Source organism: Nonomuraea candida, from assembly GCF_000725485.1.
In the GTDB taxonomy this organism is placed as follows: domain Bacteria; phylum Actinomycetota; class Actinomycetes; order Streptosporangiales; family Streptosporangiaceae; genus Nonomuraea; species Nonomuraea candida.
In genome coordinates, this window is the sequence record NZ_JOAG01000010.1 from 1 (window position 1) to 57671 (window position 57671).

Here is a 57671-nt window from a genome sequence, read left to right on the forward strand (position 1 = left end):
GTTGACCGACGCCGACACGCCCTCCAGCTTGTTCAGCTTGCGCTCGATCCGGTTCGCGCACGAGGCACACGTCATGCCACCGATCGAGAGCTCGACGGCGTTCTGCCGGTCATCGGTGACCTGGGACATCACCTTCTCCTTTCGCTCGCTCAGTGGCTGTGGTCGTCGCCGTGCCCACCGGAGGTGGACGTAGGCGCCGGTACCTGCGCTCTCTTACCCGCGGAGAGGGTGAAGTCGGCCGTACGGACCTCGCCCCCGTGCTGGAAGTCGAGGAACAGCCGGTAGTCGCCGGTGCTGGGCGCCTCGGCGTAGAAGACGATCTCGGGGCCGGGCCTGGTCTTGCCGTCGCCGGGCTCGCCGTCCGGGTGGACGTGCAGGTAGGCGAGGTCTCCGGCGCGCAGGGCGACCAGGTGGCCGTAGGCGCCGAGGTAGGGCTGCAGGTCGGTGACCGGCTCGCCGTCCTTGCGCACCTTGAGGGTCAGCTTGCTGGACTGCCCCGGCGTCAGCTCGCCGTCGAGGGTGACCTCGTATCCGTCGATCTTCGCCGTACGGCTCTCCTTCGGGAGCGGCTCGGGCCGGTAGTCGCCGGCCACGGGCAGGTCGGCCCCCAGGGTCAGGGCGGCGCCGCCGGCCGGCTTGAAGTCGGCGAAGGCGCGGTACGGCCCCGCGCCGGGCAGCGTCAGCCTGACCGACCAGACGCCGTCGGGAGCCAGCTCGGGGTGCAGGTGCCGGAAGGTCTCCAGGTCGCGGGAGACGACGATGAGGTGCAGCTTCTTGTCGTGCTCGACCTCGTAACCGGTGACCGGCTCACCGTCGGGGCCGGTCACGGCGAAGCGGAAGTCGGTGGGCTCGCCCGGCTTGATCGACGTGGTGAGCGGCGTCAGGGTGTAGCCGTCCTGGGAGACCTGGAGCCCCCCGGGGGTATCCGCCTTCGCCGGCTCGGCGGGGTGCTCCCCGTGCCCGGCGCTCGCGGCGGGCGTGGCGGAGAGCTCTCCGGCGGGCTCCCCGTGCGCCGCGCCCGCCGTCGTGGCGGCGTGCTCCTCGGCCGGGGGCGGCGCGATCGGCCCGACCACCTTGCCGACGCCCAGGGCGCCGCCGAAAACGACGGCCAGCCCCAGGACGTATGAGCCCAGCTTGGCCCCGGTGTTCACCGCTCCACCACTTCGTAGCCGGCCTCTTCGACGGCGGCGACGATCTCCGCCGCGTCGACGGGACCGTCACTGTCCACGGTCAGCAGGCCGCTGGCCAGGTCCACCTCGACGGCGGTGACACCGGCCACCCCGCCGACCTCCTCCTTGACCGAACTCACGCAGTGGCCGCAGGTCATGCCCTTGACGGTGTAGGTGGCGGTGCTCATCTCGGTGTCTCCTTCGATCCTCAGGAACGGACAAGTCTGGCGATGGCGTCGGAGGCCTCCTTGACCTTGGCCTCCGCCTCCGGCCCGCCCTTCTGCGTGGCCTCGGCGACGCAGTGGGCCAGGTGCTCTTCGAGCAGGGACAGAGAGAACGACTTCAGCGCGCTGGTCGCCGCCGACACCTGGGTCAGGATGTCGATGCAGTATTTGTCGTCTTCGACCATGCGCTGCAGGCCGCGGACCTGCCCTTCGATGCGGCGCAGGCGCATCGCATGGTCCTGCTTGTTACCGCTGTATCCGGCCATGTCCACCCCTCTCCTCGTCAGTCGCCTGTCACAACACCATACCCCCCTACGGTATTCCCGGCAACCACGGCGACCCGACTTGACATATACCCCCCGGTGGTATCTATTGAGCACCGCTCGACATACCCCCGTGGGGTACAAGCATCGGAGGATTGATCATGTCCGCACCGTCCCCCCGGCGCTGGGCCGCCCTGGCCCTGATCGCCACGGCCCAGTTCATCGTCATCATGGACACGTCGATCATCGGCGTCGCCCTCCCCCGCATCCAGCAGGACCTCGGCTTCACCCAGGAGAGCCTGTCCTGGGTCTTCAACGCCTACGTCGTCGCCTTCGGCGGCCTCCTGCTGCTCGGCGGCCGCCTGTCCGACCTGTTCGGCGCCCGCCGGCTCTTCGGCGCCGGCTGGATCATCCTGCTCGCCGGCTCGCTCCTCGCCGGCATCGCGCCCGAGGTGTGGGTGGAGCTGACCGGCCGGGCCGTACAGGGCGTGGGCGCCGCGCTGATCGCACCGTCCGCGCTCACGCTGCTGATGATGCTGTTCGGCCACGACCCGCGCGAGCTGACCAGGGCCCTGGCCCTGTATGGCGCCGCCGCGCCCGCCGGCGGCACCGCCGGCGTCTTCCTGGGCGGCGTCATCACCGAATACCTGAGCTGGCCCTGGGTCTTCTACATCAACGTGCCCATCGCGCTCGTCGCGCTGCTGGCCACCGGCCCGCTGATGCCCGCCGCCCGGGCCCGGCGCGGCTCCATCGACGTGCTCGGCACGCTGACCGTCACCCTCGGCCTCGGCGCCGCCGTCTACGCCATCGTCCGCGCGCCCGAGGTGGGCTGGGGCTCCGCCGAGACGTGGATCGTGCTGGCCGCGGCCGTGGCGCTGCTGGTGGCGTTCGTCGCGATCCAGGCCCGCCGCCGGGAGCCGCTGATGCGCCTGTCCATCTTCCGCACCCCCGACCTGTCGGCCGCGAACCTGACCCAGCTCCTGCTGGGCGGCGCGTGGATCCCGATGTGGTTCTTCCTCAACCTCTACCTGCAGCAGGTCCTCGGTTACAGCGCCTTCCCCAGTGGCGCGGCCCTGCTCCCGATGACGGTGCTCATCATGATCGGCATGATCGTCCTGGCGCCGCGGGCCATCGGCCGCTTCGGCCCCAAGGCCACCACCGTCACCGGGCTCGTCCTGCTCGCGGCGGGGATGGCCTGGCTGTCCCTGATCAGCCCGGACGGCGGCTTCGCCACCGACGTCCTGCCCGCCAGCCTGGTGGCCGCCCTGGGCATGTCGCTGGCCTTCATCCCCTCCCTCGGCACCGCCATCTCCTCCGCCCGCCCGGAGGAGGGCGGCCTGGCCTCGGGCATCGTCAACACCAGCTACCAGGTGGGCTCGGCGCTCGGCCTGGCCGCGATGACCGCCGTGGCCGCCGCCAACGGCGCCGGCCGGCTGGGGGATCCGCCGGCGCTGACCGACGGCTTCTCCGCCGCCTTCGTCGGAGCCGCCGGGATCGCGGTCGCGGGCGCCCTGATCGCCGCGGCGACCCTGCGCTCCCGCACCGCCGCCCCCGGCGGCGAGGTCCCCGCCTCCCGCGACTGACGCGGTGTGTCACGTACGGGACACGACCGCCCGCCATGGCCCGGGACGAGGCCGTCCGCCTTGGCCCGGGCCGGGACTCCGGCGGCTCCCCCGCCCGCACCATGGCCGGCTCTCAGCCGCGGACGGTGTGCCGCCCCTTGCGCCGCTCGCCCAGCCGTACGGCCGCGAACACCAGCAGGGCCAGCAGCACCGTGGCGATGACCACGTTGGTGCCGACGCCGACATAACCCTCCACCAGCGACCAGTTCTCCCCCAGTGCCCAGCCGGCCAGGACGAAGACGGTGTTCCAGAGCAGGCTCCCCGCCGTGGTCAGGAGCGTGAAGACGCCCAGCGGCATGCGTTCCACCCCGGCGGGGACGGAGATCATGCTCCGGAAGATCGGGATCATCCGCCCGAAGAACACCGTCTTGCGTCCGTGCTTGTGGAACCACGCCTCGGTCCTGGCGATGTCGGAGACCTTCACCAGCGGGATCCGCGCGGCCAGGGCCAGCGTGCGTTCGCGGCCGAGCAGCGCGCCCACCCCGTACAGCGCCAGGGCCCCGACCACCGAGCCGGCGGTGGTCCACAGCAGCACCGCGAGCAGGTTCATCTCGCCCTGGGAGGCGGTGAAGCCGGCCAGCGGCAGGATCACCTCGCTGGGGAGGGGCGGGAAGAGGTTCTCCAGCGCGATCGCGATCCCGGCCCCCGGTGCGCCCAGGGCCTCCATCAGGTCAACCAGCCATTCCGTCATGGCTCAGAGACTAGAGACGATCAAGGTCCGGCCACCATGAGGCGGACAGCCGTTCCGGGGTGCGGGAAACCACACCCCCCGTGGCCACCATCGTCCGGCGCGGGACCTGGAGCCCGTGCCGGACGGCCGTGGCTACTAGTGGAATGGATCGTTCCGTTCTGCTAGGGTGAATGGTGTGCGGCCGCGGGGTCGCCAGGAACGAAGGGCACGAAAATGATCCTTGTCGTCGGAGCCACCGCTCACTTCGGCCGCCAGACCGTCGACTCGCTCGTCGCCGCGGGTCACCCCGTCAGGGCGCTGAGCCGGACCCCCGAGCGGGCCGGGCTGCCCGCCGGCGTCGAGGTCGTCCAGGCGGACCTGACCAGGGCGGAGACGCTCGGCCCCGCGCTGGCGGACGTGACGGCGGTGTTCCTGGTGCTGCCGTACGGGCTCGACCCGGCGCCGTTCCTGGACGCCGCGCGGCGGGCCGGCGTGCGGCGGATCGTCTTCCTGTCCTCGGGGGCCGTGGTGGACGGGGCGGAGAAGCAGCCCGACGTGATCGCCGCCTACCACCACGGTGTCGAGCAGGCCGTCAAGGCGACCGGCGCGGAGTGGACGTTCCTGCGGATCTTCTTCCCGGCCGTCAACTCGTTGTCGTTCGCGATGCAGCTCGGCGGGGGTGACGTCGTGCGCGCCCCGTACGCCGGGGCCGCCGCCACCGTCGTCCACGAGCGCGACGTCGCCGACGTGGCGGCCCGGGTGCTGACCTCCGGCGGGCACGCGGGGCGGGTCTACGAGCCGACCGGGCCCGCGTCGCTGACCCAGGCCGAGCAGGTGAGCGCGCTCGGCGCGGCCCTCGGCCGCGACCTGAGCTTCGAGGAGCTCGACGCCGGGCCGGTCAGGGAGCAGATGGGGCGGTTCATGGACCCCGACTTCGTCAACGCGCTCTTCGACCTGATGGCGGCCACGGTGGGCCGCGACGCGCCGGTCAACTCCGTCGTCGAGGAGCTCACCGGGCACCCGGCCCGCACGTACACGCAGTGGGCCGCCGACCACGCCGCCGACTTCAGCTGACGTGCCCGGAGAGGTAGGCGCGCAGGTGGACGGCGGCGTCGAGCATGGCCTCGCCCGTACGGGTCAGGCCGGCCAGCCGCTCGGCCACGGCGGCACGCAGGGCCGTGGTGTCGCCCGTGCGGCGCAGGCCGTCGAGGATGAGCCTGATCTGCGGCAGCGGATGGCGCCCCTGCCGCAGCACGTGCACCACGCGGGCCTCGCGCACGTCGGAGGGGCCGTAGACGCGGTAGCCGGTGCCGGGCTCGCGCCGGGGCGCGAGCAGCCCGGCGTGCTCCCACACCCGTAGCGCGGAGGCGCGCACGCCGAGGTGGGCGGCCACCTCCCCGATGCGCAGGTCCGCGCGGGGCGCCTCGGGGGCCCCAGCGATCTGCCCGGCGATGGCGTCGAGGGTCTCGGCGGTGGTCCTCAGCGAGGCGCGCTGCTCGTGCAGCGCGGCGTGGCAGGCGTCGACGAGGGCGAACGCCCGGGCGCGGTCACCGTCGTGCACGGCCAGCATGATCGACCGGGCCGCCTCCGCCCCGTATCCCTTGAGCATCGCCCGGTAGGCCAGCAGCGCGGCGCGGTGATGTGCGCCGAACGTGCGGTAGCCGGTCTCGGTGCGGCCGGCGGGCGGCAGGATGCCCGCGTCGACGTAGTTGCGGATCTGCTGGGTCGAGACGCCTGCGAGGCGGGCCAGGTCGACCGGGCGCAACCTCGATCGTTCGGCACCCACGGCAAGCATCTTAGGTCTCCGCCCGGCCCGGCGAGCCCAGGCCCGACTCCCCGTCCGGCCCGCCACGGCGGCTTCTCACCCAGCCGTCCCCCACGGCTCCCCGCCCGGCCCGTCCCTGCGGCTCCCCGTCCCTGCGGCTCCCCGTCCGGCGGCTCCCCGCCCGGCCCGTCCCGGCGGCTCCCCGCCCGGCTCGGGGTGTCGTGGAAACTCGCCTGCGGCGGATTGCGCTGTCAACGGCCCGGGACGTCGCCGCTCATTTCCCCCGACAACCGCCGCCACTTCGCCGGACCCGCACCCGGCGAACGGCCACTTCGGGCAGATTTCCGCTGGTCAGCGGGGTGGCCGTCATCTGAGGAGACCCTTAACCCGAGCGGCCGGATTTGCCTTCCCCTCGTTTCCGTCCGCCCCGGCCCGCGGTCCGGAGACAGGAAAACCCGCACGCCCGCCCGCCACCGGCGCACATTCCCGGCCATACCCGAAACCGTTTTCCGGGGGTTCCCTTCATCCGGCCGGACAACGCGCGCCGCACATCCATGCGGGACGAGATCGCGAAATCGCCGGCCAGCACCGTATCACGCCTCCTCGCGGGCCGCCCCGCGAGGGCCCGCGCGGCGTCCTCCGCACGGCCGCCCGGTGCCCCGTCGGGCCTCGCGCGAAACATTGACCCCTGCATTGACACCTGACAACAAATGCTTGTTATGAAATCAAGTGGTCACTTACCGATTTCCGCAGAACGTCACTTATGCTGCCGACCCCGCCCGGCTACAATTTTACCGACAAGGATTGATACTCGATCTGCGATTCACGCTCTTCCGGAACGGCGATCCGCATCGAGTAACCCCTGTAGCGACGCACGCGAAAGGGAGCGTGATGAAGAACATCGCGAGATCGTATGTCACCGACGCCTCACCCCTGCCCGCGCCCTGGCGCGACGCCCATGTGGCGGTGGTGGTCCCCACCTATGACGAAGCCGGCAACATCGCCGAGCTGACGCGCCGGGTGCACGCGCTTGACCTGCCCAACCTCACCCTGATCATCGTCGACGACGACTCCCCCGACGGCACGGGCGCGATCGCCGACGACCTCGCGCGACGGGCGAACGCCGACCGCCCCGGCCGGATGGCCGTGGTGCACCGCAAGGTGAAGGAGGGCATCGGGCGGGCCTACGTCGCGGGCCTGAAAGAAGCGCTCCGCCGGGGCGCGGATTTCGTCGTGCAAATGGACGGCGACCTGAGCCACCGCCCCGAATACATCCCCCGGATGCTGGGCACGATCATGTCCGCGCAGGCCGGAGTGGTAATCGGCAGCAGATATGTCTCGGGCGGCTCGCTCTCGGCCGACTGGGGCCGCCACCGGCGGCTGCTGAGCAGGTTCGCCGGGATCTATGTCAACGCCATACTGAAGCTCCCGCTGCGCGACGTGACCGGCGGTTTCAAAATGTGGCGGCGCGAGGTGCTGAAAAACATAGATCTCGACGCGATCCGCAGTGACGGATACAGCTTCCAGGTGGAGATGAACCATCTGTGCCGGCAACTGGGACAATCCATCGTGGAGATCCCGATCCATTTCGAGGAGCGCAACTCCGGATCAAGTAAAATCAGCTTCGCAGTCCAGTTCGAATCGATGCTCACGCCGTTGGCCCTGCGGTTCGCCACGCGGCGGGAGCCGGTCGGCGAGGCGAGGGCGGCCCGTTCCATGGGCTGAACCTCGCACCGGAAAGGCTCCTCCGCCCCGGGCGTGAACGCGCCCGGGGCGGAGGAGTTTCCCTGTTCCCCCATGTCATGAGCGGCGCTCGGCTCTTGTGCCGAATGCGCTGGTCAAGAGGAGTGTCAAGAAGTCACTGGGGGCGCGGCTGAGAGCGGCGGCCATGCGGGCGCCCCTGTCGCGCACGTCAGATCCGGGTGACCCGGGCCCGCCGGCCCCGGCCCGATGCGGCCTCCGCCTTCACTTCTCCAGAAAGGCTCAGTACAGTTCCGATGACAGTCAACGGCATTTTCTTGAATGACAAATACCCTGACTGAGACTTTACTGGGGAGCGCAAAAAGGACGGGCCGCAACCGGTGAACTCCTGGTCACCGGCGTACGACGTTCGGTTATGGGGGAGAAAACGAGCCCGACACCTGCGAATATCTTGGGCATGGGCTCGGTAAATAGCTCTGAGAGGCGGAGACCGTTCTCGGGGGTCCGGTGAACGAGATGGAGCAGGAGATGGTTCCAGTCTTGACGTACGGAATACTCGGTCCGCTGATCGTCCGTCGGGGGGAGACGGACATTCCCGTCGCGGGGGTGCGGGACCGCACGGTGCTGGCCCGGCTGCTGCTCTCCCTCGGCGAGGCGGTGTCCAAGGACCAGCTGATCGACGCCCTGTACGGCGACTCGCCCCGCAAGACGGCCTCCACCCAGATCCACGGGGCCATCAAGCGCCTGCGCTTCCTCATGGGCGCCACCTCGATCGAGACCAACGCCGGCGGTTACGTCCTGGTGGCCCCGCCCGAGGCGCTGGACGCCTACATCTTCGAGCGGCTGGTCATCCTCGCCCGCACGGCGCTGCGCGCCGGCCGTACCGGCGACGCGGCCCGCGACCTGAACCGGGCGCTGGAGTTGTGGCGCGGCCCCGCCCTGACCGGTTTCGACGGCGAGATCTTCGCGACCGAGGCCCGCCGGTGGGAGGAGCTGCGCCTGGCGGCGGTGGAGGAGCGCGTGGAGGTCCAGCTCGAACTGGGCCGCTACACCGAGATGATCCCGGAGCTGCACCGGCTGACCGCCATCCACCCGATGCGGGAGCGCTTCGCGGGCCAGCTCATGCTGGCGCTCTACCGCTCCCAGCGCACCACCGAGGCGCTGCGCACCTACAGCGACCTGCGCAACCGGCTGGTGGACGAGCTGGGCGTGGACCCCTCGCCCGACCTGCAACACCTGTACGAGCAGATCCTCCAGCAGGACTCCGCGCTGCACCAGTCGCCCGAGCCCGCCTTCACCCCGCAGCAGCTCCCCGCCGGCCTGCCGACGATGATCGGCAGGGACGGCGAGCTGAAGCAGGCCATGATGGCGCTGACCCCGGCGCAGCGCAGGCACCTGCCGGTCGTCGTCATCCTCGGCAACGGCGGCGTCGGCAAGACGACCCTGGCGCTGGAGGTCGCGCACCTGCTCACCGACAACTATCCCGACGGGCAGCTCTTCGCCAACCTGGGCGGCGCGAGCCCGCGCCCGGCCAAGCCGCACGACGTGCTCGGCCGGTTCCTGAGGTCGCTCGGCGTGAGCGGCCCGGCCATCCCCGCCGATCCGGAGGAGCGCTCGGAGCTGTTCCGCTCCCTGTCGGCGCGCAAGCGGCTGCTGCTCGTCCTGGACGACGCGGCCGACGCCCAGCAGATCGCGCCGCTGCTGCCCGGCAGCGCCGGATGCGCCGTGATCGTGACGAGCCGGGGCGACGCCCCCCAGTTCCACGGCGTCACCCTGATCGCGCTGCAGCCGTTCGACGGCGACGACGCCAGGGCACTGCTGGCCCAGAGCGCGGGGACCGAGCGCATGGCGGCCGAGCCGGAGGCCGTGGAGCAGGTCATCGAGCGCTGTCTGGGCCTGCCGCTGGCGCTGGCCATCGTCGGCTCCCGGCTCGCGGCCCGGCCCACCTGGCAGATCAGCAAGGTGGCCGCCAGGCTCACCGGCCGCCGGCGCATCCTGTCGGAGCTGCGCGAGGTCGAGCCGGTCCTGGAGTGGGCGTACGGGATGCTCGACGAGGAGAACCGCTCGCTGCTGCGCCGGCTCGGCCTGCTCGGCCAGCGGGGGGTGTCGGTCTGGATGGCGGCGGCGCTCGCCGACATCTCGCTGCCGGCCGCGGAGGAGCGCCTCGACCAGCTCGGCGAGGCGGGCTTTCTCTCTCCGACGGGGGTGCGCGGCTACGAGGGCATGACCTACACCTGCCATGACCTGGTGCTGGCGGTGGCGCACGACCGGGCGATGAAGGAGGACTCGCCGCAGGAACGGTCGGCGGCGCTCGAACGCTCCTTCGGCGCGCTGCTCAGCATGAGCGACGCCGCCTACGTCGCCGTCCGCGGCGGTCACTGGGGCATCGTGCGCGGCTCCGCGCGGCGCTGGCACCCTCCTGACCCCTGGCTCGAACGGCTGCCCTCGGGCTGGGCTCCGGCCTGGCTGGAGTCCCAGCCGGCGCGCATCTCGGCGGCGACGCAGCAGGCGGCGGAGCTGGGCGAGACGGAATACTGCTGGGAGCTGGCGCTGGCCCTGTTCCCGCTGCTGGAGTCCGGCGGCCACTTCGAGGTGTGGCGCTCGATCACCGACTCCGCGCTGGCGGCGGCCCGGGGGGAGGGCGACGTGCGCGGCGAGGCGGCCATGCTCTACTCCCAGGGCCACCGGGCCACGATCCGCCACGACATGGGCGAGGCGCGGCACCTGCTCGAACGCTCCGCCGAGTTGTTCCGCCGGCTGGGGGACGCCGGGGGCGAGGGGCTGGCGCTGAGCGACCTGGCCGCCATCAGCAGGACCGGCGGCGACCTGCACGCGGCGGAGAAGACGTACGCGCGGGCGGCGACGCTGCTCGCCGAGGCGGGCGACCGCGCGGGCGAGGCGGGGGCGGTGCACGGCATCGCCAAGATCTATCTGGACCGGCACGCGGACGGCACGGCGCGCATCTACCTGGGCAAGGCGCGGCTGCTCGTGCACGAGGCGGGGAACCTGGGGCTGGAGGCGCAGATCCTGCACAGCATGGCGGTGCTCGACGCGCATGCCGGGCATCTCGACACCGCCGAGCGGGGCTTCCAGCACGCGCTGCGTCTCATCCGCTCGCTGGACCACCACGTCGGGACGGCGTTCATCCTCATCGACCTGGGGACCCTGCAACTGGGGCGGGGTGAGCGTCACGCGGGGTTCCTCAATCTGCTGGAGGGGTGTGAGCTGGCGCAGATCGCCGGCGACCGGCGTACGGAGGCCAAGGCGAGGTACGCCTTGGCCTCGGAATATGTCAATTGCGGAGAAATGACGCTGGCAGCGGCCGAGTACGCGATGGCGGGGGAGTTGTACCGCGCGCTCGGCGACGAAGCGGGGGCGGCCCGCGTTCAGGAGGGTTCGGCGAAACTCGCACGGGCAGTGCCTTAGCGAAAGGGTGCTAGCACAGTCCCCATGGAGGGTCGGCCGGCACACATTGCGGGGTCGAGGCCGCTTGCGCCGCTACGGACGTGAGGCCCAGGACGCTGAAGAGAGCGATGAACGTGGCGGCAATGGCGTGTCTTGTTCTCATGGCTCTGATACTTCATGAGGCGACTACCTCTGCCCTATCCCTGCTCTGCCTCACCCGAGACAGCGCCTTGCCGTGGCACAACGTCTCGGCGTAGGAGAAGACGAAACCTCCTCCCACCTGCACCGGAGCGAGCGAGGCGAGATCACCGGGCAGGTCGTCGGCGAAGTGCAGGCTCGCCTCCCCCTCCCAGATCTCGCCGAACTCCACGTCCACGACCTCCGAGGCCACCAGTTGCGACATCGGCTTGTCCGACGGCACCCAGGCGGGGAAGTGCCTGGTGTGCACGAGCGGCACGGTGTGCAGCGCGGGCGGCTCGGCGGCCCGGCCGCCCAGGGTGACGCCGGCCTTGACGATGCGGGCGCCGTACTGGGAGGCGATCCCGTGGAAGACGCCGCCGGTCACCAGGTGGGGGCCGGTGCGGCCGACGGCCTTGGGATGGGTCAGGTGCACGGCGCCGAACTGCTTGGGCATGCCCTGGATCCAGCCGCGGGCCATCGGGATGGCCCCGTCGACCCAGGCGTACGGGCAGCGCGCCATCGGGCGGCCCTCCGCCGTGCAGGCGAGCAGGATGAGGAACTCGTTGAACTGGTTGCGCTCGGGGTCGTCGGCCTCCTCTTCGCTCTCCGAGCGCCAGTGCCAGTGGGCGAAGATGGCGGCGGCGGCCCCCGGGTCCGGCGCGGGTTCCACCCCGGGCGGAAGGAAGGCCGCCACCGCGGCGGGATCGGCACGGTACTCAACCATGATCACGTCTCCCGAGAAGTGCCAGGGAGGCGGGCTGACCATGGCCGCTTGCCCCGAGGGTGACAGCGGAAGGCTGTACCCACGGGGTCCAGTCGGATCTGTCAGGTCCATAGCTGCATCCGATCTGTCGGGTTCCAGGCCGCGGCCAGCCTGTGCGCCGCGGCCGCCAATCTGCGGGGCGAGTTGAAGCTGAAGGCCAGCCGGATCGCGGGGGTCGCGGTCCTGCCGAACCGGGAGCCCGGCAGGACCCTGACACCCGCGTCCCGCGCCCTGGTCACCAGCGCCTGCTCGTCGTGCCCGCCCGCCGCGTTCAGCCAGAGGAAGAACCCGCCCCCCGGCCGGTCGAACGTGAACTCCTCGCCCAGGTTGGCGCGCAGGGTGTCCACGAGGGCGTCCCGCCGGGCTCGCAGGCAGGATCTGAGCCAGTTGACGTGCTGGTCGTAGGCGCCGCTCACCAGCAGCACGGTCACCGCGAGCGAGGCCAGGTGGTTCGGGGAGCCGCCGCTGGTGAACACTCCGTGCGCCTGGATCCTGGCCACCGTCTCCGGATCGGCCGCCAGCCAGCCGAGGCGCAGGCCGGGGGCCAGGGACTTGGAGAAGGAGCCCAGCCGGATCACCCCGCGGTATCCGGACAGGGCGGCCAGCGGGTCGGTCCGGCCGCTTCTGCTCATGGCCAGCTCCGCGTACGCGTCGTCCTCGACGATCACCGCCCCGTGCCGGCCGGCCACTTTGAGGAGCTCGCGCCGCCGGGCGGACGGCACGAGCATCCCCGTCGGGTTGTGGAAGGTCGGATTGAGGTAGACCAGCGCCCGGCTCCCCCCGGCCGCGCCGAGCTCCCGGTCCAGCTCCTCCGGCACCATGCCGGCGGAGTCCATGGGGACGGCCCGCAGGCGCAGGCCGCTGTCGGCGAGGATGGCGTGGCCGAGGTCGTAGCCGACCTGTTCGACGAGCGCGAGGTCGCCCCGCCGGAACAGGATGGCCGCGATCAGGTGGAGCGCGTGTGACGTGCCGGCGGTCACCATGAGGTGGTCGGGCGTGCACGGAGGGCCGAGGCGGTCGGCGAGCAGGGTCCGCAGCGGCAGCGCCCCCGCGTCCGGGCCGTAGCTGAGCGCGGCCGAGCCGAACTCGGACAGCGCGTCGGCGTAGGCCCGGCGGAGGAGGTCGACCGGCAGCAGCGGCGGCTCCAGGTAGCCCGGGCCGAGGTCGAACATCCCCGGCGGGGCCACCTGCTGCACGACGTCCGGGTACCACCGCCTGCCGTGGGACAGCGACCCGGCCACCTCCTCGGCCATGACCATCACATCTCTGCCAGCACGGTCCGCAAGGTCGCCGCGCCCACCGCGAGCGCCGCCGGCGGCCTGGCCAGGGCGATGCGCAGGATGCCCTCGCCCCGGGCGGGGTCGGCCCAGAAGAACTTCTGGCAGGGCAGGGCGAACACGTTGTGCTCGCTCAGCGCCGTCCAGGCGGCCAGGTTGGAGCGTGACCCGATGCCGACCCGTTCGACGCTGGCGCGCGAGTCCGGGTCGAGGAACTCGATCTCGGGCAGGTCGGCCAGCGCCGCGCGCACCAGCGCCCGGTTGCCGGCGATGAAGTCGTGCAGCTCGGCCAGGCCGCCGCCCGCGGCGTCCTCGGCGAAGCGCCGCACCATCGACATCACCAGCGGCGACACGCCGAGCAGGATGTCGGAGTAGACCTTCTCCACCGGCAGGCCGACGTTCTCCGACGAGACCAGCCAGCCGATCTTGAGCTCCAGCGTGGGCCACAGCTTGCCGGTGTCCTCGATGACGACCCAGCGGCACCCGCTCTCCTCCAGCACGGCGTAGTGGTCGTAGTGGGCGCGGGTGTCGAACCCGCGGAAACACGTGTCCAGCGCCAGGACGACGTCGTAGTTGGCGCACTGCGCCGCCAGGACGCGCAGCCGCTCCTCCGAGATCACGCGGCCGGTCGGGTTGTTGGGCGTCGTGACGAAGATGGCGCCGACCTGCGTCATCAGGTAGGGGTCGAGGTCCCCTTCGTGCAGGACCTCCTCCTCGACGGGAATGAGCCGCAGGCCCACTCCGCGCAGGATGTCGGGGATGTTGTCGAAGGTGGGATGGATCAGCCCGATGGCGTCGCTCGTGCCGGCCACCGACCTGGCGAAGATCTCCATGGCCACCGACGAGGAGTAGCAGGGCAGCACCCGCCCCTCACCTCGCGGGTAGCTGTGCTGGCCGAACAGGCCGAAGAAGGCGCTGCGGGAATCCGCCTCCACCTCGCTCACCGGCCGCTTGATGGCGTCGGCCCACAGGGAGGGCAGCTCCTCGATGATCCTCGACTGGCTGGGGGTGAGCTCCTGACGAGCGTGGCCGTCGCTCAGGTTGAGCGGACTGTTCAGGGCCAGAAACTCGTACTGGGTGAGATTCCCTATCTCGATCACCGGCGGATTCTGTATCACGGTCATAAAGCACCTCGCTCAGCAGGGGGAATAACATTGATAATAGCCCTGGGAACGACCTCCGCAAGGGGCCTGAAATAGCGACCTGCATGTTTTCCATATAATTCAAGAATGTCGATCCGCAGCGCCTGATCAGGCGAAGCTAATACCTTGCGACCTGCGGATTCTCTCGCGCACGGGCGCGCTCCGCGACAATTCCGACCGGGAGGTGGACCGATGACCGGCACAGCCAGGAGCCGAGCCCCGAAAATGACCACGATCAGCGGCTGGGACGTCCGCTGGGACATTGTCGAGGAGCCGCGGATGCGGCTTTTCTGCGCACCCCACGCCGGCGGCGGCGCGGGCGTCTACCGGGCCTGGGCGCAATTGCTGGCGCCCGAGATCGAGGTGGTCGCCATCCGGCTGCCGGGCCGCGAGATGCGCTACGGCGAGACCCCGCGCACCTCGACCGAGCAGCTCGTGCCCGAGCTGGTGCGCGGGGTCGCGCCGCTGCTGGACCGGCCGCACGCCTGGTTCGGCCACAGCATGGGGGCGCTCATCGCCTTCGAGAGCTGCCGGTGGATCCGGCGCGCGGGGCTGCCCGAGCCGGCCAGGCTGCTCGTCTCCGGCCGCTCGGCCCCCCAGCTCCCCCTCCGCGGGCGGCCGGTGCACGACGCCCCGACGCCCGAGCTGGTGCGGTGGCTGCGCGTGACCGGCGGCACCCCTCCCGAGCTGCTCGACGACCCGGCCCTGTTCGAGGCCCTGCTGCCGATGCTGCGCGCCGACATGACCGTCGCCGAGACCTACCGCTACCGCCCCGAGCCGCCGCTGTCCTGCCCGATGTCGATCTACGGCGGCAGCGACGACGAGTACGCCACCCCCGAGGAGCTGCGGCCCTGGGAGCGGCAGACCACCGGCGAGTGCCGGCTGCGCCTCTTCCAGGGCGGCCACTTCTTCATCCATGACATGAAGGAGCAGATCCTCCCCGTGCTCGGGGAGGATCTGCTGGAGCCGACTAGCCATGCCGCCGGGCCAGCCGCCCGGTGATCTGCACCAGCTCGACCGTCCCCGAGCCGGGGTCGCGCAGGAAGCGGCCGACGTAGGGCATCGAGCCGGCGTCCGAGCCCTCCGTGGTGAAGCGCAGGTCCTCGAAGCAGCGCAGCCGCCAGCGCGGTCCCGGCCCGACGGACAGGTACAACTCGCCGCCCGACGCCTCGACGGCGCAGGTCCAGGAGCCGTTGGCGTAGCGGCCCGCGCATCCGTCCTTCGCGGGCGAGCCGGCCGGCAGGGGCGTTCCCCCGCCGGTCAGCGCGCCCAGGGGGTAGTGGCCGACGTCCACGCCCGCCGCGCGCAGCTCCGCGACCACGGCCTCCCACAGGACGGCCCCGTTGCCGCCGTTGGTGGTCAGCGCGACCGCCGTCCCGGTCTCCGGCTGCACCCTCAGGTGGCACCAGGCGCCGTCGCCGGTGCCGTCGTGGCCGAACCAGGTGCCCGACGCCGTGCCGTACAGGGACCAGCCCAGGCCCCAGCCGTCCGCCAGGCCGAACGCGCCCGCGGGCAGGCCGCCGAGCTGGTCGCGGCGCATCTCCGCGGCGCTCTCCCCGTCCAGCAGGCCGGGCCCCTCGTGGCCGGGCAGGTGCAGCGCGGCGAAGGCGAGCAGGTCGGCCGCGCTGCCCGCCAGCCCCGCCACCGGCTCCTCCAGCGCCGTCACCGACTGCTCGGCGATCGGCAGCGCCGCCCCGTCCGGCCGCACGACGTGGCCGTCGGCGGCCGGCCGGGCGCCGGCCTGCTCCGCCGCCCGCCGGGCGCCGACCGCGAACAGCGGCTCGATGCCCAGCGGACGCAGCAGGAACGACTCCACGGCCGCCCGCCAGCTCATCCCGGTGACGTCCTCGACGAGGTGCGCCACCAGTAGGTATCCGGCGTTGGAGTAGGAGAAGGCGGAGCCGGGCGGGTGCACCGCCGCGGCGGACTCCTCCGCCCACCGGCGGCGGGTCAGGCCCGCCGCCGACTCCTCCACGTTGGCAGGCAGCCCGGCCGTGTGGCTGAGGAGCTGCCGCAGGGTCACCCGCCCCGCCCCGGGCCGGAGCCCGGGGAGGCAGGCCGACACCGGCTCGTCGAGCTCCAGGTCGCCGTCGGCGGCCAGCATCATCGCCAGCGTGGCGGTGAACGGCTTGGTGAGCGAGCCGAGCGGGAACGCCGTCCCGCCGGTCACCGGCCGGCCGGCGCCGGCGCTCTCCTCACCCGCCTCGGCGGTGTACGTACGCCCCTGCCACCGCAGGGCGAGCTGCGCTCCCGGGACACGGTGGCGCCGCAGCAGGGGCGCCAGCCGTGCGATCACATCGTCCACGTGCGGGCCTCACCTTTCGATCGTCGGGTCGCAGGAGCGGGCGATCGAGCGCAGCGCGGCCAGGAAGTCCCCGGCGACCCGCTCGACGGTCTCCCTGTCGTGCAGGGCCACGGAGTAGTGCCAGTCGAAGGCGAGCACGCCGCCCTGGGCCGCACCGACCACCTCCAGCGGGTGCAGCACCCGCTCGCCGGGGTCCTGCTCCTGGCCGATGGTGTCGTGGAAGGCGTGGTAGAGGGACCTGCCCGAGGTCCGGGTGATCTCGTCGATCTGGCTGTGGTAGTTGAACAGCACCTCCGGCGAGCGCCGCCCGGTCAGCTCGGTGTCCCCGAGGTGGCGCAGCGCCCCGTAGCCCAGGCCGTTGCCCGGCAGGGCGCGCAGGGCGCGGCGCACGGACCTGACCACGGCCGGCCAGGCCGGCTCGGCGGAGGCCGGCACGTCCAGCAGCACCGGGTAGGAGCTGGTGAACCAGCCGACCGTGCGGGACAGGTCGATGTCGTCGAAGATCTCCTCCCTGCCGTGGCCCTCCAGCTCGACGACGAGCCGCCGCTCGCCCGTCCACCGCCACAGGGCCCAGGCCAGGCCGCCGAGCAGCACGTCGTTGACGCGGGCGCGGAACACGCCGGGCGCCACGTGCAGCAGCGCGGCCGACTCGCGCTCGTCCAGCGAGACCCGCAGGATCCGGCGGGAGGAGACGACGTTCTCGCCGTCGCGGTCGGCCGGCAGCGGCGTGCTCTCCGGCACCGCCGCCCAGTACGCCACCTCCTCGTCGAACCCGCCGCCCGCGACGTGCTCGACCAGCCGCCGCGCCCACTGCTGGAACGACGACGTCTTCGGCCCCAGGTCCGGCGTGCCGCCCTCGGCGGCCTGCCGGTAGGCGGTGTCCAGGTCGTCGCTGAGCACCCGCCAGGACACGGCGTCCACCACCAGGTGGTGCACGGTGACGTACAGCCAGGGCCGCCGGCCGGGACCGAGGTCGAACAGCAGCGCCCGCAGCAGCGGGCCGGCGGCCAGGTCCATGGACGAGTCGGCCGCGACGGCCAGCGCGTCCATGGCGGCCCTCAGGCCCTCCTCCGGCACCGCCGACAGGTCGTGCCGGTGCAGCACCTCGGCCGGCTCCTCCGGCGCGTTGTGCTGGCTCCAGCGGCCGTCCTGCCGCGCGAAACGCATGCGCAGCGCGTCGTGCTGGCGCAGGACGGCCGCCAGCGCGGCGCGGAGCGCGGCCTCGTCGACGCCCTCCGCCAGCTCGGCCAGCACGGACTGGACGGTGTGGTGCGGGGCCACGGTGTGGGTGCTCAGGAACTCCTGCTGGATCGGGGTCAGCGGCACCTCGCCCTCGACCGCCGTCTGCGTGGCCTGGACGGGCGCGCCCGTGCCGGCGACCGCGGCCAGCTCCTCGACGGTCTGGTGGCGGAACAGGTCGCTGGAGTAGACGGGCAGCCCCGCCCGCCTGCTCTTGAAGACCACCTGGATGCTGAGGATGGAGTCGCCGCCCAGCTCGAAGAAGTTGTCCCGCACGCCGACCCGCTCGACGCCCAGCACCTCCGCCCAGATGGCCGCCATGGCCTCCTCGGCGGGGGTGCGGGGGGCGACGTAGGAGCGCGCGGCCTCGTCCTGGACGGGCTCGGGCAGCGCGCGCCGGTCCACCTTGCCGTGCGGGGTGAGCGGCAGCCGGTCGAGCACGACGAACGCCGCGGGCACCATGTACTCCGGCAGCGTGCCGCCGGCGAACCCGGCCAGCTCCTTCGGCTCGACGGCGGCGCCCGCCCCGGCCACGACGTAGCCGACCAGGCGCCGCTGCCCCGGCTGGTCCTCGCGCACGACGACCGCGGCCCTGGCGACCGCCGGGTGGCGGCCGAGCGCCTGCTCGATCTCGCCCAGCTCGATCCGGTAGCCGCGGACCTTGACCTGGTCGTCGGTCCTGCCGACGAACTCCAGGCTCCCGTCCGCCCGCCACCGCATCAGGTCGCCCGTCCGGTACATGCGCGCCCCCGGCGGGCCGAACGGATCGGCCACGAAGCGCTCGGCGGTCATCCCCGGCCGCGCCCAGTAGCCCCGGGTGACGCCGTCACCCCCGATGTACGCCTCCCCCGCCACCCCGGCGGGCACCGGGTTCAGGTCGCCGTCCAGCAGGTAGACGCGGGCGTGGGCGACCGGCCGGCCGATGGGCACGACGGCGTCGCCGGCCGCCACTTCCGCCACCGGGAAGCAGGTCGCGGTGACCGAGCACTCGGTGGGGCCGTAGGCGTTGACGATCTCCAGGCCGGGCAGCGCCTCCCTGACCCGCGCGCAGTGCGCGGGCGACAGGGCCTCGCCGCCGACGACGACCTTCCGCAGCCCGGCCAGGATGCCGGGGTCGGTGTCGGCGATGGCGTGGAAGAACCCGGCCGCGAACGACATCGCCTCGACCCGGTGCGCCCGCAGGAAGGCGTCGAGCTGGTCCACCGAGCGGAAGTCGCCCGGCTGCACCGCCAGGCAGGCGCCGGTGAGCAGCGCGTTCCACAGCTCGTTCTGCGAGGCGTCGAAGGAGATGGAGTGGTGCTGGGCGATGGTGGCCGCGCCGCCGAAGGTGTGCCGGCCGTCGGCGCGCACCAGCCGCACCAGCCCCCGGTGGGTGAGCATCGCGGCCTTGGGCCGCCCGGTCGAGCCGGAGGTGTAGACGAGCACCGCGAGGTTGCCGGGGGTGAGGGCGACCTCGGGGGCGGTGCGCGGGTGCCGGTCGAGGCCGGCGGCGCGCTCGTCCAGCCGGATGACCTCGGCCCGGACGGTGGGCAGCCGGTCGGCCAGGCCGGAGTGGGTGATCAGGACCGGGGGCGCGGTGTCGTCGAGCATGTGGGCCAGCCGGTCGCGCGGATAGAAGGGGTCGAGCGGCACGTACGCGCCGCCCGCCTTCAGCACGCCGAGCACGGCCGTCACCAGGTCGAGGCCGCCTTCGAGGCAGATCCCGACGGGCACCTCCGGGCCGACGCCGCGCCCGGCCAGCTCGTGGGCGAGCTGGTTGGCGCGGCCGTCCAGCTCCGCGTAGGTCAGCCGCTCGTCCCCGCACACCACGGCCGGCGCGCCGGGGACCCGGCGGGCCTGCTCGGCGAAGAGGTCGGGCAGGCAGCGCTCGGGGTAGCCGGTCGCGCTGTCGTTCCACTCCACCAGCAGCCGGCGCAGCTCGGCCTCCCCGGCCACGGGCAGCGCCCGCAGCGGGCGGTCCGGCTCGGCCGCCATGGCGTCGAGCAGGCCGAGCAGGTGGTCGGCGAAGCCGCGGGCGGTGCTCTCGTCGATCAGGAGGGGGTCGTAGCCCAGGCGCATGGCCAGCGTGTCGGTCATGTGGGCGACGCAGGTCAGCGCGTAGTTCGAGGTCTCCACGCTGGTCATCTCGCGGATGCGCAGCCCGCTGCGGCCCGCGGCCTCGTCGTCGTAGGGGAAGTTCTCGAACACCACGGCGCTGTCGAACAGGTTGGCGCCGGGCGGCATCTCGCTCCACTGCCTGACCTGGGCGAGCGAGACGTACTCGTACTGGCGGGCGTCCACCTGCTGCTCCTGGATGCGGCGCAGCCAGGTCAGCACGTCGAGGTCGCGGTCCACGTGGACGCGGGCCGGGAGCGTGTTGATGAACAGGCCGATCATCTCGTCGGAGCCGGCCAGGTCGGCCGGGCGGCCGGAGACGGTGGTGCCGAAGCACACGTCCCGCTCGCCGCCGTAGCGGGACAGCGCCGCCGCCCAGGCGCCCTGGATCAGGGTGTTGACGGTCAGGCGGGCGTCGCGGGCGAAGCGCTCCAGCCGCCTCGTGCGCTCGGGCGACAGCCGCAGGTCCAGACTGGCGGTGTCGCGCGACTGGTGGGCGCGGACCGGCGGCCGGTCGTACGGCAGCGGCGTCGGCGCGGTGAACCCGGCCATCGTCCTGGTCCAGTATTCGGCCGCGGCGCTCTCGTCCTGCTCCGACAGCCAGCGCAGGTAGTCGCGGTACGGGCGGCGGGCCTTGGGCGCGCTCGCCGGCCCCCCGGTGAGGCCGGCGTGCTCCGCGAACACCTCCGACAGCACGTCGGCGAAGCTCCAGCCGTCGAGCAGGATGTGGTGCGAGGACCACAGGATCCGCACGCTCGTGTCCGTCAGGCGGGCGATGTGCAGGCCCATCAGCGGCGGCACGGCCAGGTCGAGCTCCTCGCGGGAGCACTCCTCCCACAGCCGCCGGCCCCGCTCCCGCTGCTCTTCGGGGGTGAGCCCGCGCCAGTCGTGCCGGGTGACGGGCAGCAGGACGTCGCGGTGCACGACCTGGAGCGGCGCGCCCACGTCCTCGCCGGTGACGGCGGTGCGCAGGATCGGGGTGCGGTCCACCACGCGCTGGAAGGCGGCGGCGAGCGCCGTGGGGTCGGAGACGCCGTCGAGCACCAGGCCGAAGTGGGTGTAGTAGATGTCGCTCTCGTGCTTGCCGAGCGAGTGGAACAGCAGGCCGCTCTGCATGGGGGTGAGCGGGTAGACGTCCTCGACGCCGCGGCCGTCGCCGGCGATCCGGTCCACGCCCTCCTGGTCGAGGCCGGCCAGGGGGAAGTCCGAGGGGGTGCGCCCGCCCGCGCCGGGTTCGGCGCAGTGCTCGGCGATCTCGGCCAGCGCGCTCGCGAAGCGGCCGGCGAGCCGCGCGACGGTCTCCTCGTGGTGGATGCCGTCGGCGTACTCCCACTCGAAGGTGAGCCGCCCGTCCCGCACCATGCCGGTGATCTCGATGAGGTTCTGGCGCGGCAGGTCGGGCCCCCGGTCGGGCACGGGGCTGGGCAGCCAGCCGCGCACCAGGCCGTCGTCGCCGGCGCTCATGTCGAAGCGGCCGTGGTAGTTGAAGCCCACCTGGCAGCCGCGCCCGCCGCCGAGGCCGCTCCCGGAGCGGAGGTAGCGCAGCACGCCGTAGCCGAGGCCGGCGGTGGGGACGGCGCGCAGCGTCTCCTTGACGGCCTTGATGACGCTCCCCCAGTCCCGGCTGCCGGGCAGGGTCAGCGCGACGGGGTACAGGCCGGTGAACCAGCCGACGGTGTGGGAGAGGTCCACGCCGTCGAACAGGTCCTCGCGCCCGTGCCCCTCCATCTCCACCGGCACGGTGCCGCCGCCCGTCCAGTCGGCCAGGACGGTGGCCAGGGCGCTGAGGAGCACGTCGTTGACCTGGGTGCGGTAGACGCCGGGCACGTCGCGCAGCAGGGCGCGGGTGGTCTCGGCGCTCAGCCGCACCGACACGGTGCGCGCCGCGCCGACGGTGTTGGCGCCCGTGCCGTCCACGGGCAGGGGCGGCGCCTCCCGCACGCCGCGCTCGACCTCCGTCCAGTACGCCAGCTCGCCGTCGAACCGGCCTGCCCCGGCCGCCTCGGCCAGCCGGGCCGACCAGTCGCGGTAGGAGCTGGACCGGGGCTCCAGCCCGGCGCCCTCGTAGGCGGCGGCCAGGTCGCCCAGCAGGACGCGCCAGGAGACGCCGTCCATGACGAGGTGGTGCACGGTGACGAACAGCCGGGCCGCGCGGCCGGGACCGTACGTGAACAGCACGGCCCTGATCAGCGGGCCGGTGCCCGGCCGCAGCCCGCGCTGGGCCGCCAGCACGGCCGCGTGCTCGGCGCGCTCGCGGCCGGCCGCGTCCAGGTCCGACAGGTCTACCGCGCGGAACACCTCGCCCGGCTCGGCGGGCGCGTAGTGCTGGCGCCATCCGGCCCCGGTGCGCTCGGCGCGCAGGCGGAGCGCGTCGTGGTGGTCGAGCACCGCCACGAAGGCGGCGCGCAGGGCGCCGGGGTCGGCGTCCGGCGCGAGCTCCAGGAACATCGACTGGTTGAAGTGCGTCGCGCCATCGGGGAACTCCTCGTAGTACCAGTGCTGGATGGGGGTCAGGGGGACCTCGCCGGTGGCCGGCAGCGCCCTGGCGCCCGGCGTCTCCTCGACGCCGGCCACGGCGGCCAGCTCGGCGATGGTCTGGTGCCGGAAGATCTGCTTGGCGGTCAGGCTCAGCCCGGCGCGGCGGGCGCGGGAGACGACCTGGAGCCCGAGGATCGAGTCGCCGCCGAGGGCGAAGAAGTTGTCCTCGACGCCGACCTCCTCCGGCGGCGCGCCCAGGACCTCGGCCCAGACGGCCGCGAGCGTGGCCTCGACGGGCGTGCGGGGGGCGGCGACGCGGCCGGGCGCGCGCACGGCCCGCTCGGGGGCGGGCAGGGCGCGCCGGTCGAGCGTGCCGCTCGGCGTCATCGGCAGCGCCGCCAGCGTCACCAGCGCGGACGGCACGGCCGGGTCGGGCACGATGTCGGCCAGGAAGGCGCGCAGCTCGCCCAGGTCGATCGTCCGGTCGCCGGCGGGGACGACGTAGCCGACCAGCCGGTCGTGCCCGGACTCGTCCCTGCGGACGGCGGCGGCGGCCCCTGCGACGGCGGGGTGGCGCGCCATCGCGCTCTCCACCTCGCCCAGCTCCACCCGGAACCCGCGCACCTTGACCTGGTCGTCCGCCCGGCCGGCCAGCTCCAGGACGCCGTCCTCGCGCCAGCGGCCGACGTCGCCGGTCCGGTAGAGGCGGGCGGCGGGGTCGGCGGAGAAGGGGTCGGGCAGGAAGCGCTGCCCGGTCAGCTCGGGACGGTTCCAGTAGCCCTGCGCCACGCCGTCGCCGCCGATGAAGATCTCCCCGTACACGCCGGTGGGGACCGGGCGCATCCGCTCGTCCAGCACGCGCACGCTGGTGTTGATCAGCGGCCGGCCGACGGGCACGGTGGCCTGCGGCCCCATGGTCTCGACGTGCACGTCGAAGACGGTGGAGTCGACGGTGGTCTCGGTCGCGCCGTACGCGTTGGCGATGATCGTGCCGGCGGGCAGGTGGCCGAGGAGCGCGCGGCAGTCGTCGGCGGGCCACGGCTCGGACCCGACGGCGAGCACGCGCAGCGAGCCGAGCGCGCCGCCGGCGTCGGCCAGCTCCTGGGAGATGGCCTTGGCCAGCGACGGCGTGGTGACCATGATCTCCGGACGGCGCTCGCGCAGCGTGGCGACCAGCGCGGGCGGGTCGCTCATCACGTCAGGGGGGCAGATGAGCAGCTCGCCGCCGAACATGGCCGACAGCAGGAAGTCGCCGAAGAACACGTCCACCGCGACGCTGGAGACCGACAGGCAGCGCCCGCGCAGCCCGGTCAGGTCGTAGCAGGCGTCCCAGGCGCGCATGATGTGGTGCACGTTGGCGTGGCTGACCATCACGCCCTTGGGCCTGCCGGTGGAGCCGGAGGTGTAGACGACGTAGGCCAGGTCGCCGGGGGTGACGGCGGTGGCGGGGGGCCCGGTGGGCAGCGCGTCCAGGACGGCCCGGTCGCGGTCCAGGTCCACCAGCGTGGCCGGGTGGCCGGCCAGGCGGTCGCGCAGCCGGTGCTCGGTGATGACGACGGTGGCGGCGGCGTCGTCCAGCATCATGGCCAGGCGCTGGGCGGGGTGCTCGGGGTCGAGCGGGAGGAAGGCGGCGCCGGCCTTCATGACGCCCAGCATGGCGACGATCGCGTCCACGCCGCGTTCGAGGCAGATGCCGACCAGCGAGCCGGGGCCCGCGCCCAGGTCGTGCAGGTGGCGGGCGAGCCGGTCGGCGCGGCCGGCCAGGGCGGCGAACGTCAGCCGCGTGTCCCCGCAGCTCACCGCGGGCGCGTCGGGGGTGAGCGCGGCCTGCTCGTCGAAGAGCTCGTGGATCGGCCGGGCCGGGACGGGCCCGGCCGCCGGGCCGGTCCCCGCCGCGGTGAGCGCGGCCAGCTCGGCGCCGGGGATCATCTCCCGGGTGTGCAGGGGCGCGCCGGGCGCGTCGGCGATGCTGGCGAGCAGCGTGACCAGGTGCCCGCCGAGGCGTTCGACGGTGGCCCGGTCGTACAGGTCGGTGCTGTACTCCAGGTAGCACGTCAGCGAGCGGGCGTCCTCGTAGAAGTCGAAGGTGAGGTCCAGCTTGGCCACGTTGATCGGCGGCTGGATCTCCGACACCTCCAGGCCGGGCAGGCGGGGCGCGCCGTCGGCCAGGTTCTGCAGGTTGACCATGACCTGCACCAGCGGCGGGCGGCTCGGGTCCCGCTCCGGCCGCAACGTCTCGACCAGCCGCTGGAACGGCACCTCCTCGTTGGCGAACGCCTCCAGCAGCGTCGCGCGGACCTGCCGCATGAACGCGGTGAACGGCAGCGACTCGTCCACCTGCGAGCGCAGCACGACCGTGTTGATGAAGAAGCCGATCAGGTGGTCCAGGTCGGGACGGCCGCGGCCGGAGGTCACGGTGCCGATGGAGATGTCCCGCTCGCCGGCGTAGCGGCTGAGCATGAGCTTGGTGGCCGCGGCCAGCGTCATGAACAGGGTGGCGCCGTTGGCCCGGCTCAGCTCGCGCAGGCGGGCCAGCAGCGGGGCGGGCACCCGGAACTCGTGCACCGCGCCGGCCGAGCTGCGGACCGGCGGGCGGGGCCGGTCGGCCGGCAGTTCGAGCACGGGCATGCGGTCCAGCCGGCCGCGCCAGTAGGCGAGCTGGTCGTCCAGCGCCCCGGCGGCGGCGCGCTCCTGCTGCCAGGCGGCGTAGTCGGCGTACTGGACGGGGAGCGGCGGCAGCCCGGCCTGTCGCGGCGGGCACGTGCCGCCCAGCCGCGCCGTGTAGAGGGCGGCCAGCTCGGCCAGCAGGTTGCCGGTGGACCAGCCGTCGCTGACGATGTGGTGCACGCCCAGCACCAGGACGTGGTCGCCGGGGCCGAGCCGTAACAACGAGGCCCGGAACAGCGGGCCGCCGCGCAGGTCGTACGGGGTGCTCATCTCGCGCAGCAGGAACTCCTCCAGCCGCGCCTCGGCGCACTTGCCCGAGACGTCGACCAGCGGGATGGGCCGGTCGACGTGCTCGTGCACGATCTGCACGCCGCGCCCGTCCACCGCGTCGAAGGTGGTGCGCAGCGACTCGTGCCGCCGCACGATCTCGTTGACCGCGGCGGTCAGCGCCGCCGCGTCGAGGTCGCCGCGCAGCCGCAGGGCGCGCAGCGCGTTGTACTCGGGGCTGTCGGGCTCCAGCTCGGCCAGGAACCACAGCCGCTGCTGGGCGAAGGACATCGGCAGGTCGGAGGTGCGCGGCACCGGCCGGATCCGCCCGTCGTCGGCGGGCGGGCCCGACTCCCCGGCGAGCTGCCGCCGGATGAGCTCGCTCAGATGGGCCGGTACGGCCGCGAGCCGGTCTTCGAAGGACGTGGACATGTGGTGTGATCCCTTCAGATCCCGCGCGAGGAGTCGGTTCCGGTTGCCGCCGAGACGAGCTCCAGGATCTTGACCTGGATCTGCTCGGCCAGGGCCGCGATGCGCGGCTGGTCGAAGAGGTCGTTCGGCGTGATGTCCACGCCGAACGCGCCGCGCATCCGCGACACCAGCCGGACGCTGCTGATGGAGTCGCCGCCGAGGTCGAAGAAGTTGTCCTCGATGCCGACGGGGTCGATGGCGAGCACCTCGGACCAGATCCGGCACAACGCCTCTTCGGTGGGGTTGCGCGGCGGCAGGTAGCCGCTGCCGGTGTCGTCCTGGGTGCCGGGCGGGGGCAGGGCGTCGCGGTCGAGCTTGCCGTTGCGGCTCAGCGGCAGCTTCGCCATCGGCACGAACACGGACGGCACCATGTAGTCCGGCAGGAACCCGGACAGGTGGGCGCGCAGCTCGTCGGCGGTGGGTGCGGGCCGGCCGGGCGCGGGCACCACGTAGGCGATCAGGCGCTTGTTGCCGGCCTCGTCCTCCCGGACGACGACCGCGGTCTCGGCCAGGCCGCTGTGGCCGATCAGCACGTTCTCGATCTCGCGCAGCTCCACCCGGAAGCCGCGGATCTTCACCTGGTCGTCCACCCGGCCGGCGAACTCCAGCGTGCCGTCGGCGTTCCAGCGGACCAGGTCGCCCGAGCGGTAGAGGCGCGCTCCCGGCGGGCCGAACGGGTCGGGGACGAAGCGCTCGGCGGTCAGGTCGGGGCGGCCGACGTAGCCGCGGGCCACGGCGTCGCCGCCGATGTAGAGCTCGCCGGTGACGCCGACCGGGGCCGGGGAGAGCCGCTCGTCCAGGACGTAGACGCGGTCGTTGGGGATGGGGCCGCCGATCGGCACGTTGTCGTAGTCGGCGTCGGGGTCCACGGGGAAGAGGGTGACGGCGATGGCGCCCTCGCTCGGCCCGTAGTTGTTGACCAGCTTCCTGCCGCGTGACCAGATCCTGGCCATCTCGGTGCTCAGCACCTCCCCGCCGACCCGGATGAACTCCAGGTTGGGCAGCGCGGCGGCGTCCAGGGCGGGCAGGACGGTGGGCGGCATGGTCACCGCGGTCACCTCCTTGGTGCGCAGCTCCTCGATGAGCTGCGCGCCGCCGTAGCCGGAGGCGGCGACGGGGGCGACGAGGGTGGCGCCCACCGCCAGCGTGCTGAACACGTCCAGGGAGGCGGCGTCGAAGCTCATCGGGCAGAGCTGGAAGACCCGGCTCTCGTGGGTGAGCCACAGGTCGCACACCGCCTCGACGGTGTTGACGAGCGAGCGGTGCTCGACCATGACGCCCTTGGGCCGGCCGGTCGAGCCGGAGGTGTAGACGACGTAGACGAGGTCGCGCGGCCCGCCGGTGGTCTCGGGGACCCGGTCGGGGCAGGCGGCGACGAGCGGCCAGTCGGCGTCCATGCGCACGAGGCGGACCTGGTCCGGGTCGAACGCCCCCGCCAGCTCCTCGCGGGTCAGCACGACGGCGGGGCCCGACTCCTCCACCATGACGCGCAGCCGCTCCGGCGGGTAGTCGGGGTCCATCGGCACGTACGCGCCGCCCGCCTTGAGCACGCCGAGGATGCCGACGATGAGGTCGGGCCCGCGCTCGACGGCGATGCCGACGCGGACGTCGGCCCCGACGCCGAAGCCGGTCAGGTACTGGGCCAGCCGGTTGGCCCGGCTCTCCAGCTCGGCGTAGGACAGCCGGACGTCGCCCCGCTCCACGGCGACGGCCTCGGGCCAGTCGCGGGCCCGCTCGCTGATCAGCTCGTGGATGCGGCGCTCGATCGAGTAGCCGGCCGGGGTGCCGCTCCACTCCTTGACCAGCATCCGGTGCTCGGCGCCGGTGAGCATGGACAGCTCGCCGATGGTCCGCCCGGGGTCGTCGGCGATGGACTCCAGCAGGGTGAGCAGGTGCCGCAGGACCCGCTCGACGGTGGCGGCGTCGAACAGCGCGGGGTCGTACAGCAGCCGCATCGACAGCTCCCGGCCGGGGAAGACGCTGAGGCCGATCGGGTAGTTGGTGCTGAAGCCGACCTCCATGCGGGTCAGTTCGAGGCCGGGCGGCGTCATGTCGGGGTCGAAGGGATAGTTCTGGAAGACCAGGACGCTGTCGAACAGGCTGACCCCGGCGGGCACGCCGCTCCACGCCTGCATCCTGGGCAGCGGCACCCAGTCGAACTCCCGGGCGGCGGCCTGCTCGTGCTGCGTCTCGCGCAGCCAGGGCAGCAGGTCGCGGCCGTTGTCGACGCCCAGGCGGACGGGCAGCGTGTTGATGAGCATGCCGGTGACGGCGTCCACGCCGGGCAGGTCGGCGGGGCGGGTGGAGACGGTGGTGCCGAAGCAGACGTCCCGCTCGCCGCTGTAGCGCGACAGCAGGATCGCCCAGGCGCCCTGCACGAGGGTGTTCATGGTCAGCTTGGTGCGCTGCGCGCAGGCGGCCAGCGCGGCGGCCAGCTCTCCGGGCACCCGCGCCTCGACGGCGCCGGTCGCGCGGGGGCGGTAGCCCTCGCCCGGCTGCCGGTCGAAGGCGAGCTTCGTCTGGGTGTCGAAGCCGGCCAGCCGGCCCTGCCAGTAGTCCTTGGCGGCCGGCTCGTCGCGCCCGGCCAGCCAGTCCACGTAGCCGCGGAAGCCGGGGCGCGGCGCGGGCGGGGGCACGTCGCCGCCGAGGTCCGCGGCGTAGTCGGCGAAGACGTCGGCGAGCAGGCCGGAGGCGCTCCAGCCGTCGATCAGGAGGTGGTGGACGGACCAGACGACCTGGACGGCGCTGCCGGTGAGCCGGGCGATGGCGAGCCTGCTCAGCGGAGCCCGGGCGAAGTCGACGCCCGCGGCCTTGTCCTCGTCGAGGAGGCGGCGCAGCCGCGCGTCCCGCCCGGCCTCCGGCAGGCCCCGCCAGTCCAGCAGGACGGTGGGGAGCGTGGCGCGCTCGTGCACGACCTGGACGGGGGTGTCGACGTCCTCCCAGATCACGGTGGTGCGCAGGACCGGGTTGCGGTCCACGGCCCGCTGGAAGGCGCGGGCCAGCGCCGCCGGGTCGGTCACGCCCTCCAGCACCAGGTCGAACTGGATGAGGTGCAGGCCGGAGTCGCGGGCCATGAGCGCGTCGAACAGCATGCCGCTCTGCATCGCGGTCAGCGGGTAGACGTCCTCGACGCCGGGCGGGTTCGGGGCGCCCCGCCGCACCCGCTGCTCATCGGTCCCGGCGGCTTCCGGGACAGCGGCTTCCGGGACAGCGGCTTCCGGGGCAGGGGCCTCAGAAGCGGCCGCCGCGTCGGCCGCGGCGGCCAGCTCGGCGACCGTCGGGCTGACGAACACGTCCTTGGCCGTCAGGCGCAGGCCCCGCCCGCGCGCCCGGGAGATCACCTTCATGGTGAGGATGGAGTCCCCGCCCAGGGCGAAGAAGTCGTCGGTCACGCCGACGGGCTCGACCCCGAGCACGTCGGACCAGATCCCGGCCAGGACCCGCTCGGTCCCGGTACGCGGCGCCACCGCCTGGCTCTCGGCCACGGCGCCGGGGTCGGGAAGGGCCTTCCTGTCGATCTTGCCGTTGGCGTTGATCGGCAGCTCGTCCATGACGACGAACCGCGACGGCACCATGTACGCCGGCAGCCGCTCGCCCAGCGACCGGCGCAGCCCCTCCTCCCCGACGCCCGCGGCGGCCAGGTAGGCGACCAGGGCGCGGGTGCCGTGCGACTCGTGCACGATGACCACCGCGTCCGAGACGCCGGGGCAGCGGCGCAGCGCCGTCTCGATCTCGCCCAGCTCGACCCGGAAGCCGCGGATCTTGATCTGGTTGTCCACGCGGCCGAGGAACTCGATCTCGCCCTCGGCGTTCCAGCGGACGGTGTCCCCGGTGCGGTAGAGCCGCCCGCCGGAGCCGAACGGGTCGGCCACGAACCGGCCGGCGGTGAGCTCGGGACGGCCGTGGTAGCCCCGGGCCAGGCCGGTGCCCCCGAGGTACAGCTCACCGGGTGCGCCGAGGGGCACCGGGCGCAGCCGGTCGTCCAGCACGTACGCCCGCGTGTTGTCCGTCGGCGGCCCCACCGGCGCGATGCCCGACCGGACGTGCTCCATGGTCAGGTCCTGGGTGCTGGACAGGGTGGTGACCTCGGTGGGGCCGTAGCCGTTGACCACGACCGTGCCGGGGCAGTGGCGCAGCACCCGTTCGACGGCGGGCAGCACCGGGGCCTCGCCGACCGTCCACGCCTCGCGCAGCCCGGCGAAGCACTCGGGCGACTCCTCGGCGAACAGGCGGAACAGGGCGGCGGTGAGCATCACGGCGGTCACGCCGTGCTCGGTGGTGAGCCGGGCCAGCTCGCCGGGGGTCAGCTCGGGGGGCGCGACCACGACCTGGCCGCCGGCCAGCAGCGGCGCCCACACCTCGTACGTGGCGGCGTCGAAGGCGTGCGGCGACAGGAACAGGAAGCGCCGGTGCGAGGCGGAGCGGGCCCGGCGGTCCCAGACCAGGCTGACGATGCCGCGGTGGGTGATCGCCACCCCCTTGGGCGTGCCGGTGGAGCCGGAGGTGTACATGACGTACGCGAGCTGCTCGGGGTGGACGCGCACCTCGGGGGCGGGCTCGACCGGCTCGGCGGCGGGGTCGTCCACGACGATCAGGGGGACGCCGACCCGCTCGGCCTTGGCGCGCATCGCCCGGTCGGTGAGGAGCACGGTCGCGCCGGTGTCGCCGAGCACCCAGCGGATGCGGTCCTCCGGGTAGCTGTCGTGCAGGGGCGCGTAGGCGCCGCCGGCCTTGAGCACGGCGAGCATGGAGACGATGGCGTGCGGGGCGCGGCTCTGCATGATGCCGACCCGGGACTCGGCGCCGACGCCCGCGGCGAGCAGGCGGGCGGCCAGCCGGGCGGCCCGGTCGTCCAGCTCGCCGTAGGTGAGGGTGAGGCCGTCGGAGATCACGGCGGGCTCGCCGGGGGTGAGCCGGGCCCGCTCGGCGATCAGGCCGGGCACGGTCGCGTCGGCGGGGAAGTCGTGCGCGGTGTCGTTCCACTCCTCGACCACCCGGCGGCGCTCGGCCCCGGTCAGCGGGGGCAGCTCCGCGAGCGGCAGCGACGGGTCCGCGGCCACCGCGGCCAGGCTGCCGGCCAGGTTGCCCGCGAGCCGCTCGACGGTCCCGGCGTGGAACAGCTCGGCGTTGTAGGCGATCGTCACCTCAAGGGAGCCGGCGCCCTCGGTGAAGGCCACCGCCAGGTCCACCTCGTCCTCGGGCGTCGCGCCCTGGACGACCATCACCCGCGACTCGATCGGGACGTTCTCTCCGGCGCACGCGGCGAGCACGGTCCTGCGCACCTCGGGCAGGAACTCCTCGAACGGCTGCGCGCCCCGCACCTGCGAGCGCAGGACCAGGCTGTTGGCGGGATTGCCCGCGCACCTGGTGCCGACCGCGATGTCCTGCTGGCCGGAATAGCGGGCGAACAGCGCCTGGCAGGCGGCCACCACAATCATGAAGAGCGAGGCGTGGTGCCGGGCGGCGAGCTTGCGCAGATCTTCGGCGAGTTCTTCCGAAAGCGAGAATCGGTGGGCCTCGGGGGAATGCGTACGCCGTGCGGACCGGTAACGATCGGTCGGCAATCGCAGCGGGACCAGATCCTCATATTCCCGTATGGACATGTTCGACCTCCGCCATCGACGAAAACTCCGGAATTTTCCTTACTTCCGGTAATGTCAGCTTCGTCGTAAATGGCGGAGGGAACCACGTGGTTGACTGGGCCGCTAAACAGGGTGGTCAGCCAGGTCCGCGCGTTATTCCGCGCCGATGACCTCGACCGGCCGCTGCCGCATCGCCACCCGCGCGGAAATCATGATCGACGGCCACGCGACGAGCACGGCCGCCGCGACGATGCCCGCGTACGCGAGCGGCGGGATCGACGGCACGGGCCACCTGTTCACCGCGATGCTGATGCCCACCAGCGCGGGCAGCGCCGCCAGCGTGCCGATGAGCACCGCGGAGACCGTGATGATCCGGGCCTCCCCGCGCATCATCGAGCGCACCTGGTCGCGCCCCGCGCCGATCAGCCGCAGCAGGGCGAACTCGCGCACGCGCGCCGCCGTCGCCATCACCAGCGTGTTGACCACGGCGATGGCGATGTAGCCGAGCAGGACGGCGTTGAGGAGGAGGCTGACGGCGGAGTCGGCCGAGCCTCCGCTCCCGGCGGCGACGAAGGACTCCCGGTCGGCCAGCTCCGCGGTCGGATGCCCGGCCAGCGCCTTGCGCAGCGCGTCCGCTCCCGTGGCCTTGACCAGCAGCCACGAGTCGAGGCGGTCGGTGGTGTGCTGGATCGCCAGGTCGTGGGCGAGCGTGACGTCGCCGAAGCCGAGCCCCTTCTCGTAGATCGCCACCACCCGGGCCTTGACCGCGGTGCCGTCGCCCAGCCGCAGGTCGACGCTCTGGCCGGGCTTCGCGCCGACGGTGCCCGCCGCCAGCCGGCTCAGCGCCACGGTCTCGCCGCGCAGCGCCCCGAGGTCGCCCTCCAGGACGCCGAGGTCCATCGTCGCCTTGAGCCCCGCCGGCTCGACGCCCTGCGTGGGGAAGATCTTGTACTGCACGCTGTCGTCCGACGTGTACGTGATGATCGTCTGCGTCCTGACGACCGGCGTCACCGCCGTCACCCCGCCCGCCCTGGCCAGCTCGTCCGCGAGAGCGGGCGAGAGCCCGGCGGCCTTCGGCGTCACCACGTAGTCGGCCAGCACCCCGTCCACCGCCTGGTTCTGGGCGGCGGCCCCGAGCGTGGTGGCGCTGAAGATCTGGGCGGCGGCCATCGTCACGCCCATGATCAGCGGCGTGGTGGCCGAGCTGAGCCGCCGCGACCGCGCGTGGGCGTTGGCCACGGCCAGGAAGCCGCTGACGTGCGCCGCCCGGTTGAGCCGCGGCCCGAGCAGCGAGACGGTGCCCGCGAGCAGGCGCGGCCCGAGCAGGGCCACGGCGATGACGAGCAGCAGCGCCGAGCTGCTCGCGCCGTCCACGGCGGACTCGCCGGGCAGCATGATCGGCAGCACGATCGCGGCGGCCAGGGCGGCGGGGACGAGCAGCGAGCCGATCGTCATCCGCACCCAGCCGAGCTTGCGCGGCTCCACCGCCGCCTCGCCCAGCGCCTCGACGGGGCTGACCTTCGCCGCGCGCCGGGCGGCGATCCAGCCGCCCATGCGGGCCCCGGCCACGCACAACACCATCGCGGCCAGCACCGGCGTCGGGCTGAACACGATCTCGAAGTCCGCGGGCATCACGCCGACGGCGGCGAACGTCCGGTGGAAGACGAAGCCCAGGCCGATGCCCGGGATCGCGCCGAGCACCGCCCCCGCCACGCTCACCAGCGTCGCCTCGGCGCCGATCATGGCCAGGACCTGCTTCGGCGTCGCCCCGATCGCGCGCAGCAGCGCCAGCTCACGCCTGCGCTGCTGGACGGAGAGCGCCAGCGTGCCGGCCACCACGATGACGACCACCATGACCATGGTCGCGCCGAACGACAGGGCCAGCTCGATCACGAACGACCGCGTCTCGCCCACGTCGAGGATCTCGACGTCGCCGCGCTGGTCGCCGGTGTAGGCGACCACGCCCCGGACGGCCTTCTCGATGGCGGCGGCCAGCTCGCCCGCGTCCGTGCCCGGGGCGGCCAGCACGCCGATCGCGTCCACCCGGTCGGGCTGCCCCGACAGCTCCCGGGCGCGCTCGTCGGTGAGGAACACCGCGCCCTGCCGCACCAGCTCGCCGCCGTCGGCCAGGCCGCTCACCCGGTAGACGGCCGGGGTCGTGCCCACCGTCAGCGTCACGGTGCCGCCGGGCCGCACGCCCGCCTCCTCGGCCAGCCGGCGCTCCAGCACCACCTCGTCGGCCGCCTGCGGCTGCCGCCCCGCGGTCAGCTCGAAGGGCCGCAGCGCCGCCACGGACCAGCCGTGGCCCAGCAGCGGCATGCCGCCGGGGCCGGCCAGGACCCGCCCGTCCCCGGTGACCAGGCTCATCGGCAGGCTGACGTCGGCGACGGCGGCGCGCACGCCGCGCACCCGCGCCACCTCCTCGACCCGGGAGGCGGGCAGCCGCACCCGCTCGCCGTGCCGGGGGTCGATGTCCTCCTCCACGGGCAGGTGCTGGGGAGCGCCGACGACCACCGCCGCCGCCCGGTAGCGCTCGGCCGGCACGCCGGAGCTGAGGCCGGTCTCCAGCAGGATCCCGCTGGCGGTCAGCACCGCCGACCCGAACAGGACCGCGATGAACGCGGCCACGAACCCGCCCTTGCGCCCCTTGATCGTGCTCCAGGCCAGGGACAGCGCGCGTCTCGACAACACCCGGCGCGTCATGCTCACCACTCGCCCAGGCGCGTCATGCGGTCGGCGACCTGCTCGGGCGTGGGCTTGCGCAGCTCGCCGGCCAGCCGCCCGTCCGCGAGGAACACCACCTTGTCGGCGTACGAGGCCGCGACCGGGTCGTGGGTCACCATGACCACCGTCTGGCCGAGCTGGTCCACCAGCCGTCTTAACAGTTCGAGGATCTGCCGGCCGGTGCGCGAGTCGAGGGCACCGGTCGGCTCGTCGGCGAAGACCGCGTCCGGCTCGTGGATCAGCGCGCGGGCGATCGCCACCCGCTGCCGCTGCCCGCCGGAGAGCTGGGCCGGATGGCGGTCGAGCTGCTCGGCCAGGCCAACCGCCTTCAGCGCGGCCCGGACCCGGTCGGTCGCGACGGGCTGGTCGGCCAGCCGGAACGGCAGCGACACGTTCTGCTCGACGGTCAGCGCGTCGAGCAGGTTGTAGGCCTGGAAGACGAAGCCGATCCGCTCGCGGCGCAGCACCGTGAGCGCCTCCTCCTTCAGCCGGGACAGCTCGGTGTCCCCCAGCCACACCTGCCCCGACGACGCCCGGTCCAGGCCGGAGGCGCAGTGCAGGAATGTGCTCTTGCCCGAGCCCGACGGGCCCATGACCGCGGTGAACGACCCGCGGGGCAAGGCGATCGTCACGTCGTTGAGCGCCTGGACCGCGTTGCGCCCCGATCCATAGACCTTGCCCACGGATTCCAACCTGACCACGTATTCCATCGTCATTCCTAGACGTAAAGGGATTGCGCACCCGACACTAATCATCGTGCCCGAGATTCGTGTCGAGCGCCAGCGCCGGCGATCTCCACAGGCGGCTCAACAGGGTATTTAACCGACACGTCAAGCAGGTTCCGGCCCGCACCCGTCCCCGCCATAATGAGTGGTCGCGGCATATCGCCGCCCGAATTCGGGCGGCGGCCGCGCGTTCCGCAATTTAACCGGTGAAGAAAGATCCTGGGCCGTCCGCGGCCGCCCGCGGAAACTGGCGGAAATTCCTGCCCCCGCCCAAGAGGATTTTCACCCATGATTCCTGTGCAACTCGAACGCGCGGTATTCGGAATCTACGCGACCCATTCGCTGAGCTTCGCCGACAAGGCCGGGGTGTTCGTGCACCTCGCCGACCACGGCAGCGCCACGGCCGCCGAGCTGGCGGGCGCGCTCAAGACCGACGGGGAGACCCTGGAGCGGCTGCTGCTCGTCCTGGTCTCCCTCCAGGTGCTCGCCCGCGCCCCCGGCGGCCGGTACGCCCTGGCCGAGGGCACCCGCCCCTACCTCGACCGGCGCGACCCGCGTTACCTGCTGGGCTTCGTCGACCACCTGCTCGGCAGCACGACCGAGCGGTTCGGCCAGGTCCAGGACTACCTGGAGCGCGGCAAGGCCGCCGTGGACGCCGAGCTGCCCGGCCCGTTCGACTCGATCTACCGGGACGAGGAGTCGGTCCGGCGCTTCCTGACCGCGATGTGGCAGCTCAGTTTCCACGTCTCGCACGAGCTGGCCCTGCTGGCCGACCTCGGTGACGTGCGGCGGCTGGTGGACGTCGGCGGCGCGAGCGGCCCGTTCTCGGTGGCGGCCCTGCTGCTGCATCCCGAGCTGCGCTCGACCGTCTTCGACCTGCCGCAGGTGGCGGCGTATCTGGCGGAGAACGCGCAGGCGTACCAGCTGGGCGACCGGCTGGGCTTCGCCGGCGGCGACTTCTTCCACGACGCGCTGCCGGAGGGCGACTGCGTCGCCTTCGGCTACATCCTGTCGGACTGGGACGACGAGACGTGCGAGAAGCTGCTGCGCAAGGCGCACGACGCCTGCTTCCCCGGCGGCCGGGTGCTCATCATGGAGCGCCTCTTCGACGCCGACCGCACCGGGCCGCTCTCGACGGCCGTGATGAACCTGTCCATGCATATCGAGACGCAAGGCCGCCACCGCACCGCCGAGGAGTACCTGACCCTGCTGCGGCGCGCCGGGTTCACCCGCTGCTCCGTCCACCGCTCGTCCGGCGACAAGCACCTCGTCGTCGGCCGCCGCGACGGCGACCCGGTGGAGGTCCGATGACCATCGAGATCCTGCGCCCGCCGCTCCCCCTGCACAGCGAGGCGATGGCCGACCACCTCGCCTCGACCGCGCTGGCGGAGCTGGACGGGGAGGAGCTGGCCGGCCTCTCCCGCCGCTACGACGAGGCGGTGGCCCGCGCCGACACCGAGATGGCGCTGCTGACCCGGCCCTTCAGCAGCCGCCTGGACATCCCCGAGTACTACCGCTACACGGGCCTGCACGTCTTCGGCTGGTTCCTGGACCGGGAGCCCGACCCGTACGGCGGCGCCGTGCTCGCCATGCACACGATCCTCACCGACCTGGCCGAGCGGGAGCGCCAGGAGGCGGCCCGGCATCCGGTGCCGCCCGAGCACATCGTCGAGCGCCTGCACCGCCTGCGCCCGGTCCTGGCCCGGCTCGCCGAGCTGCCGGTCGCGCCGCACGGCGCGCCGCGCGGCGCGGACCTGTTCAGGCAGGCGGCGGCGGACGACCGGCGGCTGCTCGCGCTGCGCCGGTTCTGCGGCTTCCGCCGCTCCGACAAGCACGACGAGCACATCTTCATCCGCGCGGTGCAGGCGTGCGAGCTGACCTTCTTCATGATCCGGCTGGCCGCCAGGAAGGCGATCGCCCTGGCCGGCGCCGACCGCGCCGGCCAGTTGTTCTGGCTGAGCCAGGTGGACGCCGGCGCCACGCTGCTGAACGCGATCTTCCACGCGCTGAAGACCCTGACCCCGGAGCTGTTCCTCGGCTTCAGGGACGCCACCGGGGACGCCAGCGCGGTCCAGTCGCTCAACTACCACCTGATGGAGCTGGTGCTGTACGGATACGACGACCGCAAGGCGGAGACCTACACGAGGTTCGGCCACCTCGGCGTGATCAACGATCCGCGGCTGCGCGAGTTCCGCTCCCTGGAGGACACGGCGCAGGAGGCGGCCGACCCGCTGCTCGCCGAGGCGTACGGGGCGCTGGAGCGGCGGCTGCTGGTCTGGCGGGGCCGGCACTACGGCTTCGGCCGGACGTACCTGCCGAACATGAAGGGCTCGGGCGGCACCGAGGGGGCGGGCTATCTCAAACGGTTCGTGGAGAAGACCGGACTGGGCTCGGGCCCGCGGCTGGACGACCCGGACGGGCTGCTGTCCGGTTTCGCCTACCGCTGACCGGGACGGCGACGACGAAGACCGCCGAGGCGATGATCGCCTCGGCGGTCTTTTCCGCGGAAGGGTGACCGGTCAGACGCAGCCCTCCTTGCTCGCCGCCGTCACGGCCTGCGCCGTGTACGGGCACTGGAAACCGATCCAGCGCAGCTTGGGCCACATCTGCGACCACGGCTCGAGCGGCCCCCGGCACACCATGAACTCCTGGCCGAGGTCGGAGACGGGCAGGCCGATCTCGAACGTGCCGGCGGGCCGGCAGTCCGCGAACAGGCGCGAGAACTGGGCGCGGTCCACGCCGATCGTGATCGCGACCGTCTTGTCGTCGGCCGGCACGCCGAAGTCGGCGTAGGAGTTGTGGCCGCTGTAGGCGGGGGGCAGGCCGTAGGCGGCGCCGTGCTTGTCGAGCGCGCCGGCCTGGCCGTAGTGGTTGCCGTAGAAGACGGCGCGGGCCTGCTCCTCGGCGGGCAGGGAGCGGTAGACGGCCGCGGCCTGGGCGGTCAGCTCCGGCCAGCCGGCCTGGTCGAACTGGACGATGGCGAGCTGCTGCAGCAGCACGTTGTTCGCATACGTCTGCAGCGGCAGCACGGGCAGCATGAGCACCGCGGAGGTGACCAGGTTGGCCACGATGGCGATCCCCAGCAGCGAGCGGCGCACGACCGTGCGCGCCCAGCGCTCCGCGACCACGCAGCCCGCGGCCAGCAGCACGAACTGCAGCGCCGCCCCGTACGCCGCCTGCGCGCCCATGACGAGCAGCACCACGACCATGAGCAGGTAGGCGATCCCGACGAACCGGTAGGGCCGCCACTCGGCCCGCCGCAGCAGCGCCACCAGCCCCGCGATCCAGACCGGGCTCAGGAACAGGCCGATCATGAGGATCTGCATCGGCAGGAACGAGATCCGCGACAGCTCCGCCAGCGCCGTGGACAGCGCCGCCGCCATCTCGAACTGCGGCCAGCCGTTCGTCACCTGCCACACCAGCACCGGCGAGGCGATCACCAGCGCGATCCCGGCCCCGGCGGGCAGGTAGGGGCTGAAGAGCGCCCGGCGCGACCCGGTGACCAGCAGGCCGGCCCCGAAGGCGAGCAGGAGCAGGACGAGCAGGTACTTGGCGTGCAGGCCGAACCCGACCACCGCGCCGACCGCCGGCCACATCCGCTGGTCCCCGGTCCTGACGATCCGGATGACCAGCCAGGACACCATGACCCAGACCAGGACGTCGAAGTTGTTGGTGCCCAGGATGTGCCCGGTGTGCAGGGCCAGGCCCGAGGCCGCCGCGGCGACCGTGGCCAGGAGCTGGGCGCGCTGGTTCCCGCCGAGCTCGCGGGCGACGAGGCCGGCCAGCACGACGGTGACGCCGATGAGCAGGGCGGGCACCAGGCGGAAGGCGGTGAGGTTGTCGCCGAACAGGATCGTCTCGATCCGGGCGACCAGCGCCACCAGCGGCGGCTGGTCGATCTGTCCCCAGTCGAGGTGCCTGCTGGCCGCCCGGGTGTATAGCTCGTCGAGGTGGTATCCGTGCCGGCCCGACACCGACAGGAGCAGGGCGATCACCGCGCCGGCCACGCCGAGCGAGGGCCACCACCGCATGGGGGGCAGCGCCGCCTCTTCCGGGGCCGAGCGGCCAATGGTGGGTGTGATTGTCGCGGTATTCACGACGTACCTCCAATTGCTTTTTTCGGGGTGACCACGTCGTTGCCGGACGTGGCCGGCGGTCTCAGCATGTGTCCGCCCCCAAGGGCGGGCAATCAGGTTGCGTGGTGCTGAAATGTCGCTCGTCATCGCCGGTGGCGTGGCCTTCGGATTTCGCGTACGGGTCAAAGACCTGGCCGTGCCCGTGAATGCCGGCGGAGCCTGAAAGCCGGTATTCACGGCGATGGGACGGAACATGTCGACGTCGGAACGGGAAATCGCGGAGGGCGTGGCGGCCGGACCGGCCCCGGTGCCGTTGTCCAGGAATCGCGGCTACACGATCCTGTGGAGCACGATGTTCCTGTCGGAGCTGGCGAGCGAGATCGTGTTCATCGCCTTTCCGCTGCTGCTGCTGGCGCACGGGGCGTCGGGGGTCGAGGTCGGGCTGCTCACGTCCCTGCTGGCCGCGGCCCGCATGGTCGCGAACGTGCCGGCGGGGGTGCTCGCCGACCGCTGGGACCGCAGGAAGATCATGCTGGTGTCGCAGGCGGTGCGCTGCCTGGCGATGGCGAGCCTGGTGGGCGCGCTGTTCGCCGGGGTCTACTCGTTCCCGCACCTCGCGCTGGTCGCGGTGCTCGAAGGGGTCTTCAGCTCGGTGTTCCAGCCGGCCGAGCACGCGGCGCTGCCGCAGGTCGTGCCCGCCTCACAACTTCGGGAGGCGCTGTCGCGCAACGCGGCGCGGCCGTTCGCGGCGCTCCTGCTCGGCCCGGCGCTGGCGGGGTTCGCCTTCGGGCTGCACGAGCTGGCGCCGTTCTCGATCGACACCGCCCTGATGGCCGGCTCCTTCGCGGTGCTGTGGTTCCTGCGGCTGCCCCGCGGCACCGCCGCGCAGGCGCCCCCCGAGGCCGGCCGGCCGGGGTGGCAGGAGCTGCTGGGCGGGTTCCGCTGGCTGATGGGCCGGCCGGTGATCAGGACGACCGCGGTCTGGATCATCTTCGTCAACCTGGCCTTCCACGCGTTGATCATCGTCATCCTCGTCGTGTCCGGCGAGGCCGAGGTGGGGCATGGGGAGATGGGGCTGATGATGGCCTGCTTCGGCGCCGGCGGGCTGCTCGGCGCGGCGGTCGCCGGCCGGCTGCACGCCGCGCTGCGGGCTCCGGTGATCATCATCGGCTCCTCGTGGGCCTTCGTCGCGCTCGCGCTGGCGATGGCGGCGGCGCCCGGCGGGATCGTGCTCGGCGTCCTGCTCGGCGCGGCCGCCGCCTTCCTGCCGGTGGCCACCACCACCATCGTGACCTACCAGTTGTCGATCACCCCGGACGAGCTGCGGGGCCGGTTGAGCGGGGTCGTCGGCCTCTGCGCCGACCTCGCCGGGACCATCGGGCCGATGGCAGGCGGGCTGCTGGTGGCGCTGGCCGGTGGGGCGGCGGAGAGCGTGCTGCTGTGCGCGGCGATCCTGGGCGCCGTTGCCCTCGGAGCCACCATCAGCCCCACTCTCCGCCGCTTTCCCACGTTCCGGGATCAGTAGATGGTGCGGGATTCCGCGCCGAGCCGGCGGGACCGGGACTTGCGCAGGTCCCGCGTGATGTTGAGCCGGCGCAGCCACCTGTCGGTGCCGTCGAACCGGGGGGTGAAGGCGTTGCGCCCGTGCACCATCCGGTAGTTGTCGACAAAACAGATGTCGCCGGGCTGGAGAACGATCTCCGTGAGGGCCGCGTCGAGGGCGCGGGTCAGCACGTCCAGCGCCTCCTGCTCGGCCAGCCCCTGGACGTCGCGCATGAAGTGCGGGTCGATCCGGACGTAGGGGTCGTCGGGGTCGCCGAAGAGCACCGCGACCGGCGTCGGCGTCCGCAGCTCCGCATCGACGATCTCCCTGCTGCGCTCCATGAGCGCCGCGGCCTTGTCGCCGAAGCCCGCCGCGCCGGTCGGCACGTGCGCGTTCTCGGCCCGGTGCGAGTGGTCGGGCAGGATGCGGAAGCGCTCCTGGCGCAGGATCTCCGCGGTGACCTCGGCGACGGACACGTCGGCCACGTCCGCGACGGTGGTCGCGATGGCGTCGTGGTTGCGCACGCAGGCCAGGCCGAGGTAGTCCGTCCGCAGCGGGTGGAAGGCGTCCTCGGTGTGCCAGGTGAGCACCTGCTGCGAGCCCGAGCCGATCTGCTCGTTCTCGTGGCCCTTGATGGGCAGGATGTCGTGCATGAGATAGCCGTCCTGCTGGGTGGCCCAGCCGATCGGCTCGCCCAGCAGGCAGGCCATGAGGTAGAAGGCGACGTCATAGGGGAGCGTCGGCGACGGCACCGGCTTGTTCTTCCAGTGCGCGGGGGTCGGCCCGGCCGCGGCGTCGTCCACGCTCAGCCCGGAGACCACGCAGGCGCCGTCCCGCTCGGCGGCGACGAATCCGTTCAGCTCCGCGCGCAGGCCGCGCGGCAGCTCCTGCGCGTAGGTCTTGGCCTCGCGCTGGAAGCCGGCCGACTCCACGCTGTCGTAGCGCTCGCACAACTCGTCGACGACGTCCCGGACGAGCGCCGCGTCGGTTTCGTTCAGCTTGATCGTGAGCACGTTCTGTCCTTGCCCTTCACTTCTCGTTCATGGAACTGATCAGGCTGGCCGGACGCATGTCCGTCCAGTTGGCCGTGACGTAGTCGAGCGCCGTCTGCCGGTCGGTCGCGGCCTGGGCCACGGTCCAGCCGGCCGGCACCTCCGCGAAGACGGGCCACAGCGAGTGCTGGCCCTCGTCGTTCACCAGGACGTGGTAGACGCCGTCCGGGTCCTCGAACGGGTTGGTGCTGCTCATCGTTGGTCCCCTTTCCCAAGGTCAGCGAGCCTGTACGGGCTCACGGCACTGCAGGAGCGCGACGCCGAGCGGCGTCAGCGTGTGGAGCACGGTGTTCCTGCTCCGTGAGGCGTTGGCGAGCCCGGCCCGGCGCAGGACCGTCGCGTGCTTGCTCGCGCCCGCCAGCGAGATGCCGAGACGCTCGGCCAGCTCGCCCGTCGTGCAACTTTCCGCCAGGGCCTGCAGCGCCGCGGCCCGCGTGTGTCCCACCAGCGCGCCGAGCGCCTGCTCGGGCGGCGACTCGACGCCGATGATGTCCGCCACGTCGGCCCGCATGGAGTAGACGAGGGCAGGCGGTCGCTCGTCGCCCCCGTCGATCACCACGCAGGACCTGCCGCGCAGGAACAACGACGGGCTCAGCAACAGCCCGCGCCCGCGCAGGCGGACCTCGCGTTCCTCCTCGTCGCGGACCTCAAGGACCGGCGGCGTCCATTCCACGTTCGGGTGCAGGGTCCCGAGCAGACCCTCCACCCCCGTCGTGATGCCGATCCGGCCGCGCACGGCCCTCTCGGCCTCCAGCCGGCTCTGCACCCTGTCCCAGTACGGAACCACCGCCGCGCGACAGAACTCGAAGACCAGTCCTGTCATCCGTGCCTCGGTCCCGTTCCCCGTCGCTCCACCACGGAGCGTCTCGAGCAACTCGGACAGCGGCAGGCGCTCGCGCAGCAGCGGCTCCAACGCGTTGGCCCGGGCCCCCAGCCGGCGGCGCACCTGTTTGCGCCAGCCGTCGAAGACCGCCCCGTTGCGCCGGAACAGATCCAGGGCGAAGGTGCCCTCCGCCACCAAGCCGAGCCCTGCACTCATCCGAATGCGGCCCATGTCCTGGACCGTGAAGTGAATTCTCAGCACCCTTCTTTAATTACGGACGCCCGCTATCTCCCGGCTACCGCACCCCTACCGGCCTGCGGCGCCGCGCGACAGCCGGAGACATCGGGCCGCTGGGCGCGGAAGGGGCGGCGGCCTAGCATGAGGGCATGTTCTTCGAGTCCGCGCAGACTGAAGAGACACCTCCCGCCCCGATGCCCCCCGAGCTGCCGCACTGGCTGGGCCCGCCGCTCGCCGAACGGGGCGTCATCCTGCCCGTCGAGCTGACCCTGGGCCGCAGCGACCACGTCGCGCTCCACCTGCCGTTCGTGCGGGCCTACACCACGGGGTGCGCGTTCGAGGCGGAGCTGGCCCTGAGGCAGGGCGGGCTGACTCCCACCGACTTCCTCGACCTGCACGTGATGGCGCTGTACAACCCGCCGCAGTTCAGGTCGCGCGCCGGCGAGCCGCTGCCCGACCGGCTGCTGCGCTGGGGCGTGCGGTTCCGCGACGGCACCAAGCTGACCACCCTCGACCGGCGGGACCGCGGCGCCGAGGGCCCGCTGCTGGCGGCGATGTCCGAGGGCCAGGGCCGCACCGCCTCCCTGCACGCGGGCGTGCGGCTGTGGTTGTGGCCGCTGCCGCCGCCCGAGCCCTTCGAGCTGGCCGTCGAATGGCCGCTGGCCGGCATCGCGCTGACGTTCACCGAGCTCGACGGCGCGGCCATCGCGGCGGCGGGCGCACGCTCGGCCGCGTACTGGCCGTGACGGTGGGCGCGCGCTCGGCCGCGTACCGGCCGTGACGGCGAAAACCATGTGCGGGCGGCGGCGCGGCTGAACTAGCGTCGGCGCCCATGACCATTCCCCGCGTGCGCCCGCCCTTCACCGCCGACGAGCGCGCCCAGCTCGTCGGCCGGCTCGCCACGCGGACCCGGGGGCCGGTCACAGGTCGAGCAGCCGGGCGGGCTCGGCGAGGATCTGCTGGATGATCAGCCCGGCCGCCCCGAGCACGGCCGCGTCGCCGCCCGTTCCCGAGACCGCGAGCGCGGGCGGCGCGCCGCGCATCTGCCCCAGCCGCGCCCGCAGCCCCTCCGACACGGGCCCCTCCAGCCACCGGAACAGCGGCGCGAAGATCCCCCCGAGCACGATCTCACCGGGGTCGAGCAGGTGCACGGCCGAGGTGAGCGCCACCCCGAGTGCGTGCCCGGCCCGCTCGCAGGCCCGCACCGCCCGCCCGTCGCCCGACTCCAGCCGCGCCACCAGCTCGCCCACCGAGGCCAGCTCCCCGAGCAGGGCGTCCTGCCCCGCGTACACCTCCAGGCAGCCCCGCCCGCCGCACCGGCAGACGGGCCCGTCCGGCACGACGACCACGTGTCCCAGCTCGCCCGCCAGCCCGAACGTGCCCCGGAAGACCGTGCCCTCGACCACCAGGCCGGCGCCGATGCCGATCTCGCCGGAGACGTAGAGAAAGTCGGGCTGCCGCGAGCCGAACCACAGCTCGCCGAGCGCCGCCAGGTTGGCCTCGTTGTCGATCGCGAAGGGCGGGTCCACCAGGTCCGCCACCCGCACGTCCCGCCAGCCGAGGTGCGGCGCGCTGCGCAGCACCCCGCCCTCGACCGTGCCGGGCACGGCCAGGGCCGCGCCCGCCAGCCGCAGCCCGTCCGCCTCGGCCTCGGCCGTGACCTCCTTCACCAGGTCCCGCAGCCCTTCGAGGATGCGCGCGGGGTCGGAGTTGCGGTTGTCGGCCGGACGCACGCGCCGCAGCCGCACCTCGCGCGTCAGGTCGACCACGCACGCCGCCAGGTAGTCGATGTTGATCTCCAGCCCCAGCGCGGCCACCCGGTGCCCGCTCAGGCTCACCGCCACGCCGGGCCGCCCCCGCTCGCCGCCCCGCACGGCGCCGCTCTCGGTCACCACCCCGGCCTCGATCAGGTCCGCGACCAGGCTGGAGACGGTGGTCTTGGTGAGCCCGGTGCGCTCGGCGAGCGCGGCGCGCGTGTGCGGCCCCGACCGGTGGATGGTCGCCAGGACCACGGCCAGGTTGCGGGCGCGCATGGAATCATGCCGGACCCCTCTTGACGACACCCTGCCCACCTCCTCAGGATTATGTACAGATTATGGACTAAAGCGAGGGACATCCGAAATGACGAACTTCACGCCCACTCCCGACGACCGGTTCACCTTCGGCCTCTGGACGGTGGGCTGGCAGGCCCGCGACCCGTTCGGCGACGCCTCCCGCCCCGCCCTCGACCCGGTCGAGACCGTGCACCGCCTGGCCGAGCTGGGCGCGTACGGCGTCAGCTTCCACGACGACGACCTGCTCGCCGTCGAGCCCGACCGCGACAAGGCCATCGCCGCCTTCAGGAAGGCCCTCGACGAGACCGGCATGAAGGTCCCCGCGGCCACCACGAACCTCTTCACCCACCCGGTCTTCAAGGACGGCGCCTTCACCAGCAACGACCGCGACGTCCGCCGCTACGCCCTGCGCAAGGTCATGCGCAACCTCGACCTGGCCGCCTCGCTGGGCGCCACGACGTACGTCTGCTGGGGCGGGCGCGAGGGCGCCGAGTCCGACGCCGCCAAGGACGTCAAGGCCGCGATGGACCGCTACAAGGAGGCGCTGGACGTCATCTGCCAGTACGTCATCGACAAGGGCTACGACATCCGCTTCGCCATCGAGCCCAAGCCGAACGAGCCCCGCGGCGACATCCTGCTGCCCACGATCGGCCACGCCCTGGCGCTGATCAACGAGCTGGAGCACCCCGAGATGGTGGGCGTCAACCCCGAGGTCGGCCACGAGCAGATGGCCGGGCTCAACTTCGTGCACGGCATCGCCCAGGCCCTGTGGCACGGCAAGCTCTTCCACATCGACCTCAACGGCCAGCACGGCCCGAAGTACGACCAGGACCTGATCTTCGGCCACGGCGACCTGAAGAGCGCGTTCTTCCTGGTGGACCTGCTGGAGAGCCACGGTTACGACGGCCCGCTCGTCTTCGACTACAAGCCGCTGCGCACCGACGACGCCGAGGACGTGTGGGCCTCGGCCGCGGCCAACATGCGCACCTACCTGATCCTCAAGGAGAAGTCGCGCGTCTTCCGCGCCGACCCCGAGGTCCAGCAGGCCCTGGCCGCCTCCCGCGTGACCGAGCTGGCCCAGCCCACGCTCGCCGCCGGCGAGACCTGGCAGGACCTGGCCAAGGACGACTTCGACGTCGAGGCCGCCGCCGCCCGCGGCTTCCACTTCACCCGCCTCAACCAGCTCGCGCTCGAGCACCTCATGGGGGTGCGCGGATGACCCAACCGATCAGTGTCCAGCTCTACACCGTCAGGGAACCGCTGGCCGCCGGCCGCGACGCCGTGCTGCGCCGGATCGCGGAGATCGGATACCGGGCCGTCGAGCCCTACGACCCCATGACCGACCCCGAGGGCTTCCGGCGGCTCGCCGACGACCTGGGGCTGACCGTGTCGGCGACGCACGCGTACGCGCTGCTGGACCGGGAGCCCGCGGAGGTCTTCGACGCGATCGCCACGCTCGGGACCGACAAGGTGATCATCCCGGCCGGCATCCCGGAGGGGGAGTTCACCACCCGCGACGGCATCGGCCGGGCGGCCGACCTGCTCAACGGCTACGCCGAGCGGGCCGCCGCCCACGGGATGCGGATCGGCTACCACAACCACTGGTGGGAGATCGAGCCGGAGGTGGACGGCAGGCACGCCATCGAGGTGCTGGCGGACCTGCTGGCCCCCGAGGTGTTCCTGGAGATCGACACCTACTGGGCGGCCGTGGGCGGCGCCGACGTGCCCGCCCTGCTCGGCCGCCTGGCCGGGCGCGTCGAGGCGCTGCACGTCAAGGACGGCCCCGGGGTCAAGGGCGAGCCGCACACCGCGGTGGGCAAGGGCGTCATGCCGGTGCCCGAGATCCTCGCCGCCGCCCCCGGCGCCTGGCGCGTCGTCGAGCTCGACGAGTGCGCGACCGACGTCTTCGCCGCCCTCGCCGACAGTCACGCCTACCTCACCTCCCTGGAGGGCTCTTGAGCAACGGCCCGGTCGGCGTCGCCATCGTCGGCGCCGGAGTCATCAGCGGCCAGTATCTCCGCAACCTCAACTCCTTCCCCGACGTGCGCGTGATCGCCGTCGCGGACCTCGACACCGACCGGGCCGCCGAGGTGGCCAGGGAGCACGACGTCCGGGTCTCCGGCACGCTCGGCGCCGTGCTCTCCCTGGCCGAGGTGGAGATCGTCGTCAACCTCACGGTCCCGTCCGCGCACGCGGCCGTCGCGCTGGAGAGCCTGCGCGCCGGCAAGCACGTGTACGGCGAGAAGCCGCTGGCCATGAACCTCGACGAGGCCGCCAAGGTGATGGCCGAGGCCGAGGGGCGCGGCCTGCGGGTGGGCGGCGCCCCCGACACCTTCCTGGGCGCCGGGCTGCAGTCCACGCTGCACGCCCTGCGCGCCGGCCTCATCGGCGAGCCGGTCGCCGTCACGGCCGCCACGCAGAGCCTCGGGCCGGAGTCCTGGCACCCCAGCCCGGAGTTCTTCTACCAGCCGGGCGGCGGCCCGCTGTTCGACCTGGGCCCCTACTACCTGACCGCGCTGGTCTCCCTGCTCGGGCCCGTCGCCCGGGTGGCGGCCGGCACGGCCCGGGCCCGGGAGCAGCGGGTGGTCGGCTCGGGGCCCAAGGCGGGCACCCGGTTCCCGGTGGACGTGCCCACCCACGTCAACGCCCTGCTGGACTTCTCCGGCGGGCCGGTGACGGGGTCGGCCACGTTCAGCTTCGACTCGGCCGTCAACCGCCGCATGATCGAGATCATCGGCAGCGAGGGCGCCCTGTCGCTGCCCGACCCCAACACGTTCGAGGGCCCGCTGCTGGCCCGCGGGCTGACCGACCCGGACTGGCGGGAGCTGCCGTTGTCCGGCACCACGGCCGGGCGCGGCATCGGGGTCCTGGACCTGGCCAGGTCGATCCGCTCCGGCGCGCCGCACCGCGCGTCGGGCGAGCTGGCCTACCACGTGCTGGAGCTCATGTCCGCCATCACCGAGTCGGGCGAGCGGGCGGAGTTCCGGCCCGTCGCCTCCACGACGGCCGCGCCGGAGCCCCTTCCGGCGGACTGGGACCCGTACGCGGCGACCCTGTCCTGAACCTAACGGCTGGGCGGCGCGCGTACCGCCGCCCAGTTACATCACCCTTCCCTCAAGAGTCACCCACGACCGGGCGGGAATCGTTACCTTGTGTAATCACTCGGTAACGGCACTCTCAAAGGGATCCTCATGCGCGTTCTGATCCAGCTCCGCCCGGCCCCGGACGTCGTCGCCTCGGTGATCGACCCCGGTGTCCGCAGCGCGGTCGCCGACGTCGTCGCCGACCTGCCCGGAGTCCTCCTCGACGAGGCCTTCACCCCCGTGGCCGTGCCGCGGCCCGTCTCACCGCACGGCGACCTCCTGGCCCCGCACCAGCGGCCGCGGTTCTCGATGGCGCCGGAAGACGCCTCCGTGCTCGTGCGCGGCGAGATCTCCGACGGGGAGCTCTCCCTCCGCTCGGCGCTGCTGTCCTCCTCCGTGCGCGAGGTGGCGGGCGTCTACGCCGACCCCTACATCCAGGGCCACCCGACCTGCGGCGGCGACGGCCCGGTGGGCGACTGGGAGGAGGTCAGGCGGCTGCTGCACGCCTATGACCTGTGGTCGGCCGGCCACGACGGCGAGGGCGTGGCCGTCGCGATCGTCGACAGCGGCATCAACGCCGACCACATCGCCGCCCGCCTCGGCCACGACGTGACGATCGACGCCGACCGGAGCTGGAGCCCGCCCGGCGTGAACAAGACGCCCGGGCACTATCCGGTGGACCACGGCTCCATGTGCGCCTTCGACGCGCTGCTCGCCGCCCCCAAGGCGACCCTGCTCGACATCCCGATCCTGCTGAGCCGCCAGGACGGCGTCGACGGGCTGCTGTCCGACGCGGTGGCCGCCTACGCCCACCTCAACAATGTCCTGCGGGCCATGCCCGCCGACTCCAGGGCACTGGTCGTCTCCAACAGCTGGGGCCTGTTCTCCCCCCGCATGGACTTCCCGCCCGGCCACCCCGGCAACTACTCCGACAACCCGGCGCACCCGTTCAACGTGATCGTCGGCAGCCTGGAGGGGGCGGGCGCCGACATCCTGTTCTCGGCGGGCAACTGCGGCCGCGACTGCCCCGACCGGCGCTGCGGCTTCCGCGACCGGACGATCGTGGGCGCCAACTCCCACCCCGACGTGCTCTCCGTCGGCGGCGTGGACACGCGGGGCGAGCGGGTCGGCTACTCCTCGCAGGGGCCCGGCCGGCTGTCGGAGCGCAAGCCCGACCTGTGCGCCTACACCCACTTCGCCGGCTCCGAGGCGGTCGGCGCCGCCGACACCGGCACCTCCGCCGCCTGCCCCGTGGCGGCCGGCGTGGTGGCCGCCGTGCGCACCCAGCGCTCGGCCGCCGAGCTGTCCCCGGCGCAACTGCGCACGCTGCTGCACCGCACCGCCGACGACCGCAGCACGGTCGGCTTCGACCACGACTACGGCTACGGCGTCATCGACCCGCCCGCCATCCTGGCCGCGCTGGGCAGGCAGAACCGCTCGCGCGCCGCCTGACCAGCCGCCGATCCCGATCCCATGGCCCTGATCCAGGTGCGGCTTCCCCCCGAAGCCACCCTCTCCGACGCGTTGCGCCTGCTCGGCCTGTCCGACGAGGACGCCGACCCCGACTACGGCCTCGTGGCCATCGCCCCCGGGCTGCAGGTGCTGCGCGTCACCGAGGAGGCGGCCCGGCGGGTCAGCCGTGACCATGCCGACGTCTTCTCCGATCCCCGCATCGAGCCTGGTGACGGGTGACGCGTTGGCTTGAACCCGGCGGAGCCGCAAGAATGGCGCGATGGCAGACAGTGCGGAGACCGACTGGGTCTCCAGGTTCGCGGACGACGTCATCGCCGAGGCCGAGCGGCGCGCGCCGGGCAAGGCGATCGTCTGCGCCTCCGGGCTGAGCCCGTCGGGCCCGATCCACCTCGGCAACCTGCGTGAGGTCATGACGCCTCACCTGGTCGCCGACGAGATCAGGCGGCGCGGCCTGGAGTGCGTGCACCTGCTGTCGTGGGACGACTACGACCGCTTCCGCAGGGTGCCCGCGGGCATCGACCCGTCGTGGGCCGAGCACATCGGCAAGCCGCTGACCTCGGTGCCCGCCCCGCCCGGCAGCCCGCACGCCAACTGGGCCGAACACTTCAAGGCGCCCATGACCGCCGCCCTGGCGGAGCTGGGCGTCGAATACCACGGCATCAGCCAGACCGCCCAGTACACCTCCGGGGCCTACCGGGAGCAGATCCTGACCGCCGTGCGCGCGCGGGCCGGGATCGACGCCGTGTTGTCGCGCTACCGGGCCAAGCAGCAGGCGGCCGAGGACTACTTCCCGTACAAACCGTACTGCGACCTGTGCGAGCGCGACCTGACCACGGTCACCAACTACGACGACGAGACCACCGAGCTGGCCTACACCTGCGAGTGCGGCTTCGGCGAGACCGTGCGGCTGGCCGAGCACGACCGCGGCAAGCTGGTCTGGAAGGTCGACTGGCCGATGCGCTGGGCCCACGAGGGCGTGATCTTCGAGCCGTCCGGCGTCGACCACCACTCTCCGGGCTCGGCGTGGATCGTGGGCGGCCAGATCGTGGGCGAGGTGTTCGGCGGGCAGCAGCCCATCGGCCCGATGTACGCCTTCGTCGGCATCACCGGCATGGCCAAGATGAGCAGCTCCAAGGGCGACGTGCCGACCCCGGCCGACGCGCTGGAGATCATGGAGGCGCCGGTGCTGCGCTGGCTCTACGCCCGGCGCAAGCCCGCCCAGTCCTTCAAGATCGCCTTCGACCAGGAGATCCAGCGGCTCTACGACGAGTGGGACTCCCTGGGCCGCAAGGTCGCCGCCGGGCAGGCCCAGCCCGCCGAGCTGGCCGCGTACCACCGGGCCACCTCCACGGCCGCCGGCCCGCTGCCCGCCACCCCGCATCCGGTCCCCTACCGCACGCTGGCCTCCGTCGCCGACATCACGACTGGCCACGCCGAGCAGGCGCTGCGCATCCTGCGCGACCTCGACGGCGTCGAGTCGCTCGACGCGGCCCGGCCCCGGCTCGACAGGGCGCAGCGCTGGGTCGACGTCCACCTGCCGGCCGACCAGCGCACGCGCGTGCGGGAGACGCCCGACCACGAGCTGCTCGGCTCGCTCGGGGAGGCCGAGCGCGAGGGCCTGCGGCTGCTGGCCGACGGGCTGGACGACTGGACCCTGGAGGGGCTGACCGCGCTGGTGTACGGCGTGCCCAAGCTCCAGGCCGGGCTGCCCGCCGACGCCAAGGCCACGCCGGAGCTGAAGACGGCGCAGCGGGCCTTCTTCGCCCTGCTCTACCGGCTGCTGGTGGGCCGCGACACCGGCCCCAGGCTGCCCACCCTGCTGATGGCCGTGGGCGCCGACCGGGTCCGCAAACTGGTGGGCGCGTGAACGGCGTCGTCGTGATCACGGGCATCTCGGCCGCGGGCAAGTCCACCGTGGCCCAGGCCCTGGCCGAGCGGCTGCCCCGGTCGGCCCACGTCCGCGGCGACGCCTTCCGCCGGATGGTGGTGAGCGGCCGCGCGGACATGACGCCCGAGTTGACCGACGAGGCGGTGCGACAGCTCCATCTCCGCCAGCGGATTGCCGCTAATACGGCGGATTTGTATTTTGACGCCGAATTCACGGCAATTGTTCAAGATGTCATTCTTGGCAGGGATCTGGAAAGGTTCACGAAACTCGTACGCACCCGCCCCTTGTACGTCATCGTGCTGACTCCGGAACCGGCCGAAGTGGCGCGCCGCGAGCAGGCCCGGGCGAAGTCCGGATACGCCGGCGGATGGACGATTGCCCAGCTGGACGCGTCGCTACGGCGCGAGACCCCGCGCCTCGGCCTCTGGCTCGACAACTCCCGGCAGAGCGTCGAAGAAACGGTCACAGAGATCATTTCGAGGGCTTCGGAGGCCATAATCGGCTGACATTCCCTATAACGCTGATCTATGCAAGGAACTGTCAAGCGGACTGCATGCGGCCGGGAGAACCTTGGTTCCATGAACCAGCAGCCTTTCGCCGCCAGCGTCAGCGTCATCGTCCCCGCGATGAACGAAGCCGAGAACCTGCCCCACGTCTTCGCCACGCTGCCCCAGTGGATCGACGAGGTGATCCTCGTCGACGGCAACTCCACCGACGACACCGTCGCCGTCGCCCGCAGGCTGCGCCCCGACCTCCGGGTCGTCGTGCAGACCCGGCGGGGCAAGGGCAACGCGCTCATCGAGGGCTTCCAGGCCGCGCGGGGCGACATCATCGTCATGATCGACGCCGACGGGTCCACCGACGGCCGCGAGATCCGCTCCTTCGTCGCCACGCTCATCAACGGCGCCGACTTCGCCAAGGGCTCCAGGTACGCCCCTGGTGGCGGCTCGGACGACCTCAGCCCGATCCGCTCGCTCGGCAACAAGTTCCTGACCGGGCTCACCAACCTGCTCTACGGCACCCGCTACACCGACCTGTGCTACGGCTACAACGCCTTCTGGGCCCGCCACCTCGAAGCCCTCGACCTCGACTGCGACGGCTTCGAGATCGAGACCCTGATGAACGTCCGCGCCGCCCGGGCCGGCCTCGTCATCCGCGAGGTGCCCAGCCACGAGCGCTCCCGCATCCACGGCGCGAGCAACCTCCACGCGGTGCGCGACGGCTGGCGCGTCCTGCGCACGATCTGGCGCGAGCGCTCGCGCGGCGCCTCGGTCACCGCGCAGGCGACCCAGGTGGCGCTCGCCAAGTGAGGAGTGAAATCCTCGGACGATGCGCTACATAGTGATCGGAGCAGGAGCAGTCGGGGGGACCATCGGTGCCCGCCTGTTTCAGGGCGGGCACGACGTTCTCCTCATCGCCAGAGGCGCCCACTACGAGGCCCTGAAGCGCGACGGCCTGCGCCTGGTCACCCCCGAGTCCACCGAGACCCTCGACCTCCCCGCCGCGGACGGCCCCGTGCCCACGCGCGATGACGACGTGCTCATCCTGGCCACCAAGTCCCAGGACACGATCGCCGCGCTGGCCCCCTGGCCCTCCGACCTGCCCGTGGTGTGCGCCCAGAACGGCGTGGCCAACGAGCGCATGGTGCTGCGGCGCTTCGAGCGCGTCTACGGCATGTGCGTGTGGCTGCCCGCGCAGCTCCCCGCGCCCGGCGTCGTCGCCGCCCACGGCCACCCCTACTCCGGCCTGCTGCACCTCGGACGTTATCCCCAGGGTGTGGACGACCTGGCCGGGACGATCGCGGCCGGCCTCGGCAAGCGCGGCCTCATCGGCCGGGCCGTGCCCGACGTGATGCGCTGGAAATACGCCAAGCTGCTCGGCAACCTGGGCAACGCCGCCGAGGCGCTCCTCGGCCGCGTGCCCGGCCTGTCCGAGGTCGTCGAGCGCGCCAGGGCCGAGGCCAGGACCGTGCTGGAGCGGGCCGGCATCGCCTACGCCACGCCCGCCGAGGAGGCCGAGGTGCGCGGCCGTCAGGTCGAGGTGCTGCCCATCGAGGGCGTCGGCCGGGCCGGCGGGTCGTCCTGGCAGAGCCTGGCCAGGGGCAGCGGCTCGATCGAGGCCGACTACCTCAACGGCGAGATCGTGCTGCTGGGCCGCGAGCACGGCGTGCCGACGCCGGTCAACGAGACGCTGCGGCGCGAGGCCAACCGGTTCGCCCGCGAGCGGCGGGCGCCCGGCTCGATGCCGCCCGAGACCCTCCTGGGCCTCATCGACGCGCGTTCCGCAGCCGGATCCCGCTGAACTGCAGGGTGCTGGCCGTCACCTGCTTCCAGAACGGCCACAGGTTGTCCAGCACCCTGAGCTGGATCCCGGCCTCCTCGTGCAGCTCGAACAGGTCGCCCACCGGCTCGGGCGGGCCCAGCGGCACCACGGGGGCCTTGGAGACCACGGCGTGCGGCGGGTCGCCGATGGGCACGAAGGCGTCGGCCGGCAGGCGGTAGGCGTACAGGCGCACCTCCATCAGCGCCTTCAGCCAGCAGTATTCGATGGCGTGCACCCGCTCGCCGCAGCCGGCGCCGATGATCCGGGCCGCGTCCTCCTCCGTCGTGTCCGGCCCGCGCCAGGCCATCGCCCTCGGGCAGGCGCGCGGGAACCAGTAGTCGGGGCAGCGGTCGTGGGCCACCGCCCAGACGTACGGCTCGGACTCCTTGCTGGTCACGGCGACGTGCGGGACGAACCGCTCGATGGTCGGGTCTTCGGAGAAGTGCAGCACCTGCCCCGGCTCAGGTCTCATGAGCGCCATCATCGCGCATACCGCGTCGATCTACGGGCAGGAGAAACGCCTCTTACCGACAAGGGGTGAGTCAGATGATCGTACTGGGACTGCTCCTGATCCTGCTCGCCGGCGCCGCTTTCGCTCTGGTCCTCACGGAGGAGAGCGCGAGGTACATCCTGTTCGGTTACACCTTCGAGCTCAGCCACGTGGAGATGTTCCTGGCGGGGGCGGTCGCGACGGCCGTCCTGCTGCTCGGTCTCTGGGCGATGGGCTCGGGTTCGCGCAGGATCGCCAAGCAGCGCCGCCGGCTGCGCAGCGCCAGGGCCGAGGCTTCCGACCGGGTGGCCAGGCTGGAGAACGAGAAACGCGATCTGGAGCGGAAGCTGGAGCAGGAGCGGAAGCTGGAGCAGGAGCACGCGCACGAGCAGGAGCAGGGCGACCGCCTCGTCGCCCGCGGCGAGCACCGCCGCTGAGCGGGAGCGCCGTCAGGCCACGTCCGCGCTCCGGCGCGAGGGCATCAGCTTGCCCTCGCGCCAGAGCGCGAACCCGGTGATCAGCGCCCCGAGCCCTTCCCAGAGCCCGACGCCGAAGAACTCGGCCGGCGCGGCCCCCGTCAGGACCAGCGTGCTGAAGACCGCGAACGTCACCAGCCGGAACGGCACGGTCCAGCGGAAGAACGGCGTGTAGTCGTGCGAGGCGGCGAACAGGTAATAGACGCCCATGTTCACCGCCGCCATCGAGCTGGCCGCCATGTAGACCAGCGTGTAGTCGCCGGCCGGCCGCACGTCGAGCACCTCGAACCCGAGCATCGCCAGCAGCGTGTCCGGGGAGATCAGCCCGAGCAGGCCGAGCGCGAGGGCGAGGAAGCCGAAGACCGCGATGGTCCATCCGGCGAAAGAACGCGGAAGACGCACAGAAATCCTTCCAAAGGGGGGTGTAATCTGCGAGGCGATCTATCATGCACCCCGGAGGTCGCATGCCCCCCACACGTGGCCGCCCCATCGCGCTGAAACTGCTCATCCTCCTGCTCGTGCCCCTGCTGTCCCTGGTCGGGCTGTGGGCGTTCGCGGCGAGCCTGACCGGCGGCGACGGCCTCCGCCTGCTGGAGATCGACAACCTGGCCACCAACCTGGCCGACCCGTCGGAGCGGGTCACCGTCGAGCTGCAGAACGAACGGCTGGCCTCGGTGGAGTTCCTGGTGACCGGGCAGGGCGCGGACGCGATGGCCAGGCGGCGCGGCCAGACCGACCGGGCCGTGCAGACGTTCCGCACGCGGGCGGCGAGCCTGCGCGAGGTGTCGCCCGAGATGACCGCGCAGCTCAACGCGCTGAACGTCAAGCTCGACCAGCTCGCCGACGTGCGCCGCGAGGTGGACGCCACCCTCGTCACGCCGCTCGACGTCATCGACGGCTACAGCCAGATCGTGGACGCCTCCTTCCGCCTGTACGACGCCATGGTCCTGGTGCCCGACATGGCCATGTACCAGCAGGCCAGGGCGATCACCACGCTCGGCGAGGCCAAGGACCTGCTGTCCAGGGAGCGGGCGCTGATCGCGATCGTGCTGGCCAGGGGCCGGGTCGAGCAGCGCGAGCGCGAGTCGTTCACCGGCATGGTGGCGACCCGGCGGCTGCTGTTCTCCCAGGCGCTGTCGCACCTGGACGGCGAGCTGCGCGGGCCGTACGAGAAGCTCGCCTACTCGCCTGTCTACAAGGAGTTCCTGGAGGCCGAGGACGCGATCAAGGGGCAGGCGGCGGCCAACGGGCTGCCCGCCAGCGCCGCCACCTGGCCCATCGACGGCGAGAACCTCTGGGCCGCCGTCGAGAGCGCCCAGGCGCTGGCCGTCAAGGGCATCAGGGAGCGGGTGACGCCGGCGGCCGTCGGCATGTTCGTCAAGATCGGCGTGGCGGGCGGCGTCGGCCTGGTCGCCGTCGTCGCCTCCGTCCTGCTCTCGCTGCGCTTCCGCCGGCGCCTGGTGCGCGAGCTGGCGGGCCTGCGCGACGCGGCCACCGAGCTGGCCGAGGTGCGGCTGGCGGGGCTGGTCGAGCGGCTGCGCACCAACACCGCGCCGCCCACCGCCGCCGAGCTGGCGCCGCTGGAGGTCAAGACGCACACCGCCGAGGTGCGCGACATCGTGCACGCCTTCAACGAGGTGCAGTCCACCGCCGTCGAGGCCGCCGTGAGCCAGGCCCGGCTGCGCCACGGCGTCAACCAGGTCTTCGTGAACCTGGCCAGGCGCAACCAGTCGCTGCTGCACCGGCAGCTCCTCCAGCTCGACGGCATGGAGCGGGCCACGGAGGCGCCCGAGCAGCTCGCGGACCTGTTCAAGCTCGACCACCTCACCACCCGCATGCGCCGGCACGCGGAGAGCCTCATCATCCTGTCCGACCAGGCGCCCGGCCGCGGCTGGCGCAACCCGGTGCCCATCCTCGACGTGCTGCGCGCCGCCGTGGCCGAGGTGGAGGAGTACGAGCGCGTGGAGGTGCTCACGCCGCCGCCCGTCGCCCTGGTGGGCTCCGCGGTCACCGACGTGGCCCACCTGATGGCCGAGCTGATCGAGAACGCCACCCTCTTCTCGCCGCCCCTGACCCGGGTGGACGTGCGCAGCCACGCCTCCCCCCACGGCCTGGTCGTGGAGGTGGAGGATCGCGGCCTCGGGCTGCCCCGGGCCGAGCTGGACGAGCTGAACGACCGGCTGACGCGTACGCCCGAGTTCGACCTCGCGCACAGCGACCAGCTCGGGTTGTTCGTGGTCGCCAAGCTGGCCGCCAGGCACGACATCAAGGTCGCCCTGGTGCCCTCGCCGTACGGCGGCCTGACCGCCACCGTCGCCCTGCCCGCGGCCCTGCTGTCCGACCAGCCCGCCCTGGCCGGCAGGTGATCTCCCGGCGCGCGGGAGGTCAGGTGTCGTGGCCCTTCGGCGCGGGCCTGGCGGGCGGGAGGTAGGTCAGCCCGCCGGACGCACGCGCCGCCGCCGAGGCCAGCAGCCGCTCGTGCACGTTGCCCGCCAGCAGCCGCCGGGCCTCCTCGAAGGTGAAGAAGCCGTAGTCGTCGAGCTCCTCGGCCTGCAGCCTGATCGGCGTGCCGGAGTGGACCTCGCCGCAGTCGAACATGAACGTGACCACCGGATAGGGCACGTGCGACAGCCCGTCGACCCAGCTCACGCTCAGCAGCCTGCCGACCTCGACCGAGAGCCCGACCTCCTCGGTCACCTCCCTGGCGCACGCCTGCGCGGGATGCTCCCCCACGTCGATCATGCCGCCCGGGAACGACCAGTGCTCCCGGTAGTTGGGGTCGACCAGGAGCACCCGGCCTCGCTCGTCGGTGATGAACGCCGACGCCCCCGTGATCACGCGATTGACCGTGGTCCAGAAATCATCGCTCACACAGGCACTATGGCAGAACCTGCAGCAGCGCCTGCTTCTTCGCCTGTGCGGGCTCCGCGATCCGCTGCGCCTCCTTGCCCGACCGGTCGAGCACGACCAGCGTGTGGTGCGCGGCGCCCGCCACCCGTACGACCATGCGCCCGTCGGCCAGGTGGAGCGCCCCGAGCAGCCGGCCCTTCACCGCCGGCGTCCGCCGCTTGCCCGTCACCACGTCGAGCACGACCGGCTTGAACGCGGTGGGCCAGGTGCCGTCGCCCAGGATGTCGGGGTCGGCGGGGAAGCCCACGACGGCGGTGCGCCCGTCCGGCGACAGGCTCTGCACGTGGGTGATCCACTTGACGCCCTTGGCCCGCGCCGCCTTGCCCGTCTTGACGTCGAGCCGGTAGAGCGCGTCGGCCTCCCCGGTGTATCCCGCCACGTACCGGCCGCCGGCCGACCAGGCCAGGTGGCACACGCCCGGCGACCTGCCCAGCTTGCGCGGCGCTGCGCTGCCGTCGGCCCTGACGGCCATGATCGTGTCGTCGCCCTGCGGGTAGGCCACCCGCGCGGA

The 57671-nt window shown here is 72.7% G+C and carries 43 protein-coding genes (1 of these 43 running past the window's edge); 20 read left to right on the plus strand and 23 right to left on the minus strand.

The window, feature by feature from the left end:
- The 4 genes from IO39_RS52405 to IO39_RS09835 all read right to left on the minus strand — a co-directional run.
- The coding region (locus IO39_RS52405) for a cation transporter (protein WP_157548127.1) at nt 1-129 on the minus strand (129 nt) is incomplete at its 3' end.
- Between the two features lie 20 nt (nt 130-149).
- The gene (locus tag IO39_RS09825; protein WP_043619498.1) at nt 150-1151 is read right to left on the minus strand and encodes a DUF8832 domain-containing protein; all 1002 of its coding nucleotides are present in this window, start codon (nt 1149-1151) and stop codon (nt 150-152) included.
- Nucleotides 1148-1357, minus strand: coding sequence for a heavy-metal-associated domain-containing protein (locus IO39_RS09830; RefSeq protein WP_043619500.1), 210 nt, complete (start codon nt 1355-1357; stop codon nt 1148-1150). The genes IO39_RS09825 and IO39_RS09830 overlap by 4 nt, the downstream gene beginning before the upstream one ends.
- Nucleotides 1358-1377: 20 nt before the next feature.
- Complete coding sequence (locus IO39_RS09835; RefSeq protein ID WP_043619884.1) at nt 1378-1659, minus strand: metal-sensitive transcriptional regulator; 282 nt, start codon at nt 1657-1659, stop codon at nt 1378-1380.
- Nucleotides 1660-1817: 158 nt separating this feature from the next.
- Here IO39_RS09835 and IO39_RS09840 point away from each other — a divergent pair, with 158 nt between their 5' ends.
- Nucleotides 1818-3239, plus strand: coding sequence for an MFS transporter (locus tag IO39_RS09840; RefSeq protein ID WP_043619503.1), 1422 nt, complete (start codon nt 1818-1820; stop codon nt 3237-3239).
- 112 nt (nt 3240-3351) lie between these two features.
- Here IO39_RS09840 and IO39_RS09845 read toward each other — a convergent pair whose 3' ends face one another.
- Nucleotides 3352-3969 carry a DedA family protein gene (locus IO39_RS09845; RefSeq protein WP_043619505.1) on the minus strand — a complete coding sequence of 206 codons (618 nt, stop codon included), beginning with the start codon at nt 3967-3969 and terminating at the stop codon, nt 3352-3354.
- A gap of 213 nt (nt 3970-4182) precedes the next feature.
- Here IO39_RS09845 and IO39_RS09850 point away from each other — a divergent pair, with 213 nt between their 5' ends.
- Nucleotides 4183-5022, plus strand: coding sequence for an NAD(P)H-binding protein (locus IO39_RS09850; RefSeq protein ID WP_043619507.1), 840 nt, complete (start codon nt 4183-4185; stop codon nt 5020-5022).
- Here IO39_RS09850 and IO39_RS09855 read toward each other — a convergent pair.
- Nucleotides 5015-5734 (minus strand): MerR family transcriptional regulator, encoded by a 720-nt coding sequence (locus IO39_RS09855; protein WP_245641887.1) that lies wholly within the window; start codon nt 5732-5734, stop codon nt 5015-5017. The two genes, IO39_RS09850 and IO39_RS09855, sit on opposite strands and share 8 nt — an antisense overlap.
- An 870-nt stretch (nt 5735-6604) precedes the next feature.
- On the opposite strand from IO39_RS09855, the gene IO39_RS09860 reads away from it, so the two are divergent.
- Nucleotides 6605-7438, plus strand: coding sequence for a polyprenol monophosphomannose synthase (locus IO39_RS09860; RefSeq protein WP_052422673.1), 834 nt, complete (start codon nt 6605-6607; stop codon nt 7436-7438).
- 504 nt (nt 7439-7942) lie between these two features.
- Complete coding sequence (locus tag IO39_RS09865; protein WP_169789041.1) at nt 7943-10840, plus strand: AfsR/SARP family transcriptional regulator; 2898 nt, start codon at nt 7943-7945, stop codon at nt 10838-10840.
- A 154-nt stretch (nt 10841-10994) separates the two neighbouring features.
- Here IO39_RS09865 and mppR read toward each other — a convergent pair whose 3' ends face one another.
- Genes mppR through mppP form a run of 3 tightly spaced genes read right to left on the minus strand, consistent with a single transcriptional unit; the run spans nt 10995 to nt 14139 of the window.
- Nucleotides 10995-11834, minus strand: a complete 840-nt coding sequence (gene mppR / locus IO39_RS09870) for an enduracididine biosynthesis enzyme MppR (protein ID WP_052422674.1) — start codon at nt 11832-11834, stop codon at nt 10995-10997.
- A complete protein-coding gene (locus tag IO39_RS09875) occupies nt 11825-13015 on the minus strand; it encodes an aminotransferase-like domain-containing protein (RefSeq protein WP_063765247.1) in 1191 nt (396 codons plus the stop codon). Before IO39_RS09875 ends, mppR begins: the two co-directional genes overlap by 10 nt.
- Nucleotides 13016-13020: 5 nt before the next feature.
- Nucleotides 13021-14139 carry an enduracididine biosynthesis enzyme MppP gene (gene mppP / locus IO39_RS09880; protein WP_211266965.1) on the minus strand — a complete coding sequence of 373 codons (1119 nt, stop codon included), beginning with the start codon at nt 14137-14139 and terminating at the stop codon, nt 13021-13023.
- A 267-nt stretch (nt 14140-14406) separates the two neighbouring features.
- Here mppP and IO39_RS09885 point away from each other — a divergent pair, with 267 nt between their 5' ends.
- The gene (locus tag IO39_RS09885; RefSeq protein WP_043619514.1) at nt 14407-15183 is read left to right on the plus strand and encodes a thioesterase II family protein; all 777 of its coding nucleotides are present in this window, start codon (nt 14407-14409) and stop codon (nt 15181-15183) included.
- Here the strand turns inward: IO39_RS09885 and IO39_RS09890 are convergent.
- The 5 genes from IO39_RS09890 to IO39_RS09910 all read right to left on the minus strand — a co-directional run bounded on the left by IO39_RS09890 (nt 15152) and on the right by IO39_RS09910 (nt 34718).
- Entirely contained in the window at nt 15152-16486 is a 1335-nt protein-coding gene (locus tag IO39_RS09890) for a serine hydrolase domain-containing protein (RefSeq protein WP_043619516.1), read from the minus strand. The two genes, IO39_RS09885 and IO39_RS09890, sit on opposite strands and share 32 nt — an antisense overlap.
- 9 nt (nt 16487-16495) lie before the next feature.
- Nucleotides 16496-25663 (minus strand): non-ribosomal peptide synthetase, encoded by a 9168-nt coding sequence (locus IO39_RS09895; protein ID WP_052422677.1) that lies wholly within the window; start codon nt 25661-25663, stop codon nt 16496-16498.
- Between the two features lie 14 nt (nt 25664-25677).
- Nucleotides 25678-31305, minus strand: a complete 5628-nt coding sequence (locus tag IO39_RS09900; RefSeq protein ID WP_084772612.1) for a non-ribosomal peptide synthetase — start codon at nt 31303-31305, stop codon at nt 25678-25680.
- A gap of 132 nt (nt 31306-31437) precedes the next feature.
- A complete protein-coding gene (locus tag IO39_RS09905; protein ID WP_245641889.1) occupies nt 31438-33975 on the minus strand; it encodes an ABC transporter permease in 2538 nt (845 codons plus the stop codon).
- Nucleotides 33976-33989: 14 nt separating this feature from the next.
- Nucleotides 33990-34718: an ABC transporter ATP-binding protein gene (locus IO39_RS09910; RefSeq protein ID WP_245641890.1), complete on the minus strand. Its 729-nt coding sequence runs from the start codon at nt 34716-34718 to the stop codon at nt 33990-33992.
- 303 nt (nt 34719-35021) lie between these two features.
- Here IO39_RS09910 and IO39_RS09915 point away from each other — a divergent pair, with 303 nt between their 5' ends.
- Both IO39_RS09915 and IO39_RS09920 read left to right on the plus strand, forming a co-directional pair.
- Nucleotides 35022-36044: a methyltransferase gene (locus IO39_RS09915; RefSeq protein ID WP_043619525.1), complete on the plus strand. Its 1023-nt coding sequence runs from the start codon at nt 35022-35024 to the stop codon at nt 36042-36044.
- Nucleotides 36041-37180 carry a tryptophan 2,3-dioxygenase family protein gene (locus IO39_RS09920; protein WP_052422679.1) on the plus strand — a complete coding sequence of 380 codons (1140 nt, stop codon included), beginning with the start codon at nt 36041-36043 and terminating at the stop codon, nt 37178-37180. The genes IO39_RS09915 and IO39_RS09920 overlap by 4 nt, the downstream gene beginning before the upstream one ends.
- A gap of 72 nt (nt 37181-37252) precedes the next feature.
- Here the strand turns inward: IO39_RS09920 and IO39_RS09925 are convergent, their stop codons facing one another.
- A complete protein-coding gene (locus IO39_RS09925) occupies nt 37253-38830 on the minus strand; it encodes a glycosyltransferase family 39 protein (RefSeq protein WP_169789042.1) in 1578 nt (525 codons plus the stop codon).
- A gap of 232 nt (nt 38831-39062) precedes the next feature.
- Between IO39_RS09925 and IO39_RS09930 the strand changes: the two genes are divergently transcribed.
- Entirely contained in the window at nt 39063-40334 is a 1272-nt protein-coding gene (locus tag IO39_RS09930) for an MFS transporter (protein ID WP_052422728.1), read from the plus strand.
- Here the strand turns inward: IO39_RS09930 and gntD are convergent.
- The 3 genes from gntD to IO39_RS09945 are packed head-to-tail and all read right to left on the minus strand — an operon-like array spanning nt 40328 to nt 42458.
- Nucleotides 40328-41365 (minus strand): guanitoxin biosynthesis L-enduracididine beta-hydroxylase GntD, encoded by a 1038-nt coding sequence (gntD, locus tag IO39_RS09935; RefSeq protein WP_043619527.1) that lies wholly within the window; start codon nt 41363-41365, stop codon nt 40328-40330. The genes IO39_RS09930 and gntD overlap by 7 nt on opposite strands.
- Nucleotides 41366-41381: 16 nt before the next feature.
- The gene (locus IO39_RS09940) at nt 41382-41600 is read right to left on the minus strand and encodes an MbtH family protein (RefSeq protein WP_043619530.1); all 219 of its coding nucleotides are present in this window, start codon (nt 41598-41600) and stop codon (nt 41382-41384) included.
- Nucleotides 41601-41621: 21 nt separating this feature from the next.
- Nucleotides 41622-42458 (minus strand): ArsR/SmtB family transcription factor, encoded by an 837-nt coding sequence (locus tag IO39_RS09945; protein WP_157548131.1) that lies wholly within the window; start codon nt 42456-42458, stop codon nt 41622-41624.
- A 155-nt stretch (nt 42459-42613) separates the two neighbouring features.
- Here IO39_RS09945 and IO39_RS09950 point away from each other — a divergent pair, with 155 nt between their 5' ends.
- Complete coding sequence (locus tag IO39_RS09950; RefSeq protein ID WP_043619536.1) at nt 42614-43210, plus strand: hypothetical protein; 597 nt, start codon at nt 42614-42616, stop codon at nt 43208-43210.
- Nucleotides 43211-43384: 174 nt separating this feature from the next.
- Here IO39_RS09950 and IO39_RS09955 read toward each other — a convergent pair whose 3' ends face one another.
- Nucleotides 43385-44497, minus strand: a complete 1113-nt coding sequence (locus tag IO39_RS09955) for an ROK family transcriptional regulator (RefSeq protein WP_043619539.1) — start codon at nt 44495-44497, stop codon at nt 43385-43387.
- An 88-nt stretch (nt 44498-44585) separates the two neighbouring features.
- On the opposite strand from IO39_RS09955, the gene xylA reads away from it, so the two are divergent.
- From xylA to IO39_RS10000, 9 genes are all read left to right on the plus strand, one after another.
- A complete protein-coding gene (xylA, locus tag IO39_RS09960) occupies nt 44586-45737 on the plus strand; it encodes a xylose isomerase (RefSeq protein WP_043619541.1) in 1152 nt (383 codons plus the stop codon).
- Entirely contained in the window at nt 45734-46477 is a 744-nt protein-coding gene (locus tag IO39_RS09965) for a sugar phosphate isomerase/epimerase family protein (protein ID WP_043619543.1), read from the plus strand. Before xylA ends, IO39_RS09965 begins: the two co-directional genes overlap by 4 nt.
- Nucleotides 46474-47580: a Gfo/Idh/MocA family protein gene (locus IO39_RS09970; RefSeq protein ID WP_043619546.1), complete on the plus strand. Its 1107-nt coding sequence runs from the start codon at nt 46474-46476 to the stop codon at nt 47578-47580. The genes IO39_RS09965 and IO39_RS09970 overlap by 4 nt, the downstream gene beginning before the upstream one ends.
- Before the next feature lie 129 nt (nt 47581-47709).
- Nucleotides 47710-49053 carry a S8 family serine peptidase gene (locus IO39_RS09975; protein ID WP_043619548.1) on the plus strand — a complete coding sequence of 448 codons (1344 nt, stop codon included), beginning with the start codon at nt 47710-47712 and terminating at the stop codon, nt 49051-49053.
- 21 nt (nt 49054-49074) lie between these two features.
- The gene (locus IO39_RS09980) at nt 49075-49293 is read left to right on the plus strand and encodes a hypothetical protein (RefSeq protein ID WP_043619551.1); all 219 of its coding nucleotides are present in this window, start codon (nt 49075-49077) and stop codon (nt 49291-49293) included.
- 40 nt (nt 49294-49333) lie between these two features.
- Nucleotides 49334-50941, plus strand: coding sequence for a lysine--tRNA ligase (gene lysS / locus IO39_RS09985; RefSeq protein WP_043619553.1), 1608 nt, complete (start codon nt 49334-49336; stop codon nt 50939-50941).
- Complete coding sequence (locus IO39_RS09990; RefSeq protein WP_043619556.1) at nt 50938-51468, plus strand: AAA family ATPase; 531 nt, start codon at nt 50938-50940, stop codon at nt 51466-51468. The genes lysS and IO39_RS09990 overlap by 4 nt, the downstream gene beginning before the upstream one ends.
- 72 nt (nt 51469-51540) lie before the next feature.
- A complete protein-coding gene (locus tag IO39_RS09995; protein ID WP_052422682.1) occupies nt 51541-52272 on the plus strand; it encodes a glycosyltransferase family 2 protein in 732 nt (243 codons plus the stop codon).
- A 19-nt stretch (nt 52273-52291) separates the two neighbouring features.
- On the plus strand, nt 52292-53263 hold the full coding sequence (locus IO39_RS10000) for a ketopantoate reductase family protein (RefSeq protein WP_043619558.1): 972 nt from the start codon (nt 52292-52294) through the stop codon (nt 53261-53263).
- On the opposite strand, the gene IO39_RS10005 is transcribed toward IO39_RS10000, so the two are convergent.
- Nucleotides 53229-53756, minus strand: coding sequence for a DUF6886 family protein (locus IO39_RS10005; protein WP_043619559.1), 528 nt, complete (start codon nt 53754-53756; stop codon nt 53229-53231). The two genes, IO39_RS10000 and IO39_RS10005, sit on opposite strands and share 35 nt — an antisense overlap.
- A gap of 74 nt (nt 53757-53830) precedes the next feature.
- Between IO39_RS10005 and IO39_RS10010 the strand changes: the two genes are divergently transcribed.
- Complete coding sequence (locus IO39_RS10010) at nt 53831-54211, plus strand: hypothetical protein (protein WP_043619561.1); 381 nt, start codon at nt 53831-53833, stop codon at nt 54209-54211.
- A gap of 12 nt (nt 54212-54223) precedes the next feature.
- Here the strand turns inward: IO39_RS10010 and IO39_RS10015 are convergent, their stop codons facing one another.
- Nucleotides 54224-54652, minus strand: coding sequence for a hypothetical protein (locus IO39_RS10015; RefSeq protein ID WP_043619564.1), 429 nt, complete (start codon nt 54650-54652; stop codon nt 54224-54226).
- A gap of 62 nt (nt 54653-54714) precedes the next feature.
- Between IO39_RS10015 and IO39_RS10020 the strand changes: the two genes are divergently transcribed.
- Nucleotides 54715-56616: a sensor histidine kinase gene (locus IO39_RS10020; RefSeq protein WP_043619566.1), complete on the plus strand. Its 1902-nt coding sequence runs from the start codon at nt 54715-54717 to the stop codon at nt 56614-56616.
- 19 nt (nt 56617-56635) lie between these two features.
- Here IO39_RS10020 and IO39_RS10025 read toward each other — a convergent pair whose 3' ends face one another.
- Both IO39_RS10025 and IO39_RS10030 read right to left on the minus strand, forming a co-directional pair.
- The gene (locus IO39_RS10025; RefSeq protein WP_043619568.1) at nt 56636-57121 is read right to left on the minus strand and encodes an NUDIX domain-containing protein; all 486 of its coding nucleotides are present in this window, start codon (nt 57119-57121) and stop codon (nt 56636-56638) included.
- A 7-nt stretch (nt 57122-57128) separates the two neighbouring features.
- Nucleotides 57129-57671 carry the 3' portion of a TolB family protein gene (locus IO39_RS10030; RefSeq protein WP_157548132.1) on the minus strand. Its footprint extends 435 nt past the window's final position, so only the last 543 of its 978 coding nucleotides appear in the window; its start codon lies beyond the right edge, outside the window; its stop codon occupies nt 57129-57131.

Excerpts from the sequence above, each read along its gene's own strand:
- mppR (WP_052422674.1), bottom strand. The coding sequence starts at position 11,834 with ATGGACCTGACAGATCCGACTGGACCCCGTGGGTACAGCCTTCCGCTG.
- IO39_RS09840 (WP_043619503.1), top strand. The coding sequence starts at position 1,818 with ATGTCCGCACCGTCCCCCCGGCGCTGGGCCGCCCTGGCCCTGATCGCC.
- IO39_RS09915 (WP_043619525.1), top strand. The coding sequence starts at position 35,022 with ATGATTCCTGTGCAACTCGAACGCGCGGTATTCGGAATCTACGCGACC.
- IO39_RS09875 (WP_063765247.1), bottom strand. The coding sequence starts at position 13,015 with ATGGCCGAGGAGGTGGCCGGGTCGCTGTCCCACGGCAGGCGGTGGTAC.
- IO39_RS09835 (WP_043619884.1), bottom strand. The coding sequence starts at position 1,659 with ATGGCCGGATACAGCGGTAACAAGCAGGACCATGCGATGCGCCTGCGC.
- IO39_RS09975 (WP_043619548.1), top strand. The coding sequence starts at position 47,710 with ATGCGCGTTCTGATCCAGCTCCGCCCGGCCCCGGACGTCGTCGCCTCG.
- IO39_RS09950 (WP_043619536.1), top strand. The coding sequence starts at position 42,614 with ATGTTCTTCGAGTCCGCGCAGACTGAAGAGACACCTCCCGCCCCGATG.
- IO39_RS09900 (WP_084772612.1), bottom strand. The coding sequence starts at position 31,305 with ATGTCCATACGGGAATATGAGGATCTGGTCCCGCTGCGATTGCCGACC.
- IO39_RS09920 (WP_052422679.1), top strand. The coding sequence starts at position 36,041 with ATGACCATCGAGATCCTGCGCCCGCCGCTCCCCCTGCACAGCGAGGCG.
- IO39_RS09830 (WP_043619500.1), bottom strand. The coding sequence starts at position 1,357 with ATGAGCACCGCCACCTACACCGTCAAGGGCATGACCTGCGGCCACTGC.
- IO39_RS09995 (WP_052422682.1), top strand. The coding sequence starts at position 51,541 with ATGAACCAGCAGCCTTTCGCCGCCAGCGTCAGCGTCATCGTCCCCGCG.
- IO39_RS09895 (WP_052422677.1), bottom strand. The coding sequence starts at position 25,663 with ATGTCCACGTCCTTCGAAGACCGGCTCGCGGCCGTACCGGCCCATCTG.
- IO39_RS09965 (WP_043619543.1), top strand. The coding sequence starts at position 45,734 with ATGACCCAACCGATCAGTGTCCAGCTCTACACCGTCAGGGAACCGCTG.
- IO39_RS10010 (WP_043619561.1), top strand. The coding sequence starts at position 53,831 with ATGATCGTACTGGGACTGCTCCTGATCCTGCTCGCCGGCGCCGCTTTC.
- lysS (WP_043619553.1), top strand. The coding sequence starts at position 49,334 with ATGGCAGACAGTGCGGAGACCGACTGGGTCTCCAGGTTCGCGGACGAC.
- IO39_RS09885 (WP_043619514.1), top strand. The coding sequence starts at position 14,407 with ATGACCACGATCAGCGGCTGGGACGTCCGCTGGGACATTGTCGAGGAG.
- IO39_RS09940 (WP_043619530.1), bottom strand. The coding sequence starts at position 41,600 with ATGAGCAGCACCAACCCGTTCGAGGACCCGGACGGCGTCTACCACGTC.
- IO39_RS10020 (WP_043619566.1), top strand. The coding sequence starts at position 54,715 with ATGCCCCCCACACGTGGCCGCCCCATCGCGCTGAAACTGCTCATCCTC.
- IO39_RS10005 (WP_043619559.1), bottom strand. The coding sequence starts at position 53,756 with ATGAGACCTGAGCCGGGGCAGGTGCTGCACTTCTCCGAAGACCCGACC.
- IO39_RS09930 (WP_052422728.1), top strand. The coding sequence starts at position 39,063 with ATGTCGACGTCGGAACGGGAAATCGCGGAGGGCGTGGCGGCCGGACCG.
- IO39_RS09865 (WP_169789041.1), top strand. The coding sequence starts at position 7,943 with ATGGTTCCAGTCTTGACGTACGGAATACTCGGTCCGCTGATCGTCCGT.
- IO39_RS09850 (WP_043619507.1), top strand. The coding sequence starts at position 4,183 with ATGATCCTTGTCGTCGGAGCCACCGCTCACTTCGGCCGCCAGACCGTC.
- IO39_RS09845 (WP_043619505.1), bottom strand. The coding sequence starts at position 3,969 with ATGACGGAATGGCTGGTTGACCTGATGGAGGCCCTGGGCGCACCGGGG.
- IO39_RS09945 (WP_157548131.1), bottom strand. The coding sequence starts at position 42,458 with ATGGGCCGCATTCGGATGAGTGCAGGGCTCGGCTTGGTGGCGGAGGGC.
- IO39_RS09955 (WP_043619539.1), bottom strand. The coding sequence starts at position 44,497 with ATGCGCGCCCGCAACCTGGCCGTGGTCCTGGCGACCATCCACCGGTCG.
- xylA (WP_043619541.1), top strand. The coding sequence starts at position 44,586 with ATGACGAACTTCACGCCCACTCCCGACGACCGGTTCACCTTCGGCCTC.
- IO39_RS09980 (WP_043619551.1), top strand. The coding sequence starts at position 49,075 with ATGGCCCTGATCCAGGTGCGGCTTCCCCCCGAAGCCACCCTCTCCGAC.
- IO39_RS09910 (WP_245641890.1), bottom strand. The coding sequence starts at position 34,718 with ATGGAATACGTGGTCAGGTTGGAATCCGTGGGCAAGGTCTATGGATCG.
- IO39_RS09860 (WP_052422673.1), top strand. The coding sequence starts at position 6,605 with ATGAAGAACATCGCGAGATCGTATGTCACCGACGCCTCACCCCTGCCC.
- IO39_RS10000 (WP_043619558.1), top strand. The coding sequence starts at position 52,292 with ATGCGCTACATAGTGATCGGAGCAGGAGCAGTCGGGGGGACCATCGGT.